Source organism: Chryseobacterium sp. PMSZPI (genome assembly GCF_002835665.1).
In the GTDB taxonomy this organism is placed as follows: domain Bacteria; phylum Bacteroidota; class Bacteroidia; order Flavobacteriales; family Weeksellaceae; genus Chryseobacterium.
On the sequence record NZ_PIZV01000026.1, the window covers coordinates 57,672 to 115,342 of the forward strand.

General features: G+C 34.2%; 52 protein-coding genes and 5 tRNA genes (2 of these 57 cut by a window edge). 46 read left to right on the top strand and 11 right to left on the bottom strand.

What is annotated here, in order from left to right; all coding sequences use genetic code 11:
• Together mnmG and CW752_RS05705 are read left to right on the top strand one after the other, a co-directional pair.
• A protein-coding gene (mnmG, locus tag CW752_RS05700; protein WP_101238792.1) for a tRNA uridine-5-carboxymethylaminomethyl(34) synthesis enzyme MnmG crosses the window boundary here: on the top strand, nt 1-867 show its final stretch. Its footprint begins 996 nt before the window's first position; only the last 867 of its 1,863 coding nucleotides appear in the window; its start codon lies beyond the left edge, outside the window; it ends in the stop codon at nt 865-867.
• Nucleotides 868-982: 115 nt separating this feature from the next.
• The gene (locus CW752_RS05705; protein ID WP_101238793.1) at nt 983-1,804 is read left to right on the top strand and encodes a class I SAM-dependent methyltransferase; all 822 of its coding nucleotides are present in this window, start codon (nt 983-985) and stop codon (nt 1,802-1,804) included.
• A 1,202-nt stretch (nt 1,805-3,006) separates the two neighbouring features.
• Here the strand turns inward: CW752_RS05705 and CW752_RS05710 are convergent.
• Nucleotides 3,007-4,197, bottom strand: a complete 1,191-nt coding sequence (locus CW752_RS05710) for a phosphoglycerate kinase (protein ID WP_101238794.1) — start codon at nt 4,195-4,197, stop codon at nt 3,007-3,009.
• Between the two features lie 647 nt (nt 4,198-4,844).
• Between CW752_RS05710 and rpiB the strand changes: the two genes are divergently transcribed.
• From rpiB to tsaB, 7 genes are all read left to right on the top strand, one after another.
• The gene (gene rpiB / locus CW752_RS05715; RefSeq protein ID WP_101238795.1) at nt 4,845-5,279 is read left to right on the top strand and encodes a ribose 5-phosphate isomerase B; all 435 of its coding nucleotides are present in this window, start codon (nt 4,845-4,847) and stop codon (nt 5,277-5,279) included.
• Nucleotides 5,280-5,616: 337 nt separating this feature from the next.
• Nucleotides 5,617-7,770 (top strand): ribonuclease R, encoded by a 2,154-nt coding sequence (gene rnr / locus CW752_RS05720; RefSeq protein WP_101238796.1) that lies wholly within the window; start codon nt 5,617-5,619, stop codon nt 7,768-7,770.
• Between the two features lie 1,117 nt (nt 7,771-8,887).
• A complete protein-coding gene (locus tag CW752_RS05730) occupies nt 8,888-9,574 on the top strand; it encodes a LysE family translocator (RefSeq protein WP_101238798.1) in 687 nt (228 codons plus the stop codon).
• Nucleotides 9,571-10,500: an LD-carboxypeptidase gene (locus CW752_RS05735; RefSeq protein WP_101238799.1), complete on the top strand. Its 930-nt coding sequence runs from the start codon at nt 9,571-9,573 to the stop codon at nt 10,498-10,500. Before CW752_RS05730 ends, CW752_RS05735 begins: the two co-directional genes overlap by 4 nt.
• A gap of 32 nt (nt 10,501-10,532) precedes the next feature.
• Nucleotides 10,533-10,904, top strand: coding sequence for a YraN family protein (locus tag CW752_RS05740; RefSeq protein WP_101238800.1), 372 nt, complete (start codon nt 10,533-10,535; stop codon nt 10,902-10,904).
• A gap of 36 nt (nt 10,905-10,940) precedes the next feature.
• Nucleotides 10,941-11,690, top strand: a complete 750-nt coding sequence (locus tag CW752_RS05745; RefSeq protein ID WP_101238801.1) for an SDR family NAD(P)-dependent oxidoreductase — start codon at nt 10,941-10,943, stop codon at nt 11,688-11,690.
• A gap of 87 nt (nt 11,691-11,777) precedes the next feature.
• Nucleotides 11,778-12,452 carry a tRNA (adenosine(37)-N6)-threonylcarbamoyltransferase complex dimerization subunit type 1 TsaB gene (tsaB, locus tag CW752_RS05750; protein WP_101238802.1) on the top strand — a complete coding sequence of 225 codons (675 nt, stop codon included), beginning with the start codon at nt 11,778-11,780 and terminating at the stop codon, nt 12,450-12,452.
• A gap of 54 nt (nt 12,453-12,506) precedes the next feature.
• Here the strand turns inward: tsaB and CW752_RS05755 are convergent, their stop codons facing one another.
• The 4 genes from CW752_RS05755 to CW752_RS05770 form a co-directional block, all read right to left on the bottom strand.
• On the bottom strand, nt 12,507-15,089 hold the full coding sequence (locus CW752_RS05755) for a tetratricopeptide repeat protein (RefSeq protein WP_101238803.1): 2,583 nt from the start codon (nt 15,087-15,089) through the stop codon (nt 12,507-12,509).
• An 87-nt stretch (nt 15,090-15,176) separates the two neighbouring features.
• Nucleotides 15,177-15,731: a Maf family protein gene (locus tag CW752_RS05760; RefSeq protein WP_101238850.1), complete on the bottom strand. Its 555-nt coding sequence runs from the start codon at nt 15,729-15,731 to the stop codon at nt 15,177-15,179.
• Nucleotides 15,732-15,733: 2 nt separating this feature from the next.
• Nucleotides 15,734-16,252, bottom strand: coding sequence for a KdsC family phosphatase (locus CW752_RS05765; RefSeq protein ID WP_101238804.1), 519 nt, complete (start codon nt 16,250-16,252; stop codon nt 15,734-15,736).
• Nucleotides 16,242-16,991: a Rossmann-like and DUF2520 domain-containing protein gene (locus CW752_RS05770; protein ID WP_101238805.1), complete on the bottom strand. Its 750-nt coding sequence runs from the start codon at nt 16,989-16,991 to the stop codon at nt 16,242-16,244. Before CW752_RS05770 ends, CW752_RS05765 begins: the two co-directional genes overlap by 11 nt.
• Nucleotides 16,992-17,194: 203 nt before the next feature.
• Between CW752_RS05770 and CW752_RS05775 the strand changes: the two genes are divergently transcribed.
• From CW752_RS05775 to CW752_RS05865, 18 genes are all read left to right on the top strand, one after another.
• Complete coding sequence (locus CW752_RS05775; protein ID WP_101238806.1) at nt 17,195-17,746, top strand: RNA polymerase sigma factor; 552 nt, start codon at nt 17,195-17,197, stop codon at nt 17,744-17,746.
• 16 nt (nt 17,747-17,762) lie between these two features.
• The gene (locus CW752_RS05780) at nt 17,763-18,299 is read left to right on the top strand and encodes a hypothetical protein (RefSeq protein ID WP_101238807.1); all 537 of its coding nucleotides are present in this window, start codon (nt 17,763-17,765) and stop codon (nt 18,297-18,299) included.
• 9 nt (nt 18,300-18,308) lie between these two features.
• The gene (locus CW752_RS05785; protein WP_101238808.1) at nt 18,309-18,821 is read left to right on the top strand and encodes a hypothetical protein; all 513 of its coding nucleotides are present in this window, start codon (nt 18,309-18,311) and stop codon (nt 18,819-18,821) included.
• Nucleotides 18,822-18,919: 98 nt separating this feature from the next.
• On the top strand, nt 18,920-19,957 hold the full coding sequence (locus CW752_RS05790) for a hypothetical protein (protein WP_101238809.1): 1,038 nt from the start codon (nt 18,920-18,922) through the stop codon (nt 19,955-19,957).
• A 168-nt stretch (nt 19,958-20,125) separates the two neighbouring features.
• Entirely contained in the window at nt 20,126-21,922 is a 1,797-nt protein-coding gene (gene lepA / locus CW752_RS05795; protein WP_101238810.1) for a translation elongation factor 4, read from the top strand.
• A 103-nt stretch (nt 21,923-22,025) separates the two neighbouring features.
• On the top strand, nt 22,026-22,868 hold the full coding sequence (dinD, locus tag CW752_RS05800; protein WP_101238811.1) for a DNA damage-inducible protein D: 843 nt from the start codon (nt 22,026-22,028) through the stop codon (nt 22,866-22,868).
• Between the two features lie 68 nt (nt 22,869-22,936).
• A complete protein-coding gene (locus CW752_RS05805; RefSeq protein WP_101238812.1) occupies nt 22,937-23,632 on the top strand; it encodes an NUDIX hydrolase in 696 nt (231 codons plus the stop codon).
• 313 nt (nt 23,633-23,945) lie between these two features.
• On the top strand, nt 23,946-24,488 hold the full coding sequence (locus tag CW752_RS05810; RefSeq protein ID WP_101238813.1) for an NADAR family protein: 543 nt from the start codon (nt 23,946-23,948) through the stop codon (nt 24,486-24,488).
• 122 nt (nt 24,489-24,610) lie between these two features.
• Nucleotides 24,611-24,946, top strand: coding sequence for a hypothetical protein (locus tag CW752_RS05815; RefSeq protein ID WP_101238814.1), 336 nt, complete (start codon nt 24,611-24,613; stop codon nt 24,944-24,946).
• Between the two features lie 2 nt (nt 24,947-24,948).
• Nucleotides 24,949-25,803 (top strand): hypothetical protein, encoded by an 855-nt coding sequence (locus CW752_RS05820; protein ID WP_101238815.1) that lies wholly within the window; start codon nt 24,949-24,951, stop codon nt 25,801-25,803.
• Nucleotides 25,804-25,986: 183 nt separating this feature from the next.
• On the top strand, nt 25,987-27,066 hold the full coding sequence (locus CW752_RS05825) for an adenylosuccinate synthetase (RefSeq protein WP_101238816.1): 1,080 nt from the start codon (nt 25,987-25,989) through the stop codon (nt 27,064-27,066).
• A 76-nt stretch (nt 27,067-27,142) separates the two neighbouring features.
• A complete protein-coding gene (locus CW752_RS05835) occupies nt 27,143-28,375 on the top strand; it encodes a TIGR02452 family protein (protein WP_228401639.1) in 1,233 nt (410 codons plus the stop codon).
• A gap of 31 nt (nt 28,376-28,406) precedes the next feature.
• A complete protein-coding gene (locus CW752_RS05840) occupies nt 28,407-29,093 on the top strand; it encodes a Sir2 family NAD-dependent protein deacetylase (RefSeq protein WP_101238817.1) in 687 nt (228 codons plus the stop codon).
• Nucleotides 29,093-30,034: an ADP-ribosylglycohydrolase family protein gene (locus tag CW752_RS05845; protein WP_101238852.1), complete on the top strand. Its 942-nt coding sequence runs from the start codon at nt 29,093-29,095 to the stop codon at nt 30,032-30,034. The genes CW752_RS05840 and CW752_RS05845 overlap by 1 nt, the downstream gene beginning before the upstream one ends.
• A gap of 11 nt (nt 30,035-30,045) precedes the next feature.
• Entirely contained in the window at nt 30,046-30,588 is a 543-nt protein-coding gene (locus tag CW752_RS05850; RefSeq protein WP_101238818.1) for an RNA 2'-phosphotransferase, read from the top strand.
• Between the two features lie 2 nt (nt 30,589-30,590).
• Entirely contained in the window at nt 30,591-31,322 is a 732-nt protein-coding gene (locus CW752_RS05855) for a metallophosphoesterase (RefSeq protein WP_101238819.1), read from the top strand.
• Between the two features lie 395 nt (nt 31,323-31,717).
• Nucleotides 31,718-33,442 carry a hypothetical protein gene (locus CW752_RS05860; protein ID WP_101238820.1) on the top strand — a complete coding sequence of 575 codons (1,725 nt, stop codon included), beginning with the start codon at nt 31,718-31,720 and terminating at the stop codon, nt 33,440-33,442.
• A 128-nt stretch (nt 33,443-33,570) separates the two neighbouring features.
• Nucleotides 33,571-34,365 carry a T9SS-dependent choice-of-anchor J family protein gene (locus CW752_RS05865; RefSeq protein ID WP_101238821.1) on the top strand — a complete coding sequence of 265 codons (795 nt, stop codon included), beginning with the start codon at nt 33,571-33,573 and terminating at the stop codon, nt 34,363-34,365.
• A 45-nt stretch (nt 34,366-34,410) separates the two neighbouring features.
• Here CW752_RS05865 and CW752_RS05870 read toward each other — a convergent pair whose 3' ends face one another.
• Nucleotides 34,411-35,292, bottom strand: coding sequence for a cupin-like domain-containing protein (locus CW752_RS05870; RefSeq protein ID WP_101238822.1), 882 nt, complete (start codon nt 35,290-35,292; stop codon nt 34,411-34,413).
• A 636-nt stretch (nt 35,293-35,928) separates the two neighbouring features.
• Between CW752_RS05870 and CW752_RS05875 the strand changes: the two genes are divergently transcribed.
• Nucleotides 35,929-38,640 carry a carboxypeptidase-like regulatory domain-containing protein gene (locus CW752_RS05875; protein WP_101238823.1) on the top strand — a complete coding sequence of 904 codons (2,712 nt, stop codon included), beginning with the start codon at nt 35,929-35,931 and terminating at the stop codon, nt 38,638-38,640.
• Between the two features lie 57 nt (nt 38,641-38,697).
• Here the strand turns inward: CW752_RS05875 and CW752_RS05880 are convergent, their stop codons facing one another.
• A complete protein-coding gene (locus CW752_RS05880) occupies nt 38,698-39,195 on the bottom strand; it encodes a DinB family protein (RefSeq protein WP_101238824.1) in 498 nt (165 codons plus the stop codon).
• 322 nt (nt 39,196-39,517) lie between these two features.
• On the opposite strand from CW752_RS05880, the gene CW752_RS05885 reads away from it, so the two are divergent.
• From CW752_RS05885 to CW752_RS05920, 8 genes are all read left to right on the top strand, one after another.
• Entirely contained in the window at nt 39,518-40,432 is a 915-nt protein-coding gene (locus CW752_RS05885; protein ID WP_101238853.1) for a GLPGLI family protein, read from the top strand.
• A gap of 140 nt (nt 40,433-40,572) precedes the next feature.
• Entirely contained in the window at nt 40,573-40,827 is a 255-nt protein-coding gene (locus CW752_RS05890; RefSeq protein ID WP_101238825.1) for a ferrous iron transport protein A, read from the top strand.
• Nucleotides 40,827-42,860, top strand: coding sequence for a ferrous iron transport protein B (gene feoB, locus CW752_RS05895; protein ID WP_101238826.1), 2,034 nt, complete (start codon nt 40,827-40,829; stop codon nt 42,858-42,860). The genes CW752_RS05890 and feoB overlap by 1 nt, the downstream gene beginning before the upstream one ends.
• A gap of 218 nt (nt 42,861-43,078) precedes the next feature.
• Nucleotides 43,079-44,098 carry a DUF4421 family protein gene (locus tag CW752_RS05900; RefSeq protein WP_101238827.1) on the top strand — a complete coding sequence of 340 codons (1,020 nt, stop codon included), beginning with the start codon at nt 43,079-43,081 and terminating at the stop codon, nt 44,096-44,098.
• A gap of 62 nt (nt 44,099-44,160) precedes the next feature.
• On the top strand, nt 44,161-45,543 hold the full coding sequence (gene glmM, locus CW752_RS05905; protein ID WP_101238828.1) for a phosphoglucosamine mutase: 1,383 nt from the start codon (nt 44,161-44,163) through the stop codon (nt 45,541-45,543).
• A gap of 4 nt (nt 45,544-45,547) precedes the next feature.
• Nucleotides 45,548-46,171, top strand: coding sequence for a Crp/Fnr family transcriptional regulator (locus tag CW752_RS05910; RefSeq protein ID WP_228401641.1), 624 nt, complete (start codon nt 45,548-45,550; stop codon nt 46,169-46,171).
• Between the two features lie 362 nt (nt 46,172-46,533).
• Nucleotides 46,534-47,505, top strand: coding sequence for a zinc-binding alcohol dehydrogenase family protein (locus tag CW752_RS05915; protein ID WP_101238829.1), 972 nt, complete (start codon nt 46,534-46,536; stop codon nt 47,503-47,505).
• A gap of 210 nt (nt 47,506-47,715) precedes the next feature.
• On the top strand, nt 47,716-49,095 hold the full coding sequence (locus CW752_RS05920) for a tetratricopeptide repeat protein (protein ID WP_101238830.1): 1,380 nt from the start codon (nt 47,716-47,718) through the stop codon (nt 49,093-49,095).
• Nucleotides 49,096-49,524: 429 nt separating this feature from the next.
• Here the strand turns inward: CW752_RS05920 and CW752_RS05925 are convergent, their stop codons facing one another.
• The 3 genes from CW752_RS05925 to CW752_RS05935 are packed head-to-tail and all read right to left on the bottom strand — an operon-like array spanning nt 49,525 to nt 51,479.
• Nucleotides 49,525-50,403 carry a DMT family transporter gene (locus CW752_RS05925; protein WP_101238831.1) on the bottom strand — a complete coding sequence of 293 codons (879 nt, stop codon included), beginning with the start codon at nt 50,401-50,403 and terminating at the stop codon, nt 49,525-49,527.
• Entirely contained in the window at nt 50,390-51,043 is a 654-nt protein-coding gene (gene aat, locus CW752_RS05930; RefSeq protein ID WP_101238832.1) for a leucyl/phenylalanyl-tRNA--protein transferase, read from the bottom strand. The genes CW752_RS05925 and aat overlap by 14 nt, the downstream gene beginning before the upstream one ends.
• A 58-nt stretch (nt 51,044-51,101) precedes the next feature.
• Nucleotides 51,102-51,479, bottom strand: coding sequence for a DUF3127 domain-containing protein (locus CW752_RS05935; RefSeq protein WP_101238833.1), 378 nt, complete (start codon nt 51,477-51,479; stop codon nt 51,102-51,104).
• 178 nt (nt 51,480-51,657) lie between these two features.
• On the opposite strand from CW752_RS05935, the gene CW752_RS05940 reads away from it, so the two are divergent.
• The 5 genes from CW752_RS05940 to CW752_RS05960 all read left to right on the top strand — a co-directional run bounded on the left by CW752_RS05940 (nt 51,658) and on the right by CW752_RS05960 (nt 52,278).
• Nucleotides 51,658-51,739: transfer RNA gene (locus tag CW752_RS05940), tRNA-Leu, on the top strand.
• 4 nt (nt 51,740-51,743) lie between these two features.
• Nucleotides 51,744-51,819: transfer RNA gene (locus CW752_RS05945), tRNA-Gly, on the top strand.
• 6 nt (nt 51,820-51,825) lie between these two features.
• Nucleotides 51,826-51,909, top strand: a tRNA-Leu gene (locus tag CW752_RS05950).
• Between the two features lie 122 nt (nt 51,910-52,031).
• A tRNA-Leu gene (locus CW752_RS05955) sits at nt 52,032-52,113 on the top strand.
• An 81-nt stretch (nt 52,114-52,194) separates the two neighbouring features.
• A tRNA-Leu gene (locus CW752_RS05960) sits at nt 52,195-52,278 on the top strand.
• 441 nt (nt 52,279-52,719) lie between these two features.
• Here CW752_RS05960 and CW752_RS05965 read toward each other — a convergent pair.
• Nucleotides 52,720-53,367 (bottom strand): helix-turn-helix domain-containing protein, encoded by a 648-nt coding sequence (locus CW752_RS05965; protein WP_410493631.1) that lies wholly within the window; start codon nt 53,365-53,367, stop codon nt 52,720-52,722.
• 99 nt (nt 53,368-53,466) lie between these two features.
• On the opposite strand from CW752_RS05965, the gene CW752_RS05970 reads away from it, so the two are divergent.
• The 5 genes from CW752_RS05970 to CW752_RS05990 form a co-directional block, all read left to right on the top strand.
• The gene (locus CW752_RS05970) at nt 53,467-53,862 is read left to right on the top strand and encodes a YbjN domain-containing protein (RefSeq protein ID WP_101238835.1); all 396 of its coding nucleotides are present in this window, start codon (nt 53,467-53,469) and stop codon (nt 53,860-53,862) included.
• A gap of 19 nt (nt 53,863-53,881) precedes the next feature.
• A complete protein-coding gene (locus CW752_RS05975) occupies nt 53,882-54,583 on the top strand; it encodes a PspA/IM30 family protein (RefSeq protein WP_101238836.1) in 702 nt (233 codons plus the stop codon).
• A 3-nt stretch (nt 54,584-54,586) separates the two neighbouring features.
• Nucleotides 54,587-55,237, top strand: coding sequence for a hypothetical protein (locus tag CW752_RS05980; protein WP_101238837.1), 651 nt, complete (start codon nt 54,587-54,589; stop codon nt 55,235-55,237).
• Nucleotides 55,238-55,354: 117 nt separating this feature from the next.
• A complete protein-coding gene (locus CW752_RS05985) occupies nt 55,355-57,376 on the top strand; it encodes an SPFH domain-containing protein (RefSeq protein WP_101238838.1) in 2,022 nt (673 codons plus the stop codon).
• A gap of 124 nt (nt 57,377-57,500) precedes the next feature.
• On the top strand, nt 57,501-57,671 hold the 5' end (the start) of the coding sequence (locus CW752_RS05990; protein ID WP_101238839.1) for a DNA repair ATPase. Its footprint extends 4,632 nt past the window's final position; only the first 171 of its 4,803 coding nucleotides appear in the window; its start codon is at nt 57,501-57,503; its stop codon lies beyond the right edge, outside the window.

Genomic DNA, 57,671 nt, shown 5'->3' on the forward strand with positions numbered 1-57,671 from the left:
AAAGTTTTCCGTCCGGGTTATGCTATTGAATATGACTACTTCCCTCCTACCCAATTGAAGCATACCTTAGAAACAAAATTGATTGACAATTTATATTTTGCAGGACAAATCAATGGGACAACGGGATACGAAGAAGCAGCCGGTCAAGGTTTAATTGCAGGAATCAATGCTCATAATAAAGTTCACGAAAAAGATGAATTTATCCTAAATAGAGATGAAGCTTATATCGGAGTTTTAATTGATGATCTTATTACAAAAGGAACTGAAGAACCATACAGAATGTTTACTTCACGTGCCGAATACAGACTACTATTAAGACAAGATAATGCAGACATCAGATTAACTGAAAAGGCATATCAATTAGGATTAGCAAAAGAAGATAGATTAAGAAGAGTAGAATCGAAAATATCTGAAAGTCAATCACTTGAAGAATTTCTTAGAGAAACTTCTTTAAAACCAGGCGTTATTAATCCTATTCTCGAGTCTATAGAAAGTAGCCCGGTAGATCAGGCCTACAGAGCTTCTCAAATCCTTACAAGACCAAATATGACCTTAGAAAAACTTGATGAAATTGATTTCATCAAGGAAAAATCTTCTGCATATAATGATGAAGTAAGGGAACAAGCTGAAATCAATATCAAATACAGAGGGTATATTGAGAAGGAAAAGGAAAATGTTGCTAAATTAAATCGTTTAGAAAATATTAAAATTCCTGAAGATTTTGATTATACCAAGCTTTCAAGCCTTTCAGCGGAAGCAAAACAGAAGATGTCGAATGTACGCCCTAAAACGATTGCACAGGCAGGAAGAATAAGTGGGGTTTCTCCGGCCGATATAAACGTTTTACTAGTGTATTTAGGCCGTTAAAAAAGAAATGTTTCACGTGAAACATTAAAAAAAATAAAGCAAAAATTAAGGTATTTATGAGTGTATATCACCCTCTGAATATCTTAATTTTTTAATATAACAGATAACGACTTCAATGAAAATAAAAGATCATTTTCTTTCACAAGAAATATTTGAAATAAAAGAAACAGAAACAAAAGGGGTATTCAAAACCTCCCCTATTCCATCCAATATTTCCAAATATTACGAAAGCGAAGATTATATTTCTCATCATCAGGATTCAGGAAGTCTGAAAGAAAAACTATACAAGTTTCTTCAATCTTTTAATCTGCAATACAAGAAAAATATTTTAATTGACAGAATTAAAAAAGGATCCAAAGTTCTTGATTATGGATGTGGTGCCGGAGAATTTGTAAAGTACATTGAGAATGATTTTGAAACTTTCGGCTTTGAACCAGATGCAGATGCAAGAAAAGCAGCACAGGGAAAAATAGTAAAATCAACTATACTAGACAATATCCACAAAATTGAAGATAATAGTTTAGACGCTATCACTTTATGGCATGTATTTGAACATGTCGAGAATCAGGATGAAATGCTAGCCATTTTTCACGAGAAATTAAAGGAAAAAGGATTGCTGATCATTGCAGTTCCCAATCCTACTTCTTATGATGCCATACATTATAAAGAATATTGGGCAGCTTATGATGTACCGAGACACATTTATCATTTCTCAAAAAATGGAATGGAAAATTTAATTTCTAAAAAACCAGACTGGAAACTAAGAAAAATAAAACCTCTCGTTCTGGACTCATATTACATCTCAATGTTAAGCGAAAAATATAAAAAATCACCTCTTTTTTGGTTAAAAGCACTAGTTTACGGAACAATTTCGAACGCAAAGGCTCTTTTTTCAAGCGAATTTTCTAGTTTGATATATATTATCGAAAAAAGATAGAAAATCGATTTTTAAGCCATTTCTGAAGGTCAATTTTCAGCATTTTATATAAAAAATCATAAAAACTTAGGAAACCGTTCCTGAGTTTTTATTTTTTAAATTATCCTGGAGTTCAACTTTTCCAAAAAACACAAATTAAAATAAATTTTAAAAGAGAACTCCCCTACTCTATTTCATAAAAAAACAGAATTGGGAGAGAAAGGAAAAATATCAATAAAAAAGAAATAAAAAATTTCACGTATTGAAAATCAAAAAGTTGACTTTTCTTAAAAATTCTCATTAATAAGATTTTTAATGATTTACTTATTAAAGAAAATTTTAAAATAGCAAAATTGAGGGGAAATAAAGAAATTAAAAGAAAAATTCTTGCAAAAACACACTAATTAGGCCTTTAATTCGATTTTACATACAAATACCCTAAAAAATAATATTTTTCGATTTTTAAGGTAATTCTGAAGGTCAATTTTTGTTTATTTTTAAAGAAAATGATGTTTACTTCAAAATATTTTGCCAAAAAAATTTTGAATAAAAAAATTCATAAAAATTCAAGGACAGGACCACCCTACTCTATTTTCTATTACTAAGAAAATTATATTTTCATAAAAAGAAATTTGGATTTTTAAAATTTACAATCATCAAAAAATTATTAGAAGAAATTCGACTCAAAAGAAAAATCTGAATATTTAATATTTTATCATATAAAAATTCAATATCGAAAAATAAAGATTCAATCTAAATCAAAACTCCCCAATATTTTCTCTACTAAAAAAGTACTGCCATTCTAAATTTTGAAAAAAAGTAAATCAGACTTCGACTCAACTTAACCAGAAAAAAAAATAGAATTAAATATTTAAATTGAATTTTAAAAATTAAAATATAATTTCACTAAAAAATTGTGTTCCAAATTTTCACATCATAATTTAAAAAACCAAATTTCCTATTATTCAAAAAAAGAAAAATTTTAAAAATTTACATCCGAAAATCAAGTCACAAATTGAGAAAAAAAAGAACAAAATCAGAAACCTTTTTACCTGTACTTACTGAGATTCAAAATTAAAATATCCTAACCTTATCATAACATATAGTTATATCTGAAATCATTATAATTCCTGATTAATTCTAGTTTTTTTGAAAGTATTCAAGGATAAAAAAACCTGCTAAAATTATTAGCAGGTTTAAAATGTTTAGTATTTCATTCTCTATTAATTATTGATAGCAGCCACACCTGGTAACTCAAGTCCTTCAAGACTTTCAAGCATTGCTCCACCACCTGTAGAAACATAACTTACTTTATCAGCGTAGCCAAACTGCTTAACGAAAGCAACACTATCACCACCTCCTACTAAAGAGAAAGCTCCTAATCTTGTTGCTTCAGCAATACTGTCACCCAGTGCAACAGTTCCGCCAGCAAAATGTGACATTTCAAAAACTCCGATTGGACCATTCCAAAGAATTGTTCTTGAATTTAATAATACATCATTGAACTGATCTCTAGACTTATGCCCAGCATCCAATCCCATCCATCCTTCAGGAATTGCATAAATATCTGCTTCTTTTCTCTCAACATCATTACTAAAGCTTTCAGCGATAATAGCATCAGATGGTAAATACACTTTTACTTTATGCTCTTTTGCTTTACCTAAAATTTCCAATGCCAGTGGAAGTTTATCTTCTTCTACTAATGAGTTTCCGATTTTTCCGCCTAAAGCCTTAATAAATGTAAATGCCATACCTCCTCCAATAATCAAATTATCTATAGCTGGAAGTATATTTTCTATAATGGTAATTTTAGTTGAAACCTTAGATCCACCTAAAATTGCGGTAACTGGTCTTTCACCACTTTTCAATACTTTATCGATGGCTTGAAGTTCTTTATCCATCAATAAACCGAAAAATTTAGTTGATGGAAAGAATTTTGCAATTACTGCAGTAGAAGCATGAGCTCTGTGTGCTGTTCCGAATGCATCATTTACATAAGCATCTCCTAATTTTGAAAGTTGCTCCGCAAAGGCTTCATCCCCTTTTTCCTCTTCATTATGAAAACGTACATTTTCTAATAATAAGATCTCTCCAGGTTTCAATTCAGCAGCAGCTTTTTCTGCTTTTTCACCTATACATTCATCAACGAATTTCACTTCTTGTCCAAGGACAGAAGAAACTTCACCTACAATATGTTTAAGAGAAAACTCATCTTTAACTTCACCTTTAGGTCGGCCAAGGTGCGTCATTAAAATGACAGAACCTCCATCCTTAAGAATTTTTTCAACAGTTGGCTTTACTGCCACTATTCTGGTATTGTCTGTTACGTTTAGCTGATCGTCCTGTGGTACATTGAAGTCCACTCTTACCAGGGCTTTCTTATCCCTAAAATTGAAATCATTGATTGTTTTCATATGTAGATTTATTTTATTTTTCTCAAAGAATGTATTCAATCGCCATATTCTCCTCTGGTTCTTTTCCAGCAAATTTCATCAGACCCACTTCATCAACTTCTTTGAATTTTCGTTTCACAAATGTAAGGTTTTAAACTTTTTCAACAGATCCATTCAAATAAAACTTTTCAAAAACTTTCCCCATCCCCAATCACCCATTAATCAACAATTTTTTCTCTTTTAAAAAAAAGAATAATGTAGTTGTTGTTAAGTGTTGTTAGTTTCGGGGATAAGTTTTATGCTAAAAGTTGATCACATATAATTTTTATTAAACTCATAATTAATCCACATTATAAACTTCTGTAAATAGAGCTTTTAACATAGTTATTCACAACTGTTAATAACTTTGCTTAAAAGTAAATATTAGTTATTTTATTATGGATAAGACTGGGAGTAACTGAAGAAAATAATTGGAAAGTTGTGATTAAAATTTCGGAAAACATTTTCTATTACGAAATAAATTGATCTTTAAAAATAGAAAGTTGATAAAAGTTTTCCACACTTATTAACATGCCTTTTCACAATTAACTCCCCGTTTACTAACATCAATTGTTATTATTCTTACCTTTGTAAGGAAATAAAATCTAAAAAGGCTTAATAAGAGTATTATGAAAAGAAAAATTGCTATCGCTGCAGACCATGCTGGGTACGAATACAAAGAGATTGTTAAAAACTACCTCTCAGAACAGTTTGATGTTCAAGATTTTGGCACGTTTTCCACAAACAGTGTGGATTATCCGGACTTTGTTCACCCTGCTGCAACCTCTGTGGAAAACGGAGAGAATGAGCTGGGAATTTTGATCTGTGGAAGTGGAAACGGAGTACAGATCACAGCGAACAAACATCAGAAGATCAGATGTGCATTATGCTGGATGCCGGAGATTGCAACATTGGCAAGACAACATAATGATGCTAATATGATCTCCATGCCGGCAAGGTTCATCTCAAAAGAACTGGCGATTGAAATTGTAGATAAATTTCTTTCAACAGATTTCGAAGGCGGAAGACACCAAAACCGAGTTGATAAAATCGCTGTTTGCTAAATATACTAAGGCTTGTAATTCGTATTGCAAGCCTTATTTATTTTTTATTTGTACATTTGCAGTGCCAATAGAAATTACACTCTATTATTCTCATCAAGAGCCTTTACAATATTTAAATATATTTTATAAGAAGGTTTCTCTTCTCTTCTCCAAATTTGTAGTAAATTTATATAAAACTAAAGCTCCCGTTTTAAGTAGATTTAAAAGTATAGTGCTAACGGTTTAGTAAAGAAATCAGAACATAAAAATAAACTATCTTTATCTATAATATTATAGAGCAAAGTTTGGAAAGGTTTTATTGAAGATACAACCTAAACAATTAAAAAGAAAATTAAAAATGCCAAAAAAAAGAAAATATATAAGTCATAAAAATGATTTAAAAATGATGGAGATCGGAAGATTGATTCTCCGTTTCATGAATGCAAATTCATCAAAAATTTATAATTATAAGCAAATCGCGGACGGAATAGATTATAAAAATCCGAGACAAAGAGAACTTGTCATTCAGGCTTTGCATAAACTTCAGGGTTCCGAAAAGATCAAAGAAGTTGAGCGTGGAAAATATATTGTGAATTTAAAAATCGCAGGCACTCTTACCGGAATTATTGATTTTAATCAAAGCGGAAATGCTTATGTAAATGTGGAAGGAATGGAAGATGATATCTTCATTCATGCCAAAAATGTGAAAGATGCCTTACAAGGAGATAAGGTTCTTATTATAACTTATCATTATAAAGGAAAGAAATTAGAAGGCTCCGTTTTGGAAGTTTTGGAAAGAACCAGAACAGAGTTTGTAGGAACTTTTCAGAAGGTTTCCCACAAGGATTTTGGATTCGTTGTTTGTGATAAAAAATCGATCAACACGGATATCTTTATTCCAAAGACAAAGTTTAATAATGCCGAAGATGGAGATAAAGTAATTGTCAAAATGACAGAATGGAAACCTGGTGATAAAAACCCAGAGGGAGAAATTATACAAGTATTAGGGGCTCCGGGGGAACATGAAACTGAAATCCACTCTATTCTCGCAGAATATGGATTGCCTTATGAGTTCCCACAAGAAGTGGAATTGGATGCAGATAAAATTGACAGAAGTATTACTGATGAAGAAGTTGCAAAACGTTGGGATATGCGTAAAATCTGTACGTTTACCATTGACCCTAAGGATGCGAAAGATTTCGATGATGCCCTATCCATAAGAAAACTGGAAAACGGAAACTGGGAAATCGGGGTTCATATTGCTGATGTATCCCATTATGTGGTTCCGGGAACAATTTTGGACGATGAAGCTTATCAGAGAGCTACTTCCGTATATTTAGTGGACAGAGTGGTTCCGATGTTACCGGAAGTATTGAGTAATGATGTTTGTTCTCTTCGACCGAATGAGGATAAATATACTTTCTCTGCGGTTTTTGAACTTAATGATCAGGCAGAAATCCAGAAACAATGGTTCGGAAGAACGGTCATTCACTCTGATAGAAGATTTACCTATGAAGAAGCTCAGGAACGTATAGAAACTGGCGAAGGCGATTTAGCGGAAGAGATTAATGCTCTTGACAAGCTGGCAAAGATTATGCGTCATGAACGTATCAGAAAAGGGGCGATTACTTTTGATAGAAGTGAAGTAAGATTTAATTTGGACGAAAACAATGAACCTATTGGAGTTTATTTTAAAATAAGTAAAGATTCTAATCACCTGATTGAAGAATTTATGCTTTTAGCCAATAAAAAAGTATCTGAATTCGTATCCTTAACCAGAAAAGGTGAAATAACGAATAATACATTTATTTATAGGGTTCACGACGATCCGGATCCTGCAAAATTAGAATCATTAAGAGATTTTGTAGCCACTTTTGGGTATAAAATGAATCTTGCCAATACGAAGAAAGTAGCGGAATCTTTGAACAAATTACTTCATGATGTCAAAGGTAAAGGTGAAGAAAATATGATTGAAACGTTAGCTATGAGAAGTATGAGTAAGGCGGTATATTCTACAGAGCCGATCGGGCATTACGGTCTAGGCTTTGAATATTATACTCACTTTACCTCGCCTATTCGTCGTTATCCGGATTTGATTGCTCACCGTTTGCTTCAACATTATTTGGATGGAGGAAAATCTCCAAACAGAGCGGAATTAGAAGAAAAGGCAAAACATTGCAGTTCGATGGAAAGATTGGCAGCTGATGCAGAAAGGGATTCCATCAAATTTATGCAGGTGAAATTTATGGAAAAACATCTTGGTGAAACGTTCACGGGAGTGATTTCCGGAGTGGCGGAATTCGGTTTCTGGGTAGAAATTCCTGAAAACGGTGCAGAAGGTTTGATTAAATTAAGAGATTTAGTGGATGACTCTTATATGTACGATGCAAAAACACATGCTGTCTACGGAATAAGACACGGAAATAAATATCAGCTGGGAGACGAAGTTCAGATCAAAGTGGTGAAGGCTAATTTGATTCAAAAACAGCTCGATTTCCAGATTGTGAAATAATGATGAGAATAGATAAATATATTGTATTTAGTATTTTAAATGTAATATTATTGATAACAGTAATATTTAATACGGTTATCAATTTTTATCTGTTTGTACTAGTGATAACAATCCTTATCGTTTTATGTATTATTTTAATCAAAAGAAATATTATTAACATTGAAAAACAAGGGAAAAAATATTTTTTTGGAGTCACATTTCCAATGATAATCAATGGATTCTTTTTGATAAATTATCTTACATCGATGAATCCAGTAAAAGAAACATATTGTTATAAAAATATGGTTGCTGAAGTTGGAGGAAAATATAGTCATTAAAAGGGGAAAACAACTTATGTATATTTGAGTGGAAATGCATACGAATATTCATTTATGACGAGAAGTTTTTTTATTGATTATAAACGGATGTTATTCAAAAACCAAGTTATTTATACATTTGAAAGAGGTATTTTCGGACTTAAAGTAAGAAAGGATTATCAGTTTATTTTTAATGATAATTGTTCAGAATATGAGAACTCAGATGATTAAAAACGAATACTGGTAAAAAAATATAAAAGAGGCCATTCCGACAGGAATGGCCTCTTTGCTCTTTACGATTTATAAACTGATTTATTTTTTGGAACAAGAGCAAAAGTTGTGGGCTTAGAATATTTAGATCTATTTAATTTTAAAATGTAACGCAAAGGATTTCTATTATCCGGTATTGTATTTTAGGAAGCAAAGACTGAATCAATTGTATTGATTCTTTCTAAGCGTACGCCTATCTAGATCGCTTCATCAGCGACTTTTGTCGCTTTCTTAGCTCTCTTATCAATAATGAATTGAATCTTGTCTTTGCGTTGAAATAAAATTCCAATATAAAACTTAGAGGAGTAAAAAGATAATTCATTTTTTTCTTCAGATTAATTAATTTTTTACCTAGCCCACAACTTTTGGGACTGATCCTGTTTTTTGGGTAAGCTCTTCCCTCTCCCCGCTTACAACTTATTTAAAAAAATCTGATTCCGATTTGCTATGAAAATAAAGTTGATATATCACATCTTTATTGAATAATTAAATCATAAAGTATAACTTTGTATAAAACGAAATGAAATTTTTTTCATTTTAAATCACATTAAATGCTAGAACTTGTACTATCTGCCATCATATTAGGATTCATGTTGAGTCTTGTTTTTATAGGGCCCATATTTTTCCTGTTAATTGAAACTAGCTTTTCCAGAGGCCCCAGACATGCCTTATCATTAGATCTTGGAGTAATCAGTGCAGATTTGTTATGTATTGTAGCGGCATACTATGCCAGTTCGGATATTGTAACCTTAATTGATAAACATCCTGGCTTTTACAGAATCACATCTATTCTTATTTTTATTTATGGAATTGTAATGCTGGTCACAAAAACCAAAATGCATATGCCGGGGGAAGATAAAATCATTAGCCAAAACTATATTAAAACTTTTTTTAATGGTTTTTTCTTTAATCTTTTAAATGTTGGAGTTATTCTTTTCTGGCTGGTAACGGTAATTTCCGTAAGGAATCAATATCCGGACACCAGCAGTTTTATTTTATATATAAGCATTGTATTGGGTACCTATCTTGGTATTGACCTTGCTAAAATTTTCCTGGCGAAACAATTTCACGATAAACTTACTCAGAAATTAGCCAATCAGATCAGAAGAGTTGTTGGCGTCATTCTTATTATATTCAGTTTCTTTATTTTCTTACAGAGTTTCAAAAAATTCAATCAATTTGAAAGACAGCTGGAAGAAGCAGAAAAGAAAGAAGTAAAATACCAAAAGACAAAATGAAAAAAAATATCTTTCCGAAATCACTTAAAAAAGGTGATAAAATAGCCGTTATTTCCCCTGCTGGAGCTGTAGATGCTTCACAATTAGAAAAGGGAATTAAAATGATTAAAAGTAAAGGTTTTGAACCTGTTTTAGGAGAGCATCTTTACACCAAATTTTCAAATGGTTATAATTATGCCGGAACGGAAAAGGAAAGAATTAAAGATATCAATTGGGCTTTAAACGATAAGGAAATTGGTGCTGTATGGGCTTCAAGAGGAGGCTATGGATGTCAGCATCTCATCCAGCATTTGAAGTTGAGAAACTTCGAAGAAAATCCGAAATGGTATATCGGTTATTCAGACAATACCGTCATTCAAAGTTATCTATTGAAAAAAGGATTTGTTTCTATTCATGGACAGACAATCAAAACATCCAGTTTTGGAGTAACAGATGAAAGCTATGATCTTATTTTTGATATTCTGAAAGGGAAAGCACCTAAATATAGCCTAAAATCCCACCAATTAAATAAAGAAGGAAATATTGAAGGAGAATTAGTTGGAGGAAACTTAGCGCTTATCTATGCCCTTTTGGGAACTCAATACTCTTTTGATTTTAAAGATAAAATTTTATTCATTGAAGATATTGGAGAAAATTTCTATGCCTTGGACAGAATGATTATGAGTTTAGAACTGGCGGGAGTCTTCAAAAAAATTAAAGGACTTATCGTAGGAGGAATGACTAATATGGGGGATGAAAAAGATAACAAAAATTATGAAGAAAGTTTTGACGAGTTCGCTTATAAATTGATCTCAGAAAGAATTTCAAAATATAAATTCCCGGTTTTATTTGGCTTTCCAAATGGGCATATCAAAGATAACAGACCTTTGTTAATAGGAAGTAATGTTAAGGTAGAAATAAATAACAAGGTAAAAGTAGAATTTTAGTACTCTCCCACTCTAAAACCCCCTGCTTCAATATGGCTGATCACAACGACTTTGGAAAAATTGCAGAAGATCTGGCCGCTGATTATCTTCAGAAAAACGGTTATAAAATTCTGGTTAAAAACTTTAGATTTCAAAAGGCAGAAATTGATATTATTGCTGAAAAAGAAGGCATGATCATTATTACTGAAGTAAAAGCAAGATCTACAGATATTTTTATGCTCCCTCAGGAAGCTGTGACCAAAACGAAAATTAAATCTATTGTTTCTGCGGCTAATCACTATCTGGAAGAATTTAATAAAGATCAGGAAGTAAGATTTGATATCATTTCTGTTCTTCGAGATGAAAAAAGAAACTTAATTATTGACCATATCATCGATGCCTTTCAGTCATTTGATGCTAATTGATACAAGGTTTCAGTATGTAAATAAATAATCAATTTTATGAAGACAATATTAATAACCGGAGCTACTTCGGGAATAGGAAAATCCACGACAGAATTATTTGCAAAACAAGGAAACAGAATTATTATTTGTGGAAGAAGAACGGACATTTTAGAGTCTCTAAAATCTGAACTCTCTCAATTTACCGAAATATTTAGTTTAATGTTTGATGTGAGAAATCTGGACGAAGTAGAAGCAGCGATCAATTCTCTTCCTGAAGAATGGAAAGATATTGATGTTCTGATCAATAATGCAGGTAATGCCCATGGCTTAGATCCACTTTCGGAGGGAAAGACCGATGATTGGGATTCTATGATTGAAGGGAATGTGAAAGGACTTTTGTATGTATCTAAAATGATTATTCCAAGAATGAAAACTAAAAATTTAGGTCATATTATTAATATTAGTTCTGTAGCTGCCAGACAAACGTATGCTAATGGGGTAGTATATTGTGCTACTAAGAAAGCAGTAGATGTAATCTCAGAAGGGATGAGGTTGGAGCTTACGGAGTTTGGAATTAAAATAACCAATATCCAGCCGGGGGCAGTAGAAACAGATTTTTCTTTGGTAAGATTCAAAGGAGATAATGAAAAGGCGGCTAATGTATACGCCGGATATGAGCCTTTGAAAGCAGAAGATATCGCAGATGCTATTGCTTATTGCGTAAATGCTCCTAAACATGTAACAATTTCTGATATGACCATCTATCCAAGTGCACAGTCAGAACCAAGAACAATCTACAGAAAATAGTCTCAAAATAAAGGAGTAAATTTGTAAAAAATAAAATGACAATCTGATTATCGTAGATTGTTATTTGGTTAAATTGTTACATATCCTATGAAAATCTTATATCTTGAAACCTCTTCTAAAAATTGTTCAGTAGCAGTATCTGATAACGAAAAGTTATTGTGCCTTTGTGAAGAAGTTTCTGAAAATTATAAACAATCTGAGAGCCTTCACAGCTACGTAGAGTGGGCGTTGGAGGGAGCAGGGATTTCTCTTAAAGAAATAGATGCTGTATCTCTGGGAAAGGGACCGGGATCTTATACAGGTTTAAGAATCGGAGCAGCCTCAGCAAAAGGCTTTTGCTATGGCCTGCAGGTACCATTGATTACCGTTAATTCTCTTGAAAGCATGATAGAGCCTTTTTTAGGGCAAAACTATGATTTTATAGTGCCATTGATCGATGCAAGAAGAATGGAGGTTTATACGGCCGTTTATGACGGTGCTACAGGAAAAGAAGTTTCAGAGACTGAAGCTAAAATTCTGGATGAAAATTCTTTTGAAGAATTTAAAGATAAAAAAGTGATCTTTATAGGGGATGGAGCAAAGAAAACGAAAGAAATTGTAGACCTTCCTAATGCTGAATTTAAAGAAGATGTGTATCCTTCTGCACAACATCTGGTTAAAAGAACATTAGAAAAGATAGAAAATAAGGAATTTGAAGATACCGCTTATTTCGAGCCTTTTTATCTAAAAGATTTCCATGGAGTAAAGAAAAAGAGTTCATGATCTTTCATGACATACAAAATAAAAAAGCGAAGATTTATTCTTCGCTTTTTTTATTTATTGAGGTTTTGGAGGGACACCTGAGCTAGGTTTGTTCTCTTCAGCTTTTTTAATTTTTTGTTGTTGGTTATTACCAGGTTTTTTAGGAGTCTGATTCATATCCATTTGTTGAATATTATTATTTCCCGGATTTTGTGGTATTCCATTTTGCATTTGAGGGACATTATTGTTCTGTGGCTGATTAGGCTGAACCGGAGCTCCTGTTCCTGGCTGTTGAGGGATGGCGTTTCCTTTATTATCAGTAGCCTGGAAACTGATATCGCTTTTCAGATAATTCAGCATTTCTTTGGCTCTTATCCCTTCAGGTGTTTTGGAATAATTCAGGGCAATCTGCTCGAGTTGTAAGATCATCACTTCTTTTCCACTGGATTTTCCTGCATTGAAAGCATTTAACAAATACAATTTTGGAACAAGTGCATCTTTAGGATATTTTTGAATTGTTTGATCAATAATATTTCTACTTTCTCCAAATTTTTCCGATTCAAAAAGGGCATAGGCCTTTTTATACTCATTTTCGACATCTTCTGTTGATTTTACAAATGAATTGTTTTTAGGGTTTCTTGCAAATTCAGCGAACGAAGTATACGGATAATCTGTAATAAGGATTTGCTTTGCTCTTTCCGAAGCTTGAGGATTTTTCTCATAATTCATGGCAAAAATCTCATACAAAGCCTGAAGCATTACTTTTTCTTCCGGTTTTACATCAACAAGATCATATAATGTTTTTGTTGCTAGGGGAGTATTGGTAAAATAGTTCTGGTACATAATACCAAGCCCTAAAGACGCCGTATCTCTGTCTTTTTTTAGTTGTGACAGTTTACTTTGATCCGTAGGAATTTGTTCGATATAATATGCCGGTTCAAAACGTCTTGGGTTAGGTGCAGAAGTTACCCCTAAAGCCTCATTTTTCATATCTTCGATAGAAGCCATTTTCTTCGAAAAACGCCAGTTGTCAACAAGCGCTCTATCTCCCCAAATCTGCTTAAAAGAAGAAGTTCCTTTACTTATTGTTCCGGTATTACTAAAGTAAAAGCCTTTTGTGGTTACACCGAAATCTTCAAAAGCATTGGCATTATTGGCAAAAATTGAATTGGCATTATAATCTCCCGTATCAAAACCTTTGCTTCTTTCTGCACGCTTTCTTTCCTGTTCCGCTTTTTCTTCTTTAACCTTCAGTTTGGCAATATACTTTGAAAAAAAGTCTGTTCTTTGGGCATCATTCATCTTTGCCAAAGAAAGAATACTATCATTCTTTTTGATCAAATAATAATTTTTAGAGATCTTTTTAATGTATTCAGATTGATCTTTTAACAAGATTTTAGAAGGCTCATAAGTCATTACGGTAAGAGCGGAATCATAATAAGTTCCGGCACCGATATAATCATTTTTTTCGAGATAACTTTTTCCTATTTCATAGTACGTTAATCCACGGATTTGTGGATCAGACACCTTTTCAAATAAAGACTTTCTGAAAAACTGTTGTGCTTCATCTTTTTTCCCTGCTTTGTTGGCCATCAGCCCTAAAGCATAGTAAAATTCATTTTTTCTGGATCCATAAGTTCCCTTTTTACTAATGCTTTCCAAATAGTTTTTAGCTCCGTTATAATCACCCTTACCATTGAAGGTTTTGGCAATAGCAATTTGAGATTTTACTTCAAACTCGAAATCATTGGCGTATTTGTAAGCAGCCGTGTAACTTTCTCTTGCTTTATCATTTTGACCAAGGTTTTCAAGAACCTGTCCTCTTAGATAAGCAATTCTACTTTTTAATTTATTATTGGAATTCAGTTCATAAGCCTGGTCAAGTTCTTTGGCTGCTTCTTCTTTCTTTCCGGCAGCTAAAAGAGATTCTGAATAATAAATGCTTAGCAGCTTTGCGTAACTTTTATTGATATCTTCTCCCTTCAGTTTCGCAAAAGTCTCATGAGCTCTGTGATAATCTTTGATTTTATCATAAGCCAAACCCTGATAAATTCTTGCCAGCGGAATCCTTTTATCATCTTTCATGTGAGTGAAAACATAATTCAGAGCGTCCAAGGCATCCAAAGGTTTATTTTGATAAATTCTTGATTGGGCAAGAATCATATAGGCATTGAAGATCTGCTTATTTTTTTCTTCCCCATTTCTGGTAACCGAATACTTATTGATCGCTTTTAGCGCTTTAGCTTCAGCAATTTCTAAGGTAGTTGCCCCTTTAGCAGCAGTAGCATCAGGTCGTTCAGGAGTATTTCCAGGTCCCCCGGGGATATTCGGAGGTCCGGAATTTCTACCAGAAGGATTGTTAGCTACTTCGGCCATTTTCATAGAGTTTTCTGCAAATGCAGTTGACTGGCCAAGATCACTTCCTAAAGGTTGTTCTTCATACGTCAAAATAGGAATATAAGGAGCATAAAAATTGTCTTTATGATTTTTATCCCTGGTCGTAAACTCATTATTCAATGCATCTTTAGCATTAAAGAGGGTGTTGTAATATGTGTTAAATCCTTTTAATAGCTTAGATCGTTGCTCCGGCTTTTTTGTTTTGGTAGCACAGGAAGCAATAAGAAGTATTACTAAAAGGAATAAAATATTCTTTTTCATTATTCAAATATAACTCGCTTATCAGTTTTTTATTATCAATAGCTTGATAATTTTGTAAAAATAATAAAATTTTATAATGAATAATATTTATATTTCTTTCAAAATTTTGTAAACCAGATGAGTAGGGAGACCCATGATTGTATAAAAGCTTCCGGTCATTTTTCTGATTTTTGCCATTCCCAACCATTCCTGGATACCATAGCTTCCCGCTTTGTCAAAAGGCTTATAATTTTGAATATAATACTTAATTTCATCATCTGTGATTTCATCAAAAGTAACATCGGCTACATCTGTTTCTGTAATCGTTTTATCTGCTGTTTTAATGGTAATTCCGGTATACACCTGATGAGTTTTTCCGGAAAGATTACAGAGCATTTTCCGGGCATCGGCTTCATTTTGAGGTTTTCCAAGAATCTGATTGTCAATAGCGACAACCGTATCTGACGTTAACAGAACTTCATCCGGGTTTAAACTTCTGAAGGCTTCCGCTTTTAAATCAGATAAATAAGCTGCGGCTTCCTCAATTTTTATGTGTTCGGGAAGAATTTCTTCACAGTCTATTTTTACTACTTCAAATTCAAAACCAAGATTTGAAAGTAACTCTTTTCTCCTTGGTGACTGTGATGCTAATAATAATTTCATCATTATACAGATTGGGTGTTATCATCATGCCAGTTTCCCTGAACTTTCATTACCTGTTCAATCACATCACGCACAGCACCGCTTCCTCCTTTTTTAGGAGAAATATAATGGGAAATTCCCTTTACTTCCGGGACGGCATTTTCAGGGCATGCTGCAATTGCAGAATTTTCCATGATATGGATATCCGGCAGATCATCACCCATCGTTAAGATTTCTTCATTTTGAAGATTGTATTTCTTTTTAAAATCTTCAAAATCAGCTATCTTATTGTGAGATTTCGGATAGTAATCTTTGATTCCAAGATAATTGATCCTATGTTTTACCATCTCATCATTTCCTCCAGTAATGACTCCGATTAAATAATTGTTTTTTAAGGCTTTAACGACTGCGTACCCGTCCAAAACATTCATCACCCTGCACATATTTCCTCCGGGTAATAAATAAACACTTCCGTCTGTAAAAACACCGTCTACATCAAATACAAATGCCTTAATATCTTTTAACTTCTCTTTATAACTCATACATTTTTTGAATAGAATGATTCATTGTTTTATAAATTTCAAGGCTTTCACCTTGTAATAGCTGTTCATGCAATTCCAATATTCTTACATCATTTCTTACAGCAGGTCCGGTTTGGGCCGTTTTAGGGTCCATTTCATGAATTTTTTGTACAGTTTCATCAATCAATGGTAAAAAATAATCAAATGGAATATTCTGGGAATCTGAAACTTCTTTTGCTCTGGAAAAAAGATGATTTACAAAATTACAGGCAAAAACTGCTGTAAGGTGGATATATTTTCTTTTCTCATGATTGCTTTCCATGACATTTTTTGAAATTCTAGAGGCAATTTCAAATAAAATCTTTTTATCCTCTTCATTTTCAGCTTCAATGAAAAAAGGAATCTTTTCATATTCTAATTCTTTTGATTTTGAAAATGTCTGTAACGGATACAAACTTGCCTTTCTATATTCTCCGGCCAAAATCTCTTTAGGGAGGGAACCTGAAGTATGAGAAACCAGACAATTCTTCTTAGAAATGATTTTTGAAACATCTTCTACAGAATTATCACTTACACAGATGATATACAGATCTGCATCTTCCAATCGTTCTGTGGAATAGGGGATATCCAATTCTACAGAAATTTTATTCAATTCTTTTTCGTTCCTGCCAAAAATCTGGGCCAAGGGAATGCCTTTCAACATGAAAGCTTTTGCCATGTGATAAGCAACATTTCCGGAACCGATCATTACAATTTGCATATAACAAATATAAGGTTTTAACCCGAGTACAAAAAAGGAAGAAACAAGAGTACTATCAGGAATTTTATGATGGGCACACTTATTGCCTGTAGTCTAGGGCTTATTATCTAACTATCTCAAATTATTTTGATATTTTGAGTAAAAATTTAATAAATAATTTAACTTTCAGTTATTTTTGTAATCCAAAAAAAGGAAAGCATCTTATGAAGATTAAGGACGCGGAAATTATTTCGTTGATGCAAAACCCACGGACCCAGGATAAAGGCGTCCGTGCCTTGATGGATGCCTACCAAAGCAGATTGTACTGGCACATAAGAAGAATTATTGTGGACGGAGATCTTGCTCAAGATACATTGCAGGAGACTTTTATTAAAGCTTATCAGAATTTTCACCAGTTCAAAAATGATAGTCAGTTGTATACCTGGCTGTACAGAATCGCTACCAACGAAGCACTACAGCAGGTCAACAAAATGAAGAAGATGAAGAAAACTGATGAAGATGCAGAATATCATATGCAGAATCTTGTGGCTGATAATACAGAAGGAAATGCAGAGGAAATACAAATATTATTACAGAACGCTATACAAAGTCTGCCCGAAAAGCAGAAACTGGTATTTATGATGCGGTATTATGATGATTTACCTTACGAAGAAATATCAAAAATTGTTGATATGTCGGTAGGGACTTTAAAGACCAATTATCATTATGCCAAACAAAAAATAGAAGATTATATTAAAGAAAATTACGAGAAATAATTTTTGAAAAACAAAGATGAAAGAGTTCGACGTAGAAAAATTAGAGCGTAAAAACATTTACACAGTTCCTGATGGCTTGTTTGAAAGCATTCAGGTAAAAGTTATGAATGATATAAAGACGAGCAAAAAAGCCCCTGTCTTTAAATTGAATTGGATGTATGCAGCAGCTGCATCATTGGCTTTGGTTTTTGGAGCAACTTATGTTTTTAATTCCGGTGATGATTCTATAGAAAAGAATTTGAATGCTAAGGATACTTATGCTATCCATAAAGGAGAACCTAAAACAGAAAGTGAACTCGCATACGAAACATTGAAAGCCGATTTAACTTCTATTGAAAATAATAATCAAACGGTTGAAAATCAGAAAAATAATAACGTTTATTCTTTGAAAAACGATAATGGAAAAAATGCAGAACCACATCAACCGGTGAAAGCTGCTACTAGAAAAGAAGAAACGAAAGTAAATGAATATCTGGATTCGTTTTCCAATTCTGAAATTGCAGAATTAGCAAGTAATTCGACTCAAGACGTTTATTTGGATTTATATAATTAATAAAGAAAGATGAAAAAGATATTATTGACGTTTTTTATTATTTATGGTTTTGGTTTAAATGCCCAAAGGACAGATTATGACTGGAAAAAGATGGACCCTAAGCAAAGAAAAGAGGTCATCAACAATCTTTCTCCGGAAGAAAGAAAAGAGTTACTGAAGAAATTCAGAAATAATATGATCATGGATAATCTGAATATCGATCCGGGAGATAAAGCAGAATTTACACAGCTTTATAATGAATACCTTGATAGTCAGAAACAGATAAAAAGCCAATTTGATCCAGGCTTTAATCCTGAAACTTTATCTGATGATGAAGCAAAGGCCAAGCTACAACAAAGTTTTGAAATAGGACAGAAGCTATTGGATAACAGAAAGAAATATGCAGATAAAATGCAGCAGGTGATTCCCTGCCAAAAAGTCTTGAAGCTGTTTCAATCTGAGGGGATGATGAGAGATAAAATGAACGAAAGAAAACCTCACGGAAACCAAAATAATGCTTCGGGGCCTAAACAAAACCCATAATAGTTTATTTTTTTAATGTTGGACGGCTCTCACAAATCTTTTTTTGTGAGAGCCGTTTGATTTTGACCTAAATTCATACTTTTGCGGAAAATTAACCAATGAAGAAATTATTTTTCTTCTTTTTGCTGACATCCTTACTGTCGGCCCAAAAGACAGAAATAATCGAGCTGAAAGAAAACATTCGGGATAAAAAAGGATTGACCAGATCCCTGACTTTTCTTGATAACAGATCTGAGAAAAAAATAGGAGTTATTCCTGATAAAAATGAATCTGTTGAGCTTAAATTTGCTAATGACGATCTCAAAGGACTGGTTGAAAACTGGTTTGCAGGAGACAACAAAACACTGGGGAATAATGATATTGTTCTGATGCTGGAAGATCTTAGAGTGTACGAAGAACAGGATGCCAACCGTCCGTTTCCCTATGCAAAAGCTAAAATTAAGCTTTCAAGTTTCATCAAACGAAATGACAAATATTATTTTATCGGAAGATATAATAATGTCATTATCTCCAATCCCAAAACAACAGTACATCCTTCCATATTTCTGGCAGGAAGAATCTCTGATCTGTTCACACAGATTATAAAAGCTTCTTATTATCCTTATATAGCCTCGAGTTATTTTATTCCGGAGAGCGAAATTAACGGATATAACGAGTATCTGAACAAAGAGTATAAAGCATTTAATAATACAACCCTTAAAGATGGAGTCTATATTGACTTTCAACATTTCCGTAACCAGGAGCCCGCTTTTGATTATTATATCAAAAAAAATAAGAAAGGAAAAGTTACACAACTGATACATCAAGGCCAGGAAATCTCTGTTTCCAACATGTACTGTTATGTAGAAAATGGAAAAGGCTATAAACTGACACCTGTGGGTTTTGATGAAATCCAGAAAGACGACAAAGGATTTTTCATTTATTCTTCCAGAACGAATCTTTTTGCTGAAGCAAAGACCGGAGGAGTATTGATAGGCGCTGTAGCCGGAGGTTTAGTGGGAGCTCTGATAGGCGCTGCTATTGATTCTTCATCCAATGCAAATGCCGGAGCAATGAATGGAGTGGGGTTCAGGTCAACCATGGAATCAAATGTTTATCTGGATTCATTAACGGGTGCCTATATTTTTGAAAACTAATCCGGAATTAGCTGAAGCTGTAGCTACAGAAATTTTCAGTGATGAAGCACCAATTTTCTTCGGAGAAGATGATGTTTCTGATAAAAATTAAATAAATTAATACAATAAGATAATGAAAGACAATAATCTCTCGCTTTTTTTTATCTTTGCAAATTACAAGATTCTTAAATGAAAAACATACGAAATTTTTGCATAATCGCTCATATCGACCACGGTAAAAGTACCTTGGCAGACCGTCTTTTGGAGTATACCAATACCGTTACTCAAAGAGAATTACAGTCTCAGACACTGGACGATATGGATTTGGAAAAAGAACGTGGGATTACTATTAAGTCACACGCTATCCAAATGGATTATGAGTATAAAGGAGAAAAATATATTTTAAACCTGATTGATACACCGGGACACGTAGACTTCTCTTATGAAGTTTCCCGTTCAATTGCAGCTTGTGAAGGAGCGCTTCTTATTGTGGATGCAGCTCAGAGTATTCAGGCACAAACGATCAGTAACCTTTATTTAGCATTAGAAAATGATTTGACGATCATTCCGATTTTAAATAAAATTGATCTTCCTTCTGCAAATCCTGAAGAAGTTACCGATGAAATTATGAATTTAATTGGTTGTGAATATGAAGATGTATTAAGAGTTTCAGGAAAAACAGGAGAGGGAGTTCATAATTTATTAGAGCAGATTGTAGAAAGAATTCCGGCCCCGGTTGGAGATCCGGAAGCTCCACTTCAGGCTTTGATTTTTGATTCAGTTTATAATCCATTCAGGGGGATTGAGGCTTATTTCAAAGTGGTAAACGGAAGTATTTCTAAAAACGAAAAAATTAAATTTTTCGCTACTGGAAAAGAGTATGGAGCAGATGAAGTAGGGACTCTAAAACTAAAACAGGTTCCAAAGAAAACGGTTGAATGTGGAGATGTAGGATACCTGGTTTCCGGGATTAAAGATGCCCGCGAGGTAAAGGTAGGTGATACTATCACATCTTTTGATAAGCCTGCAGCTGCTCCTATTGATGGTTTTGAAGAGGTGAAGCCAATGGTATTTGCCGGTATTTATCCGATTGATTCTGAGGATTTTGAAGAATTAAGATTTTCGTTAGAAAAATTACGACTAAATGATGCTTCTCTGGTTTTCGAACCTGAAAGCTCAGCTGCTCTTGGTTTTGGTTTCCGTTGTGGATTTTTGGGAATGCTTCACATGGAAATTGTTCAGGAACGTCTCGACAGAGAGTTCAATATGAACGTGATTACTACGGTGCCGAACGTATCTTACTTTGGATATACTAAAAAAGAACCGGAAGTTCCGATTCTGATTAATAACCCGTCTGAAATGATGGACCCTTCTACAATGGACAGAGTAGAAGAACCTTTTATTAAGGCTTCGATTATTACAAAGTCTGACTTTGTTGGGGCTGTAATGACACTTTGTATTGAAAAAAGAGGAGAAATCGTTAATCAAAGTTATTTGACTTCTGAAAGAGTAGAATTGATTTTCAACATGCCTTTGGCTGAAGTTGTTTTTGACTTCTATGACAGATTAAAATCAATCTCTAAAGGGTATGCATCATTCGATTATCATCCGATAGGATTCAGAGCTTCTAAGCTTGTAAAAATGGATATTCTGATCAACGGAGATATGGTAGATGCTCTTTCATCTTTGATTCACGATAGTAATGCTTACTATATTGGTAAAAGAATGTGTGAAAAGCTTCGTGAATTAATTCCGAGACAGCAGTTTGATATTGCTGTTCAGGCAGCGTTAGGAACGAAGGTTATTGCAAGGGAAACAATTAAAGCTTTAAGAAAAGACGTTACTGCAAAATGTTACGGAGGGGATATTTCCAGAAAGCGTAAGCTATTGGAAAAGCAGAAAGAAGGTAAGAAGAAAATGAAGCAGATCGGAAGGGTAGAAGTACCACAGTCTGCATTTATGGCAGTATTAAAGCTTAATGATTAAAATATGAACCGCTTCGATTGAAGCGGTTTTTTATTTCTCTTTGATCTAATCTTTTTAGAAGTATACATGATTTTTTGTATTTTTATAAAAATCATATTATTAAATGAAATCAGAAGAAATACAAGACTTATTCTATAAATTTGAAGCGGCAGCATCTGAACTGGAAGGAATAGAATGCTGGAGTGCAAGGGAGTTACAAATATTATTGGGATATAGTAAATGGGAAAACTTTGAAAAGGTTATTATAAAAGCAAAAGATGCTTGCAAAAATGTTGGAGAGCTGATAGAGTATCATTTTCCTGATATCAGGAAAACGATACAAATGCCGAAGGGAGCGGAAAAAGAAATAGATGATATTTTATTAACAAGATATGCATGTTATTTAATTGCACAAAATGGAGATAGTAGAAAACAGGAGATATCTTTTGCTCAAAATTATTTTGCTGTTCAGACAAGAAGAGCAGAATTGGTGGAACAGAGGTTATTAGAATATGAAAGAATCAAAGCTCGTGAAAAATTAAGTCAAACTGAGAAACAGCTTTCTGGAATTTTATATGATAGAGGAGTTGATAGTCAAGGATTTGCTGTCATAAGAAGTAAAGGTGATCAAGCTCTTTTCCGCTTAAATACACAAATGTTAAAGAAAAAAATGAGAGTTCCTGAAAGCAGACCAGTAGCTGATTTTTTACCTACGATTAGTATTAAAGCTAAAGATTTAGCAGCCGAAATGACTGGTTTGAATGTTCAAAATAAAAATTTAAAAGGGCAGTTAAAAATTGAGGAAGAACATATAGATAATAATACTGCTGTTAGAAATATGCTTACAAATAGAGGAATAATCCCTGAAAATTTACCACCTGCGGAGGATGTCAAAAAATTACAGAGAAAATTAGATGGAGATGAAAAAAAAGTTTTGAAACAAACTAAAAAACCTTTTAAGAAATAAATTTTTATTGATTAAAGAGAAGTTATTTTTTAATTGTAATTTTGTGTATTCGTAACGCAAACTAATTTATGGAGTCTCCAAAAAAATTACAAGATATAAAAGTCGCGGTAGATGCTGTTATTTTCGGGTATTTCGATAAAAAAGATCTTCAAATCCTTTTAATCAAAAGAAACATTGAACCGTTTAAAGGTGGTTGGGCACTTCCGGGAGGCCTGGTTCTGGATGATGAAAATCTGGATGATGCTGTAAAAAGAGAACTCCATGAAGAGGCTGGTATAAAACCTGATTTTTTGGAACAACTCTATACATTTGGTAATGTAGGTAGGGATCCTCGAAATAGAGTGGTTTCTGTGGCTTATTTAGGGCTTGTAAATCCATCTTATCATGAATTGTTTGCCGATTCTGATGCGGATGACGCACAATGGTTTAGTGTAAACAAGCTTCCTTCCGTAGCTTTTGATCATAAAGCTATTATTGAGATTGCATTAAAAAGGCTTCGTACTAAAATTCAATACCAGCCGATAGGTTTTAATCTTCTCAATGAAGAGTTTCCTTTTTCAGATCTTGAAAATCTTTATAAAACGATTATTGGACAAGAGATTGATCGAAGAAATTTCCGTAAAAAGATAATGAGTTATGGATTACTCAACGAAACCAACAATGTCAAAAAAGAGGGGAGTGGAAGACCAGGAAAACTCTTTACTTTTAATCAGGAAAAATATAAAGAACTTGAAGAACAAGGATTCTACTTTGAAATCAAGTAGTTTTTGACCGCAAATGACAATATTTAGTACAAATAATAACAAATGTGATGGCTAAAATGCAATTAAGAGCTATCTTAAATATATGACATTGAAAATTTATCTTTTGGATAAAAATAGAAACGGGCTTTAGTCCGTTTTTTTTTATAAACAAAAAATTCATTGACTTAACCAAAACCTAATATATAGTGTTATTTATAATAATTAAATTTTATTATTGATAATCAGTTATTTATATTTATTAGCGTAAAAATGACACAAATAAATTTGGATGATAATTTGATATTGTATTACATTTGCGTAGAAATAACACAATATGAAATACACCATACAAAATACCAAAGAAAGATTTCAGAAAAAAGAAAGGATAAAGTTTTTGTTTTTCTGGGGACACACAATTAAGGATGAAATTACAAAATCGTGTTTTAGCCAATGGTTTACGGGGCAGTTTGAAGAAAATGGAATTGTTTACAAAACAGCAGAACACTATATGATGGCTGGTAAAGCAAGATTATTCAATGATGATGAAATTTTAGAAAAAATATTGAAAGCACCCAGCCCTAATCAGGCGAAAACTTTGGGAAGAAAAGTGAAGAACTTTGATCCGAAACTTTGGGATAAACATAAATATGAGATTGTAAAACAGGGAAACCTTTTAAAGTTCTCACAAAACAAGAAATATAAAGACTTTCTTTTATCAACAGGTGATAAGATCCTGGTAGAAGCCAGTCCTTATGATACCATTTGGGGAATTGGAATGCTGGAAACAGATAAAAGAGCAGAAAACCCTTTGCTTTGGAACGGTGAAAACCTTTTAGGTTTTGCATTAATGGAAGTAAGGGATTTGTTGAGAGGATAAAATACTATAATCAAGCAGAAAATATTAAAAGAAAAGTGATTGCTGTAGTTATTGAAAACTTATAGTATTTAAAGAACTATGTCTTTTTTAATTAGCGTAATAATAACACAAAAAAATCAGATATGGAAAATGAATTAAAACCAAGATTTATAGAATCATTACAAAGGAATAATGATCAGATTAGAGAGGATCGTGCACGCACGATCGGAGAAGATTCAGAATTAATTTACAGACGCCGGGTTGAAGATATTGAACTTAAGATAAAAAGACTCGAACGTGAACAGGAAGGACTTATCGATATCAGTCCTCTGGATAGAAACAGCTTGACCTTTGTGGATTTCAATCCCGAGGTATTTGTTCAAAAAGACATGGAATTATCATTAACAATCAGAAATCTAAATATTCAATTAGAAGTAACTCAAAAGAGATTTGAATATTTGTTTGGGGAAAATATATAGTTATGGGAAGTACAAGATACGATATAGACGCTCGTTACAACAGAGCCAGCAAAGCAGGTTACGGAACAAAATCCGCTAGTGAAATTTTTACACAAAACGCCAAAAGAAGGGCCCACGAATCGATGAATCCTTACGGTATTTCTTTTAGAGAGTCCAGAGATTCTGAAGTGCATCCCAATTCAGTTCCGATTATTCTGGGTTTGGATGTGACAGGTAGTATGGGACATATTCCTCACGAATTAATTAAAGAAGGATTACCCAAGCTAATGGGAGGCATTATCCAGGGAGGGGTTCCGGATCCTGCATTGCTTTTCTTAGGTATCGGAGATCATGAGTGCGACAGTTACCCACTACAAGTGGGGCAATTTGAATCCGGAGATGAAGAATTGGATATGTGGCTTACCCGAACTTATATTGAATCCGGAGGTGGTGGAAATGCTGGTGAAAGTTACCTTTTGGCCTGGTATTTTGCAGCTTTTCATACCAGAACAGATGCATTTGAAAAAAGAAAACAGAAAGGATTGCTCTTTACAGTAGGTGACGAGCCTTGTCTAAAAACACTTTCTGCTTCCGCAATCAGAGAAATAATGGGATCCGGTCAGCAAACTTATACGCATGATGAACTATTGGAAGAAGCTAAGAACAAATATGAAGTATATCATATCAGTGTTTTGCACTCAGATCAGGCGATAAAAGCAGACCAAGGATGGAAAGAATTATTAGGACAAAACTGTATATCAATAGAAGATCATAGGGAAATTCCGAATGTTATTAAAGGGATTATCTGTGAAAAATTTAAAAATACCACTTTAGGAACAAAAGATTTGGAAGGGCTGGATACATTTCAAATGCTTTAGATAGAAAGTTGTCATTCAAATAAGGTTTTGTTTAAATTCTAATTCTAAGAATGGTTATGACCTAAACAGGTTCAGCTTGTCACTGTTAAAATTAAAACAGTAAATATTAGAGATGTCACTCTGAGCTTGTCGAAGAGTCTTAATGATCAAAATATCAAATTAGGGTAAAAAATAAAAAGGGATATGAAAACAGCACAAATAGTTATAGGATTGGGTTTTGGTGATGAAGGTAAAGGAATTACCACGGATTTTCTTGCCCATCAGAACCCGGAGTCTGTTGTGGTCAGGTTTTCAGGAGGACAACAAGCTGCACATACGGTAATGATCGATAATAAGAAGCACGTTCATTCCAGTTTTGCGAGTGGAGCCCTTCGAGGGTTACCATCTTATTTTACAGAACATTGTACAATTCATCCTGCTTTCTTATGGAATGAAATGAAAGAATTAAAAGCAAAAAATGGAAATACAGAACTGCACATCCATCCTTTAGCAAAAATAACCACTCCGTTTGATGTTTGGCAAAACAGAACAAATGCTAAAAATCTGGAACATGGCACCTGTGGAAAAGGAATAGGTGCAACTATGAAAAGACAGGAAAGTCCTTATAAATTATTTGCCTTAGATTTAATTGCTCCCAGAACAATGCTTATCGAGAAGTTGAAAGGTATTGCAAATTACTATGGCTTTATGGATGACAATCAGGTTGAACAGGAATTACAACATTTCTTAAATGCTATCGATCAGGTCAATTGGAAAATAGATGATTATACCTATCTGAAATCATTTGATCATCTTATTTTTGAAGGTAGTCAGGGGATTTTGCTGGATATGGATCACGGAATTTTTCCTAACGTAACCTATGCTCATACGACCTCAAAAAACGCCAATGAAATCTGCAGGCTATTGAAGGTTGAAAACATAGAAATGTTTTATGTTACAAGAAGTTATGCAACCCGTCACGGTAATGGGTGGATGAGTAATGAAAAGGAAGTGGTTTTAAAAAATAATGAAGAAGAAACCTGTACATTTAACGAATATCAGAAAGGATTACGTTTTGGGGATTTAGATTATGATCTTTTGAATTATGCATTGAAATTGGATGCAGCTTATTGCTGTTCAACGAAAAGAAATCTTGTAGTAACCTGCCTGGATCAGATTGATGATGAGTTTAAGTTAGATAAACTGGAAATGAAATTTGATACAGTTTACGGATCATATTCTCCGTATTCAAAGGATTTTAAAAAGCTTTTTTATATTCAGTAATGGAGGGATTAGTTTTATATTTAATAATGGAATTGAATTGAATGATGCTGTTGATTACAAATTAAAATAAATAACAATGAAAACAATACAACTTTACAGACCTGTAGGAGAAAAGGAAATGCTGCTGATTATAGAGAATGGATTTAAGAAGTTTCCTCCTAGATTGGAGTGGCAACCGATTTTTTACCCTGTTCTGGATGAAAATTATGCATCAGAAATTGCTGAAAAATGGAATACCAGAGATGAATTTGGAAACTATCTTGGGTTTGTGACTAGGTTTGAAGTCCTGGAAAGTGAAGTCAATAAATATTCTATTCAAAATGTAGGAGCAAGAAATCATAACGAACTTTGGGTTCCTTCAGAAGAACTGGAATCTTTTAATAATACAATCATAGGAAATATTGAAGTCATAAAAGTATTTATGGGAAAAGACTTTAAAAATCCCGCAAATACTGAATTAGAAAACTTAATTTTAAATATTAAAAAACTAACAATGACCAATAAAGGAATGGCAAAAGATACATTGGATATCCTTGCTAAAAAATATTATATCAACGAACATAACGAAAAAATAAATATAGAAAACGAGTTGGAAATTTGTAAAAAAGAAACTGTTCTTTTTACCCCGGAACAGCTTTCTGAAATAAAAGAAACATTGATGCCGGAAACCAATTTTGAAACAGAAATTGAAACCTGGAACTGTAGTTCTTTAAAAGCAATTTTACAATTAGCCGAAGAAGAAAATCAGAAAAAACTAATGTGTTTAAACTTTGCTTCAGCAAAAAATCCAGGTGGAGGATTTATCAATGGAGCAGAAGCACAGGAAGAAAGCTTAGCAAGAACTTCAGGGTTGTACGAGAGTTTACTTTGGGCCGGGGAATATTACACGATTCACAGAGCGATGAAATCATGTTTTTATACTGATACGATGATTTACAGCCCAAAAGTACCGGTTTTCAGAAAAGATAAAGGTGAATTGCTGCCTAAGCCTGTTTTGTGTAATTTCATTACCTCTCCAGCAGTTAATGCGGGCGTTGTAAAACGTCAGGAGCCAGAAAGAGCAAATGAAATTCTTGATGCAATGGATATTAGGATGGATAAAATGCTTTCGCTTGCATTACAACAAGGAAATGAAGTTTTGGTCTTAGGAGCCTGGGGGTGTGGTGTTTTTAAAAATGATCCGAAAGAAATTGCAGGATTGTTTAAAAAACATCTTCAAGGAAAATATAAGAATAAATTTAAGAGAGTGGTTTTTGCCGTTTTAACTAAAAAAGAAGAAATGCTAAGACCATTTGAAGAAATACAATGAGAATTGTAAAGATTTTTAATATTATTAACCAATGAAAAAACTAACCATACTAAGCGGCGCAGGAATCAGTGCCGAAAGTGGAATTAAAACCTTCAGAGACGGAGATGGTCTCTGGGAAAATCATAATGTAACGGATGTGGCAAGTCCGGAAGGATGGAGAAAAGACAGAGCCTTGGTGTTGGAGTTTTATAACCAGAGAAGACGCCAACTTCACGAAGTACAACCTAATGATGCTCACAAGCGATTGGCAGATCTTGAAAAGTATTTTGAAGTACAAATTATCACCCAAAATATTGATGATCTCCATGAAAGAGCAGGATCTACCCATATCCTTCATATCCATGGAGAATTGTTCAAGTCATGCTCATGCAACGATAAAAGTTTGATTTATGAACAAAAAGATGATATCAATATCGGAGACAAAGCGGAAGATGGGGCACAGTTAAGACCTTTTATTGTTTGGTTTGGAGAAGATGTTCCTTTATATCAGACAGCGAGAGAAATAGTGAAAGAATCGGATATCTTATTGGTTATTGGAACCTCTTTGCAAGTATATCCTGCAGCCGGTTTAATTCATGATATCAAAGATGATTGTCTTTTGATTGTCATCAACCCTAATGAAACAGGATTTGGTTATGGACAAAGAGCGGTAGTAATGAAGGAAACGGCGACGCAAGGAATGAAATTGTTATTTGATAAGTTGGTAAATCTTGCATGATGGAAAATAAAGTAAAAGCCGGAATCTTTGGCGTTTGTATTGGGGATGCATTAGGAGTTCCTGTAGAATTTAAAGATAGGGAATATTTAAAACGATTTCCTGTAATCGGAATGTTGGAATACATGTCCTGGAACCAGCCCAAAGGAACCTGGAGTGATGATAGTTCATTAACACTCTGTCTTACTGAGGCTCTTACCAAGAGTTATGACCTGGAAAAAATCGGACAAAGCTTTGTACAATGGGTGAAGTTTGGGCACTGGACAGCCCACGGAAGGCTCTTTGATATAGGTGGGACAACAAGACATGCTATTGCAAGACTGATAAAAGGAGAAAGTGCCAGATTTTCAGGAAATATTTTTGAAGAAGATAACGGAAATGGTTCTTTAATGAGAATCTTTCCCCTTGCCTATTATCTGAAAAATGAAAAAGATATCCAGAAAATATATCAAACAGTAAAGGAAGTTTCGGCTATTACGCACGGACATTTTCGTTCCGTTTTTGCATGTTTTATGTATGTAATTTTTGCCATTCAACTGATAAAAGGAAAAAACAAAATGGAAGCATATCAGTATATGCAACAAATAGCTTTGGAATATTCAGATAGTCAGGGTTTTAACCTAAAAGAGATTGGGCTTTTTGATAGGGTTTTAAAGAATGATATTTCTGGTTATCCGGAAGGCGAAATTAAAAGCGGGGGGTATGTTCTTCATAGTTTAGAAGCTTCTCTATGGTGCTTTCTAAATTCTGAAAGCTATTCAGAAGCCGTTTTAAAAGCGGTGAATCTGGGAGAGGATACCGATACTACTGGAGCGATTACAGGTGGACTCGCAGGAATTTATTATGGCTATGAAGATATTCCTCAGGATTGGATTTTAGAACTGGTGAGAAAGGACGATATTGAGCAATTGTGTGATGAATTGCAACAAAAATTAATGAATTAAAACACAGAACCATGAATGAAATAGAAAAGAAAAAAATAAGTAAATTTTTAAGTCTGATCTTACGACATCAGCCGGAAAGCATTGGATTAAAACTTGATGAAAATGGATGGGCAAACGTAGAAGAACTGAGACTGAAGTCCGCAAAAAAGAGAATACATTTTACACTGAATGAGCTGGATGAGGTGGTGGAAACCAATAATAAAAAACGATTTGCCTTTAATGAAGATAAAACCGGGATCAGGGCAAGTCAGGGGCATTCTATTGATGTAGATCTTGCTTTGAAATCACAGCAACCTCCTGACTTCCTGTACCACGGAACTGCAGAAACCAATATTTCTTCCATTTTAGAAAAAGGAATCGAAAAAAGAGGTCGTCAACATGTGCACTTAAGTGCTGATAAAGAGACTGCTACAAAGGTAGGAATGAGACATGGAAAGCCTGTGATTTTGACGATTAGAACCGGAAAAATGTATGATGATGGATTATATTTCTATCTTTCCGCCAACGGAGTCTGGCTTACAGATTTTGTAGACGCAAAATATATTTCGAAATAATAATGAGCAGAACATTAGTTATAGGTGACATTCACGGAGGGTTTAAAGCATTACAACAGATTTTTGAAAGAGCTGAGGTGAGCCATGATGATAAGCTGATTTTTCTTGGAGATTATGTAGATGGCTGGAGTGAATCTTCACAGGTGATCCAATTTTTAATAGAACTTTCCGAAAAGCAAGATTGTATTTTCATTAAAGGAAACCATGATGCCTGGACTGAAGATTGGCTCGATACAGGGAATGGTCCGGATGTTTGGCTCCTTAACGGCGGAAAAAGTACGGTAGAGAGTTATAACAACTATTCCCATGAAGATAAACGGATTCATTTTGAGTTCATTCAACAAATGAAAAATTACCATATTGATGAGCAAAACCGATTGTTTATTCATGCGGGGTATTCTTCTATGCATGGTCCGGAAAAAGAGGTATACGATAGCAACTATCGCTGGGATAGAACCCTTTGGGAAACTGCTGTAGCTATGGATAAGAAACTTGAAAAAAACTCTGAACTGTACCCGAAAAGATTGCTTTTATACAATGAAATATTTATCGGACATACTCCTACATTATACATCGGGCTAAAAACGCCTGCTCATAAAGCCAATATCTGGAATATGGATACAGGAGCTGCTTTCACAGGAGCTTTGTCTATTATGGATATTGATACTCAGGAATTCTGGCAAAGCGATCCTCTTCCTTCTTTATATCCCAATGAAAAAGGAAGGAATCATTAAGATTAATAATTAAATAGTTTAGCGTTGGATCGATTACAAAATATTTACTTTCAATATATTAATATGAAATCCAAGGGTTTTATTGAATAAACGAATGATATTTGTTACCACTTAGGAAAGTAGATCATTCGCTTGCATTGCTGAATGAAATGCCTTTGCGGACAGGAAATATCCGAAAGACTTTTATCACCCTTGCTACCTTTGCGCTTAAAAATTTATGTCAGGTTTACATTAATTGAATGAGGATGAACAACAAATTGTCTCCATCCCAACCTTACAGGTTTTCAAAACCTATGAGGTTTTAGTCTTTATAGGCTTTCCCTTTGTCTTTTTATTATTTTACTTTTCCGCTCCAATCATATTGCCTAATTTTATTCCTGAAATATATCTCTACAATGAAACTGAAATACCTGTTACTCACTTTAAGTTCTTCTTTGCTCTTTGCTCAAAAATCATTTCAGACTCCTTTTGAAAAAGGCAATGGAAATCAAACGGTTACTTATGATGAAATGAATGCCTATTATCAGGATTTGGCAAAAAATTTTAATAATATTCAATATCTTAAAAAGGGAGAAGATGATAATGGTAAACCCATTTATGTTGTAGTTTACAACCCGTTTCCTGAAAAAGACATTGAAAAATTAAGAAAAGATAAAGCCATTCTTTTTGTCAACAATGGAATTCATCCCGGAGAACCTGACGGAATTGATGCTACTATGATGCTGATGAGAGATTTGACCACAAAAAAAATCAAAACACCTCAAAATTTTATTATAGCAGCTATTTCTGCATACAATATCAGTGGAATGTTGAACAGAGGATCATATTCCAGAGCGAATCAGAATGGTCCGGAGCAATATGGCTTCAGAGGTAATGCCCGAAACTATGATTTAAATCGAGATTTCATAAAAGCAGATTCTAAAAATGCGAGAAGTTTTCAAGAGATCTATCAATGGCTGAAACCGGATGTATTTATTGATAACCATGTCAGCAATGGTGCAGATTATCAATATACCTTTACTTATATTTCAACCTTTAAAGAACGGTTAGGGAATGTACTGGGTACTTATTTTTATAATGATTATCAGGCTAAAAACCTTGATGATATGAAGAAATTAGGATATGAAAGCACTCCTTACGTCAATATTCATGGCGATGTTCCGGAAGTCGGTTTTGCATCCTTTGAAGATTCTCCAAGATATTCTACAGGATATACCACACTTTTTAACTCTTTAGGGACAGTCCCTGAAACCCATATGCTGAAACCTTATGATAAAAGAGTAGATGCTACTTACAAATACATGTTGGTAAATCTTCAAAATCTTGATAAAGATTACCATAAAATAAAGCAGCTTCGTATTGAAAATCTAAAACAATATCAAGCAGGAAAACAATATGGAATCCGTTGGAAAATAGATTCAACAAAGTTTTCAACAATGGATTTTAAAGGATATGAGGGAAAATATAAGCCTAGTGAAATCTCAGGAAAGCCAAGGCTGTATTATGATAGAAACAAGCCTTTTACAAAGAACATAAAACTCTTTACAACTGCTGTTCCTACCGGATATATTACGATTCCTAAATATTATGTTATTCCACAGGCACAATATCGGGTTCTTGAAGAATTTAAAAGAAATAGAATTCAAATGAAGCCGCTACAGAATGACAGTACCATTGCTGTAGAGTCTTATAAAATCAAAGATTTTAAAACAGTTAAAAATCCTTATGAAGGACATTATGTACATTTTGAAACGACAGTAGATACAACAAATAAAAATCTTAAGTTTTCTGCAGGTGATTATTTGGTTTCTACAGACCAGCCTGGCGTAAAATATATCATAGAAACTCTTGAGCCTGAAGCATTAGACTCATTTTTTAATTGGAACTTTTTTGATGGTATCCTTGCTCAAAAAGAATATTATTCAGCTTATATTTTTGAAGATACAGCCGCAGAACTGCTCAAGAATGATAAAAAATTAAAAGATGCTTTTGAAGCTGCTAAGGTCTCAGATCAAAAATTATCAGGAGATGGAGAGGCTCAGTTGGATTGGATGTACAAACATTCTCCTTATTTTGAAGAAAAAACGTTCAGACAGTATCCTGTTTATAGGGTTTTATGATTAATTTATTTAGTAAAAAAATAATAATGGATAGTTGATTATTAATATTTTTGTTTTTTGTCGTTAATGTTATTTCGTTTTTAATTTTGAGTGTTAGAATTAATTAAATTAGCAGCAAAATTCAATGGATGAAAAAAATATATCAATTATGGGTAGGGCTGTGCCTTTTACCTTTAAGCCTTTCCGCACAATATGCTCAGGGCTTTGATTCGGCAACTTTGCCTTCAGATTGGACCATTATTAATGGAGGAGATCCTGACACCTGGAAAACATGGAGCTCTTATGATAATATCTTTAATGGTCCCCGTTCAGGATCCCATTTTTTAGGGTTATATTTTGATCCTGACTTTGATGTTCCACATGATGATTATGCAATAAGTCCAGCTATATCAATAACAGCTGGAACTTCTAATAAACTGACCTTCTGGGCTAAAAATAGAGGATTTTCAGATTTAGATAGCTTTGATGTTAAGATTTCGACAACAACCCCAACGATTGCTGCTTTTACCAATACACTTGCTGCGTCGATCACACCTCCTAGCTCAGTATGGACTCGCTATACTTATGATTTATCTCCCTATGTTGGACAAACAGTTTATATAGCCTTCCACTCAAAAAGTAATAAATGGTTTATTGGAATAGATGATTTTGAGGTTTCTGCAAATACTAATCTGAATGTATCAGAAACAAATTTGGATAAGGCAGCCATTTACCCTAATCCTGTACAAGACATTTTAAATATCAAAAACAAAAATAAAATATCTGAGATAAGTATATTCGATATTACCGGAAAATTACAGAAAAAAGAAAGTGTAAATTCGAGCCATATGAGACTTAATGTAAGCGATCTGGTAACAGGAGATTATATTCTTTCAATTAAAGAAGGTGAGAAGGAAAAAAATTATAAAATAATTAAGAAATAAATAGAATTAAAAAAAGACGTTTCAATTTGAAACGTCTTTTTTAATTTATCTTGGTAAACCTCTTTTCAAGGCTAGTTCTGCTCTTTTTATTGCGACTTTCTCCTTCCAGTCCATATATTTCTTTTTGAAATTGGACTTCATAACATCATCAAATTTTCTCTGTACTGTAAGGTTCCATAAAGAATGTGCCTTCACAGCCCATGATTTATCCCAGGCTCTTAAAGAAATAGAAAAAGATCCGTCCAGGTATTTCATCCAATGCCACCATCCCGTTGGCATGAATAAAGTATCACCGTGCTCAAGGAAGCATTCTATACCTTCTACACCATCCAGCGCAGGAAATTTAGTGAAATCAGGATTTTCAATATCATAATCTTCTAATGCATATGTTGCATATGGAATTTGATATAACCTTTCTCTCCATTTATAATCAAAAAGGAGAATATGCTTTCTTCCATTAAAATGAGTATGGAAAATATGCGCCATATCAATATCAAAGTGAAGGAACGTTACAGATCCCTTTCCACCAAAGAACATATTTGGATATTTATCTAAGAAACCTCCCATTAATTCTTTGGGAGAAATATAATCTTCTAAAAGTTTTGGAGCATACTTTATAGGATCAAAAAGGAAAATTCTAAGATCTGTAGGTTCTCTCTGAATCATATCTATGTAATCTCCAAACTTCATTTTGGCTGCAGAAGCATTGATGGGAGCAGAAGGATCGGCTTTCGAGCTATCATACAACGGAACTTCCACATCTCCTACAACTTCCTTCATGTAGTCCATCGTCCATTTTTGGTAAGCTGGCCAATTTTTTGCCATATTTTTGATGACAACGGGCCTTCTTGGCTTTAGATACTTTTCATAGAATTCCTCTTTAGAAATATCATCTACAACATCTATAGGCTTTAAAATAATTCCCATTTTATAAATTTTATGTTACAAAATTATTAAATAAAAAATATATGAACGCGTGTTTGATTTTTTTTTTGTCTATGATTCAAATCATTTTCTACTATTTAGACTAAATAAATATATAAAATCGCCTTTCACTCTATTTCTCTTTTTATAAACAAACAAAATACCCTGTAATAAAATTACAGGGCAAAAACACAAATTAGATGAATAAAAATCCATTCTAGAGACGAAGTTAACCTTTTTTTTGACAATCAAAATTTTAAAAAAGCGGATAAAATAAAGATTTTCAGAGAGGTTACTATTTTTCAATTCGAAAATAAGTGAATTATCTTAAAATCAAATATTAGAATTGAATCAGTTAAAGGAAAATTTTCAAAATAAAAATAAAATGAAATTTTTTATTTTTAAAGATAAATCACAGATAGCCCTTTGATTAATGAGTGGGAAAATAGATTTTAAGTATTATCTCGGGTGAACTGTTTCAAAGAAAATTTTCTGAAATTCAAACCTTTACATATAAACCTCAAAAAATATAACGATGTTTGTAGTGATGAGAGATTTAACTTTTTCAAATAAAATTGATCTTTTATGAAAAGTGTAACGAAACGCAAAAACTTATAACTAATTAAGAAAATCATAAGTATGAAAAGAAATATTTCCTTGTTTCTGATGCTATTTTTTACGGTGCTTACTTTTGCACAAAAAACAGTTACCGGAAAAATAACAGATGATGACGGAGTGGCGATTCCAAGTGCAAGTGTTACCGTGGAAGAACCGGGGAAAGATGCTATTTTGGCCTATGGGATCACCAATTCTAAAGGAGAATATAAAGTAACTTTTACTTCTTCAGAACCAAATGTAGATCTTAAAGTAAAAGCATTCAATCAAAAACCTTTAACGAAGCAGATCAGCAACAGCGACCAGACTCAAAACTTTAAAATGCAGTCGGAAGCCACAGAAATTAAGGAAGTACAACTAAAAACCAAAATGATTACCGCCAGAGGGGATACTATTTCGTACGACCTCAAGGCTTTCAATAGTAAAAATGACAGAACCCTGGCTGATGTGATGAAAAAAATCCCGGGAATTGAAGTTAATAAAGACGGTACTATTCTCTATCAGGGAAATGCTATTAATAAATTCTATGTCAATGGAAAAGACCTTATGGAAGGAGGATATGGTACTATCAACAATTCTCTTCCAAAAGATGCTGTGCAAAAAGTAGAAGTCCTTGAAAATCATCAACCTGTAAAAATTCTTCAGGACAAAGTTCCTTCAGATCAGGCCGCTATCAATATTAAGCTTAAAAACGCTGTAACCATGACAGGTAGAGGAGAAGTGGGAACAGGTTTTGGAGACCCATGGCTCTGGAATGTAAAATTAACTCCTATGTTTTTCGGACAGAAAAGTCAGTGGGTTGTTAATTATAAAACCAATAATATGGGTGAACAGGTGGAAAATGAAGGGAATATCCTTGCCTTTGGAAGCGGATGGGAAGGAAGAAGAATAAACGCAGCACAAAATAGTTGGTTAAATGTAGAAAATGCTAGTACACCCGATCTTCCTGTAAAAAGATACCTAATGAATAGTGTCCATTATTTATCAGCTAATTATCTTGTAAATATTGATAAGAAAAAGGAATGGGAACTAAAAGCAAGTGCTAATTACACAAATAATACAATACAGAGAGAAAGCTATAGACAAACAGATTATTTTGCAACTCCAAACGAGGCTGCATCAAGAGTGACTCAAAATATTTTTAATAATTTCTATACAAATAAGGCAAAAGGAGAGTTGATTTTTACTAAAAATGCTAAAAAAGGTTTTTTTAAAAACACAACCAGTTTCTCTCAATTTTGGAATGCAGACAGAGCAATTGCAGACAGAGTAACTGCTTCTACACAAACAAGTACCAGACATGGAGAAGAAGCTTTAGAATCTCCAACTACATCTTTCCAAAACTCTTTGAGTACAATTATTCCTTGGAAAGAAAAAATGGTAAATGTAAAGTCTTTTATAAATTATCAGACAGATAAGCAGACATTGGATGTAGCTCCAGCTTCTTATCTGGAGATTCCAGGCTTTACCCCAGATATCAATGCAGAAACTGTAAGACAAAATTTTAGATTAAAGACTTTTGAAGCAAATCATTCCGCAAATATTGGATTTTCAGTAAAAGGTTGGACATTTACACCTGAAGTAGGATTTAATTTTAAAAGAACAGTTCTTAATTCTACCCTGACAAATCTTCAGTCTGGACAATATCTGGGATATGGAGATAAATATAATAATGATCTTACATATTCTATAGCTACACCTTATGGAAGTTTAGGGGTAAATTATAAAAGTGAATCCTGGATGTTATTTGCAAACCTTCCTGTAAATTCGAATAATATTAAAGCTGATGATCCATTGAGAAATGTTTCCAAATCAGTAAATAAAGTTACTTTTGAACCTAATATTTTTGTACAGTACTCATTTGCTTCATTCTGGAAAGCTTCAGCTAATGGAAATATCAACAATAATTTTGGAGATGTAAATACAGCATATGCAGGATTCCTTATGCAGTCTCCAAACGGAATTAATGCTATGAGCCCTAGCAATCCTATTCCTCAAAATAATACAAAATCTGCAGGAGCCAGAATTGAATACAGAAATCCGCTTAATAATTTGTTTTTTAATGTTAATTATCGCTTTAGTGATAGCAAAAAGAACTTAATGTCTAATCCTACCAGAAATAATGAAGGATTTATAATCGGAAGCTATATAGAACAAGACAATCACGCTGTAAGTAACGTGTACAGTGTGGAAGTTGGAAAATATTTTCCAAAATTTAAGACAAATGCTTCAGTAAGCTATAATAATACTACGTCACGTTCAGATGCTTATCAGAATGATGGAGGCTATGAAAGTGAAAATAATGCACAGTCTTATGGATTTAAATTAAATAACACTTACTTCAGTTGGATGAGCCTTGATTATAACGGAAGCATTTCTACCACAAAACAAACCAATACAAGCTTACTTTCAACACTTAATGGAACAAGCAAAAGAAATGGATATAATCATAACCTTGCAGTATATTTTTATCCGATAGATAACCATACAATAGGTTTTAATTGGGATCAGGTAAACAGCAGCAATATTAACCAAAGCTATAATAATGCATTCTATGATATTTCGTATCAGTTTTCGTGGGCTAAAAAGAAAGTTGATTTTGAAATAAAATGGATGAATATTGCCAATAGAAAAGTATTTGAAACATATGATATTAATGCAACCTATAATTCATATACCAAAATTCAACTTCGTCCAAGCCAGGTAATGTTCACAGTAAAATTCAATTTTAAATAAAATAAAAAACCAATCCCATCAGGATTGGTTTTTTGTTGAATATTTATTCTGTTCGTATTAAAAACTTTGTTGATCAGCAGAAGGACCATAGCTTCCTGGTAAAGGAATATTATTTAATCTGTAATAAACCCCTAATTGCGCTCTGTGATGCGTAATCTGATTCAATGCATGACGGATGGCTCCGTATTTACTCCAGCTGGCTAATTCATGGCCGTCATTTTTAATGGTCCAGCTTGGATTGAGTTGTTCTTCTGAAGCGTTTTCCAATGCCTTTTTTCCAGCCTGGTAGCTTTCATCCAGTTTTTTCATAAGGTCTTCTCTGTTAGAAAGAATGGTAGGTTGATATTCTCCGGAAGCAAAATCTAATTCGGATGTATTCAGAATAGTATTGGGCCATTCAAAAACTTCGACAAGATGAGTGGCCAAAGGCATCATTTTCATGCTTTTTTCATGCGGAGCATACTCATTTTTTCCCTCAGGAAATAATTCTATAAACCTTTTTGTGGTTTGAAATTCTCCATCCAATTCGGATTTTAATTGAGATAAGGTATCCATAATATTTTGTTTTTAAGAAACTTAAAGTTAGGACTTTTGCCCTTGAAAATGTTTTAACAGAATCATAATTTTTTGTCCTGGTATTATTCTCAGTTTTTAAAGGAGGGAAGCTGGAGGCTGGAAGAAGGGAGTTATTGTTGTTTGAAAAACAATTGGAATCACTTTATCGATGGAATCATAATCAAATTAACTGCTAAAAATTTTGTTCAATAGTGACTTCCAGTCTCTTTCTTCAAGCTTCCAGCTTTATTTTCAAAAATAAAATTTAAAAAACTTGTAACAAAATGTAACATAGGTGTACTAATTGGTAAAACTTGATTCAATGAAAAAGCTATTCTCCCTTTTTTTTATAGCTCTTTTTACCTTTGCCATGGCACAGGAATCGAAAGAAACAGCAAACCGCTTCTTTTATGAGCTTACTTTTAAGCCCAAAAAAGATTCTGCGAAATTGGATAAACTCATTACAATTTTAGATATTACTCCCAAAAAATCGATCTATCAAGATTATACAATTCCATCTCAGGACTCAATTATTAAAATTGCAGTTGAGGAAATGGAAAAAACAAAAACGTGGAAAGACGTATCGAAACTTATCAGAATGCCAAAATTTTCATATAAAATCATCAAGACTTATCCGGAAATGAAGGAGCAATATATTGATAGAGTAAGTATGAACTTATTTGGATATGATGATGCTATCAAATTTAATTGGAGCATTTCACCTGAAAAAGAAAAAGTTGGAGAATATAATACGCAAAAAGCAACGACTGAATTCGGAGGAAGAAAATGGACGGCTTGGTTTAGTACAGATATCCCGTTTCAAGATGGTCCTTATAAATTCTACGGTCTTCCAGGATTGATTGTAAAAATTGAAGATTCAGAGAAAAATTATTCGTGGAAACTGAGTGGGAATAAAAAAATAAACAATTATGAGGAAATGTCTTACTCAGATAAGGTCAATGCCAAATACGGGGTTCCTCATACCGTAACACCTACTACAAAAGAAAAATTTGAAAAAGCCTATGCCAGCTTTAAACAGGATCCAATGGCTGAAGTTCGCCAAAGAGTTACACCGGAAATGATGAATTCAAAAATGCCAGGATCAGATATAACTGTAGGAGATGCACTCAAAAAACAAGAAAAGATGGTCAAAGATTTTTTTAATGCTAATGATAACCCGATTGAGTCTGTTCAGGGTAAAGTAAGTATAGGAAATGTGGAAAAGATAAAGAAATAGTAAATAAGCATTCATATCAACTAAATTATATTTCAAGTCAACCCAGATACAGTAATGTATTTGGGTTGATTTCTTTTATGGCGAAACGTTATTTAGATTAAATTTAAATAGCGTATATTTGCATCACTAAAAATTAGGCTTTGAAAGAGAAAGGTTTACATAAATTAAGTGGATTTCCTAAAAACAAAATGGGAAAGATATTGGGATATGATAATGACCATCTGAAAATGCCCAATAAAATCATTGAAATGGGGCTTCTTCCGGAGACTTTTTTCAGGATTTTGTATCAGGCGCCATTCAATGGGCCAATGTATGTGGAATTTGGGACGGAAAAAAGCCGGATTGCTCTTCGTGAGGAAGAAGGAAATTATATCATTGTTGAAGAATTGAATTAATGCAGGCAAACAAGAAAAAACAGATACTTTTAGTAGGGAATCCTAATGTAGGTAAGTCGACGGTTTTCAATACGCTTTGTAACAAAAAGCAGAAAACCGGAAACTACGCAGGGGTTACTGTGGCAAGTCATTCCGGGAATTATGTATATAAGAATGAGGAAATTGAAGTTGTTGATCTTCCAGGGTCCTACAGTGTCTATCCGAGTTCCGAAGATGAAGCTATTTTTTCAAAATACCTTCTTGATGAGCAGGAAAACTATGCAGGAGTTGTTTATATTCTTGAAGCATTAAGTTTAAAAAGAGGTCTTCTTTTATTTCAGCAGATTCAGGATCTGGGGGTTCCAATGATCTTGATTGTCAATCAGATTGACCAGGCGGAAAGAAGAGGTATCACAATAGATATTCAACAGTTCTCAGAGGCTTTAGGTATTAAAATCATCCAAACCAATGCTAAGGAGCAGATTGGAATCGATGAAATCAGAGAAGCCGTTTACAACAACGAGTTTGTTAAAACAGAAAAAATCTCTTTTGAAACACCTAATGAACATAAAGATTTCATTCAGAAACTAGCATCACATAATGGTCTGGATAATGAATATAAAGCCTGGATGAGCCTTTCATTAGGAACTGATTTGGGAGCCATAGGATCTGTTGCAAAACAGATGAATGAGCCTGAATCTAAAAGCTTGGTTCCTAAAAGATTACAGGTTCAGGAAACCGTTAGAAGATATCAAAATGTCGACAAGATTTTAGAAAACATAATTTCTAAAAAACCACAATTCAAAGAGCTACTCACCGAAAAACTGGACAAAGTTTTGGTCCATAAGTTTTGGGGATATGTGATTTTCCTGATTATTTTGTTGATCATTTTCCAAAGTGTATATTTTATTGCAGAATTTCCGAAAGGATGGATTGAAGATTTCTTTACATGGATGTCTGCTATTACTTCAGAACATTTACCCGAAGGACCCATTAATTCTTTAATTTCAAAAGGAATTATACCGGGGGTGGGAAGTATTGTGTCCTTTGCTCCACAAATCGGGATCCTGCTTTATTTCCTTTATCTACTGGAAGACTCAGGATATATGGCAAGAGTTGTATTCCTGATGGATAGATTATTACGCCCTTTTGGATTAAACGGAAAAAGTATTGTACCATTGGTTTCAGGGACTGCATGTGCTATTCCTGCTGTAATATCTACCAGAAATATTGAAAATGTAAAAGAAAGGTTGTTAACAATTCTGGTAACTCCTTTTATGACCTGTTCTGCAAGACTTCCTGTATACAGTATCATTATCGGACTGATTATTTCCGATGGCTCTTTCCTTGGAATTAAATACAGAGCACTGGTATTGATGGGAATGTATCTGCTAGGATTTATGGTCGCTCTATTTTCTGCAGCAGTTTTGAAAAGATTTATTAAAAATAAAGGGAAGACCTATCTGGTAATGGATTTGCCAAGCTATAAAAAACCTCTTTTTGGATATGACTTTAAAATGGTATTGGCAAAAGTCTGGGACTTTGTTACCGGTGCCGGAAAAATTATATTTATTGTCAGTATTATTATCTGGTTTTTAAGCTATTTCGGACCAAAACAAAAACAAGATGAATTCGTGGCAACGAATGTAGAGTTAGATCATTCCTACCTTGCCAAAATGGGAAAAGGAATAGAACCTGTTATTGCTCCTTTAGGATACGATTGGAAAATGGGAGTAGGGATTCTTACAAGCTTCGTGGCAAGAGAAGTTTTTGTAGGAACGATGTCTACTTTATATAGTTTGGATGACGATGCACCGGAAGTAAAAGTAATTGATAAAATGAGACAAGACGTAAAACCAAACGGAGAAAAAGTCTTCAGTTTTGCGACGGGAATCTCAATTCTTTTATTCTATGCATTCGCAATGCAGTGCGTGGCAACACTTGCTGCAGTATACAGAGAAACCAAAAGCTGGAAATGGACCGGTTTTCAGGTGGTAATGATGACAGGTTTGGCATATTTTGTGTCGATGATAGTATATCAAATTTTAAAATAATGGACGCTTCATTAATTTTTCAATATGTACTGATGGCATTAATTGTAGCATTTGCGTGCTACTCTTTATTCAAAGTACTTAGAAAGAATTTTGCACCTAAAAAATTCAGTTCCAAAAGGAGCAGTTGTGATAAAGATTGTGGCTGTTCTTAACATAAGTTTCAAGGGATAAATTAAAAAAATGTAGTAAATTCATTTTTTTAATTTAAAATATCCATTTTGAATCTTTTAAAAGCAGTATTTATTTTGTGTTTTTTATTTGCCATTCATGGTAAAGCACAAATTGATAGCGATACTGCCAATATTAAGTCCTATGCGGATCAAGTGATGATTCGCGCCAACCTTGATACCAATATTGAAAGCTATATTTTTTCCGAAGGGGAAAATAAGAGCGAAAATCAGCAGATATTTTCTATTAATAATAAAACAAAAATAGCGTTGTCTGTTGATTACAGAATCATCAGTGCAACGCTGTCATTTGCACCCCATTTTTTTCCGGATAATCAAGATAATGATCTGAAAGGAAACAGTTCCTATACGGATTTAAGTTTTAGATTTTTTCCTAAAAGATTTATTCAGACCCTTTATTACAAAAATGTAAAGGGATTCTACCTTGAAAATATGCAGGATTTTGTTCCCGGATGGCAGGAGGGAAAAGATCCTCATATTCAATTTCCTAACCTGAGAGTTCAGAGCTTCGGAGGTTCCACCTCTTATGTACTTAACAAAAATTTTTCACCAAGAAGTATCTATACCCAGGGAGAATGGCAAAGGAAAAGCAGTGGGAGCTGGGTTCCATTCTTAGACTATGACCTTAGTATTTTTTCCAATATCATAAACGAACAGAAAAGTAAGGAGTTTCAATATAAAATTGGAGCCAATATGGGATATTTCTATAATTGGGTAATAGGTAAAAAAGTAAATATCGCTCCTTATCTGGCACTAGGGCTCGGAGGAAATTTTTCCAGTTACAGAGACAACACAAAAGGAAATAGTAAAGAAAGTGCACAGTATTTCACCATAAGAATGGAAGGAGGTCTTCATGTAGGCTATAATACAGACCGGTTTTTATTTGGCGGAAAGATGAATTTTAGTGCTTACGCCTATGATCAGCGAAAAAATCAGACTGTGGAAAACAATAATATGTATGGTCTGCTCTATATAGGCTATCGGTTTTCTCCTCCCAAAGTAGTGCAAAGAACATATGATCAAATTCAAAAAAAGATTCCTATCTTATAAGGTAAAGGTCTTTTAAGTATATTTGCGTAGAAAATTTAGAAAGAACTTATAAATAAAACATAATGTCGCTAATAAAATCTATTTCGGGAATCCGTGGAACGATAGGCGGAAAAGTAAATGATAATTTAACTCCGCTTGATGTGGTAAAATTTGCCTCTGCGTTCGGAACCTGGCTTCAAAATAATAAAAATAAAAAGGACCTGACACTCGTTATCGGAAGAGATGCCAGAATTTCTGGTCAGATGGTTTCTTCTTTGGTCACCGCTACACTACAAGGATTAGGAATCAATGTAGTTGATTTAGGGTTATCTACAACCCCTACAGTAGAAGTAATGGTACCTGAATTACATGCAGACGGAGGTATTATCCTGACAGCTTCTCATAATCCAAAACAATGGAATGCATTAAAACTGTTAAATGAAAAAGGAGAATTCATCAGTGGTGAAAACGGTGCAGATGTACTGGCTTTGGCAGAAAGTGAGGACTTCAATTATGCAGAAGTAGATAACCTTGGAAAATATGAAACAAGAGATGATGCTTTTGATATTCATATTCAGCAAATCCTTGATTTACCAATGGTAGATGTTGAGGCGATTAAAGCTAAAAAATTCAAATTAGTATTGGATGCAGTAAATTCTACAGGAGGTATTGCAATTCCTATGTTATTGGATAAATTAGGCTGCGAGACCATCAAACTATATTGTGAGCCAACTGGACATTTTCCACACAACCCGGAACCTTTGAAGGAGCATTTGGGAGATATTTGTGAATTGGTTAAAAAGGAAAATGCAGATCTGGGTGTTGTTGTAGACCCGGATGTTGACAGATTAGCCTTAATTGATGAAAAAGGAGAAATGTTTGGAGAAGAATATACCTTAGTTGCCGTTGCAGATTATCTGTTGAAACATAAAAACGGAGTAGCGATTTCAAACCTTTCTTCAAGCCGTGCTTTGAGAGATGTAGCACATTCTCACAATTCAGAATATTTTGCAAGTGCAGTAGGAGAAGTAAATGTAGTTACTTTGATGAAGGAAAAAAATGCGGTAATCGGAGGAGAAGGAAACGGAGGCATTATTTATCCTGACCTACACTACGGAAGAGACTCTTTAGTGGGAGTAGCATTATTTCTAACGCATTTAGCAAAAGAAAATAAAACCGTTTCAGAATTAAGAGCAGGATATCCAAGCTATTTCATGGGGAAAAAGAAAATAGAATTGACTCCGGAGATCAATGTAGATGATATTTTAAGCAAAATGGAACAAGAATATCAAAATGAAGAAGTTTCTACCGTAGACGGTGTTAAAATAGACTTCGAAAACAACTGGGTTCACCTTAGAAAATCAAATACTGAACCTATCATCAGAATTTATACAGAAGCTAAATCTCAGGAGGAAGCGGATAAATTAGGAGATGATATCATTGCCAAAATCAAAAGTTTAATTTAAATACATGATAAGAACGGACATCGCTCCGTTCTTTTTTTATACCATTATGTTTGAGCATATCAAAAACAGGTTTCCTTTTCCGAAAGGAGAATGGCGGAAATTTTTAAGCAGTTTCGAACGTATGGAAGTGCCTGCCAAAACCTTGCTTTTAAAAGAAAATGAAGTTTCCAACAATGCTTTTTATCTTGAAAAAGGTATCGTAAGGGCATGGTATAACAATGATGGTAAAGATGTTACTTTTCAGTTTTTTATGGAAAATACAATGTTTTCATCCCTTGAGAGTTTTAAAAAAGGGTTGCCAAGTATGGTATCTTTTGAAACGATTGAACCTTGTATTTTATATAAAATCAAAAAACCGGATGTGGATGCTTTTCTTGAAGAGATCTATGAAAATCCGGAGCTTAGAACTTTGTTTATGGATGCCCTTTTTGAGAGGGTTTTTGATTATATGAAGCATTTCTTTTCATTTATTAAAGACACCCCACAGCAGCGTTATATCAATCTTGCACAACAAAAGCCTGAAATTATCAAAAGAGTTTCGCAGCACTATATTGCTTCCTATTTAGGAATTACAACCGTACATCTCAGTAGAATAAAGACTAAGATACTGAAAGAAAAGAACTTGTAGGCAGGAAGATAATGATGGATGCGGATGCTTCTCGCGGCTTCTCTCGGGCAATGTAGAGCAGAGGAAATTGATTGAATTTTTAACGCAATGTGTGCAGAGAGTTTAAAAACGATGGTTATAAGTTATCCGCAAAGGCATTTCACTCTGCTACGATTACATTCTTAGCTGAACAAAGTGCCCTAGCGTTCGAAAAATAAAGCATAATCATTAAAGCACTTAGCGACCCTTGTGCCTTAAAATCTATCATTTGTTATTATAGACTTCAATAGCTTCCATCTTCCTTTCTTTTTTCACCAACTGATAACAAATGTTATCGCTTCAACACGATCTCCTCCCATAACTTTGCTTAAAAATATAAAACAATGAAAGCAGCAGTTGTATTTGAAAAAGGAAACAGTCCGCAGTATGCAGACTTTCCGGAACCCACTACTATGCAGGAAAACGAAGCATTAGTCTTTGTAAAGGCAGCCTCAATTAAAAACCTTGATAAAGCTAGGGCAAGCGGGAAACATTATTCTATGGAGAATAAAACTCATCAACCTACCATTATCGGGTCCGATGGAGTGGGATTTTTAGAAAACGGAACTAAAGTATATTTTTTCAGTAAAAACGGAACTGTTGCTGAAAAAGTGGTTGCAGATAAACAATGTATGGTAGAAGTTCCTGAAAATCTTGATTTTTCTATAGCCGCAGCATTGCCAAACGCGGTAATGGGATCAGCAATGGGGCTTAAGTTTAAAGCGGGCATACAGCCAGGAGATATCGTTTTAATCAATGGAGCAACAGGAATTACAGGAAGAGTGGCTGTTCAGATAGCAAGATTATATGGTGCCAAAAAAATTATTGTGACAGGAAGAAATGAGCAATCTCTACAATCTTTATCGGAATTAGGGGCTGATGAGTTGATTTTTTTACAGGAAAATGATGATATTTTTAAGAAAAAAATTAAAGATATTCATATTGAAACGCCTATTGATATTATTCTGGACTATATTTGGGGGCATTCTGTAGAAATGATTTTGGAAGCTCTTAAAGGTGACGGAAACTTTTCTCATAAAACAAAACTTGTATCTGTAGGAGGAATGAGTGGGGATACCATTCAATTGTCTTCACAAATTCTTAGAGGTACAGATATTCAAATTTCCGGTTCCGGGTTGGGTAGCTGGACAAAAAACGAATCAAAGCTCTTGTTTTCTGAAATTATCCCTCAAATGTTCAAGGCAGCAGCCGAAGGAAAACTTATCATTGATACAGAGGATGTCGATCTCATTAACATTGAATCGGTTTGGAACGCTGAAATCCCTAATGGTAAAAGGCTGGTAATAAGACTCTAAGCTAAATATTTGATTTTTTATCCACAATCCTTTTATCTGTTTTCTTTTTTTACTATTTTTATAATAGAAATTTATGAAATGGAAAATTCAAAAAAAAGTTGCAACTTTGCATAAACATTTGAATATCAGTTTCAGAAGTTATTATTAATTAATAATGTTTGCCGAGGTCTGTAAGGAATTTCAGACATCTGGCCGACAAAGAGGACACTATTGGAAGAGTATTTTGGAAATGAACTTGTGAAAAAGTTCGAAGAAATGATGGAAAATAATGATGAATTCTACTTCGATACCGAAGAGTTGGAAGATATTATTGTTTATTATTTGGAGCTTGGTGACTTTAATTACGCTGACATGGCTGTTAATTATGGATTGAAGCTTCACCCGAATTCCTTAGATATCAAGATTAAAAAACTTGAAATTCTTTTGGAATGGGAAGAATATAACACGGCGAAAGAATTGATCAATGAGCTGAAAGGTTCTTCTATGGAAAATACAGACTTCATGGTTTGCTACGCCAAATATTATTCAAACCTGGGAAATCCCAGAAAATCCATTGAAATTTGTAAAAAAGCACTTGAATTGGGGGAAGAAGAAAACTTCCTTCACAATTTTATTGCAGACGAATATGTGAATCTTGGAGACCCCTTTAATGCCCTTAAACATTATAGAAAAGCATTGAAGGAAGACCCTTCTGATGAATATGCGCTGGAAAATTGTATGGTTTGTTTCAGTGATTTGAATAAAAGTGAAGAGGCTATCGCCTTTTTGAATGAATATTTGGATGAATTCTCCTATTCTGAGGTTGCCTGGTTTGAATACGGACAATTCTACTTCAACAGAAAGAATTACGAAGAGGCAATAAAAGGATATGATTACTTATTGGCAATCAATTCAAACTCTGTTGGAGTATATGCTAATAAAGCAGCCTGTTATGAAGCTTTAGGACAATATCAGAAAGCAATTGATACCTATGAAGAAATGCTTGAGTTGGAATACACCAAGGCATTTACTTTTTATAAAATTGGATTGTGTAATAAAGCTTTAAAGCAACCTATTTTAGCATTGAACTCCTTCCAGAAATCATTAAGAGAAGACCCGCAGTTTTATCTGGCGATGATGGAGCAGTCGTATTTATACGAAGAGATGGGTGGAATGTCCGAAGCATTACATTATGCTAAAGAAGCCACTCAACTGAATGAAAATAACCTTGAATATCAAAAAAGATTGGCATTTTTGTTCATTGATTCAGGAAAGTTTGAAGAAAGTCTTTCTTGTCTCAAAAAATTAGTGGTTGCCGAACCGTCAAGATTTTACAACTGGTATGCGTATTCAGAAGTATTGATGCTTGTAGGAGAATATGAAGAGGCGATAACGGTTTTGGAAAAAGCGGTTAAGCATCACCACAGAGCTGAGCTATATTACCAGTTAAGCAATTGTTTTTTCAATCTGAAAGAACAAGACAAAGGAATTGAATCCCTTCAAAAAGCGTTGGACCTTGATCCTTCTTTAGTGAAAGATATGCAGAAAAAATATCCGTTCATTAAAGATGAAGTAAAAAAGGTTAAGGCTAAAGTGAAGAAGAAAAATTAATTTTTACATTAAATAATTGAATCCTGCAGAAATGCAGGATTTTTTTTGATTTATATTCTTAAATTATTACAGCAGACAAGTTTAGGATCAGGTGCGAACCTTGGGGTGCTTAAAGTATTCAGATCTGTTTAATTTTAAAGTTTAACACAAAGGATTTCTATTATCCGGTGTTATATTTTAGGAAGAAAAGGCTGAATCAATTGTATTGATTCTTTCTAAACGTGCGCATATCTACATCGCTCATCAGCGACTTTTGTCGCTTTCTTAGCTCCCTTATCAATAATGAATTGAATCTTGTCTTTGCATTGAAATAAAATTTCAGTATAAAGCTTAGAGGAGTAAAAAGATCATTCTTTTTTTTCTTCAGATTAACTAATTTTTTACCAAGTCTCCAACTTTTGAGACTATTCCCAAGTTTATAAAGTCTGTTTATTTTTTCGGATTAGACCTTAAAAAGATGAGTCCTCCAATAATAATACCTGCCCCTATAAACTGCATATAAGTAAGCTTCTCACCGTCTATAATTCCCCAAATAATGGCTACAATCGGCATAATTAAAGTTACAGTCGATGCAAAAAGAGGACTCGATACTTTTAACAGTCGATAATTCATGGTCATGGCTAAACCGGTTCCGAAAACAGACAATAAACTCACAAATAATAAACCAAGCATGGTATCTTTTGAAAAAGTAAATTCAGAAAAGAAGCCTGTACTGGCTAAGGCAATAATAGATGGAAAAAATAATACAAATGAGAAGATGAATGAAGATAATACAACAGAAGAAACTTCCATTAATTTTGACTTTACCGTTGTCGTGCTCATGGCATAGCACAACGTAGCCAGTAATAATAATAGAATCGGGATCATTTTAAACTCATTGTTATCTCCTCCACCAAAAGCGAGAATGCAAACTCCTGTGAAACTTATTAAAGTCCCTATAATTTGTTTTTTTGTGGTTTCAAACTTCCAGACCAATGCGCCTACAATAATTACAAAAATAGGCATCATAGAATTGATAATCCCCGCAATGCTACTGCTTACCTCGGTTTCAGCAATCGGAAATAGAAACATTGGGATAAAATTTCCTGTAAACGCAGCCAAAATAAGCCATTTTAGATGCTTTTTCGGAAAAAGTTTGCGATTTGAGATAGCAATAGGAAGCAAAATAATTCCGGCTATAAGAACCCGCAAAGAACCTACCTGAAACGGATTAAAATGTTCCAGTGACTTTTTGATGAGAATAAATGATGATCCCCAGATAATACTCAGGGTAATCAGTAAAATCCATTTTTCTTTATCTGCGTTCATTATTTTCGTGTAAGATGTTTAGAAACTCTTTTTTAGGAATCATTTTAGCACCAAGGCTCTCTAAATGTTCGGTATGAGATTGACAGTCAATAATCTCTATATCATTTTTGTGGCTTTCAACAAAATGAATAAACCCGGCTTTGGAAGCATTGCTTACTTTAGCAAACATACTTTCTCCACAAAAAACATTTCCGATTTGTAATCCATAAAAACCGCCTACCAATTCTTCATTTTGCCAGACCTCAATACTTTTGGCTAATCCATATTCATGAAGCTGAATAAAAGATTCCATGAGCTCGTCTGAAAGCCAGGTGCCGTTTTGTCCTTTTCTGTTGGATTGCTGACAGTTTCTGATCACTTCCCTGAAATTTCTGTTCTCTGAAAAAGTAAAAACATTTCTGTTCAGTATTTTTCTCATCGATTTTGAAACTTTTATTTCAGAAGGGATTAACACAAATCTGGGGTCCGGACACCACCAAAGAATCTCTTCTCCCGGATTATACCAAGGAAAGATACCCAACTGATAAGCAAACCAGATACGCTCTACAGACAGATCACCTCCAAAGGCAATCAATCCGTCATGACCATCATATACTTGGGGGTCAGGAAATGAAATCTCGTTTTCGTCTAATCGGACCATTTTAGAAAAAAAATCCCACTTAGTAAAGCAGGATTTGTATTTGATCTTTATTCTTTAATTAGAAAGGTAAGTCGTCGTCGTCGTCTCCGGCAAACGGGTTCTCGTTAGAAACAGGAGAAGCAGACTGCTGAGGCATTGCCTGGGTAGGTTCTGATCCCATATCAGATACTTTCTCTACTCTCCATCCGGTAATAGAGTTGAAGTATTTGGTCTCACCTTGAGGAGAAACCCATTCTCTACCTCTGATGTTGATGCCTATCTTCACATTTTCTCCTTCCTTAAGGTTATCTAATAAACTAATTTTATCAGACAAAAATTCTATGTTTATCGGCTGTGGATACTGTTCTTGAGTTAAAATAACCAATTCTCTTTTTTGAAATCCACTTGCAAAAGTTTGAGTTTCAAAAAGTTTCTTTACCGTTCCTTGTAATTCCATATTGTAAATATTAACGATGTAAAAGTAAGAAAATGAAATGTAATATTAGGTGCCGTCGAAAAAAAATGTAGAAAATTTAATTTTTTTTCTGGAAAAGTTTGGTGGTAAAGGAAATTGTCCTATATTTGCACTCACAAAAACGAAGCAAGCTCTTTAAAACTTACAATATAAAAAACCAGCGGATGTGGTGTAATTGGTAGCCACGCCAGACTTAGGATCTGGTGCCGTGAGGCGTGGGGGTTCGAGTCCCTTCATCCGCACTATGCGAAAATAGCTCAGCTGGTAGAGCACAACCTTGCCAAGGTTGGGGTCGCGGGTTCGAATCCCGTTTTTCGCTCCACACCATGCCCTGGTGGTGGAACTGGTAGACACGCAGGACTTAAAATCCTGTGTCCGCAAGGACGTACGGGTTCAAGTCCCGTCTGGGGTACAAAGCCCTCTGTATTTCGTTACGGAGGGTTTTTTGTTTTTTATAGAAGGAGTTCTTTAATTAGAAAATCTTATATTTGTAAGAGAACCGAATAGATCTGTGAAAACAGATAAATATAACTAGCGGATGTGGTGTAATTGGTAGCCACGCCAGACTTAGGATCTGGTGCTGTGAGGCGTGGGGGTTCGAGTCCCTTCATCCGCACGAAGTGAAAATAGCTCAGCAGATAGTCTATATCTTACCAAACTGAGTATTGGTTTAAAACCTGTTTTCGCTCCACACCATGCCCTGGTGGTGGAACTGGTAGACACGCAGGACTTAAAATCCTGTGTCCGCAAGGACGTACGGGTTCAAGTCCCGTCTGGGGTACAAAACCCTCTGTAATTTCATTACGGAGGGTTTTTTGTTTTTACATGAAATAATCTGCTGTCGAAATTAAAAGTGCTCAAGCGCAAAAGTTGGGAATTAGAATAAAATCTATACTTTTTGTTGAAAAAACAGGTAGTTTTAATGGCAAAGAAAAATGATTCAAATATTTTATTTTAGGAGCTAAAGGGTGCGACTTTGTCGCTGAAGAAGCTTTATGGATATTTATCCGCTTAGAAAGAATCAATGAAATTAATTCCGTCCTTTGCTCTCTTAAAAATATACAATAAGATTCTAAAAAACTTTGCGCGGAATTAAATTTCATACAATCAATATTATCCCCAGCTTTTAAGACTGATCCAATATTAGCAGATATTCATGATTACATATGAGTGTGTAAAATGTGGAATCACTAATCCTTTGAGATAAAAATCTTGAAATTATCTATATGGGCTTATTTCTTACTCTTTCTAAATTTTCCAATCTTTCAAAAATTGAAGTGAAAATATTTTTTTCAGTAGTAGAAACATGACCTACAATTTTATAAAAGTCCTTTGCGTTTGGCTGCTTGACTTCAGAAATGTAATTTAAATTTCCATTGATGTAAACTAATAGGCTGTGATTTGCATCCTTGTTGAAATCAGCTTTATTTAAAAACAAAATATCTCCGAATTGATATTGTGGTAGCAAATGCTTCTCAGGTGTAAATTCGTACACTAAATCTACAGATGCTAATATTTTTTGCAGGATTAAAGAATTAGGGGAATTGGTTTCTCGTGAATTGGCTGCTTCTTTACTGTTTTGTATGGCCAACTCCGGGAAAAGCATCAGTTGATCAATGTCTGAAACACTAGCTAACTGGTTTACCTGTAGGGTTTCCGTAAGTAATTTGTCAAGATCGAGGTTAAAATGGTTGGCTACTTTTAATATTGTTTCAATTTTGGGTTCAGCACGTCCTTCTTCATAAGAACTTATGACTCCTCTATTTAAATCAAATAAGTCAGCAAAAGCCTTTTGGCTCAGTCCTTTAACTTGTCTTATTTTTTTAATATTAGTTCCAAAGAAGCTCATTTTGTCTAATCTTTTTTGCAAAGATAAAGATTCTGAAATTAATAATTGCTAAAAATATTTGCAATTTGAAAATATTATTTTATATTTGTGTAAAGAATTTAAAACACTAAACCAGCCGGCATGAAAAATCAAATATTTAGAAGAGTCAAAGAATGGTTATTGGATTATGAGTTTACCATCACTTTGGAAGACGAGACTCAAAGTATTTTAATTATTGAGAAAGAATCCAACGGAATAAAAAACATGATCCTTATTATATCAGATTCTATTCTGATCATGGAACAATTCCTGTTCGAAATAAAAAATCCCTCAGAAAAAATATTTTTAAGACTTCTGCAGAAAAACAGAGATATCGTTCACGGGGCTTTTGTTCTGGACAGTACGGGAAGAAGGGTGATCTTCAGAGATACTCTTCCTACTGATAATATGGCACAAAATGAAGTAATGGCTTCTATCAATTCGCTGGGAATACTGGTAGGAGAATTTACCAATGAGATGCTTGAAATGAGTAAGTAATTCACAAAAGATATTTAAAATGAACATTTTTAAAAGATTATTCACAATAGGAAAAGCAGAGATCCATTCTGTAATCGACAGTTTTGAAGATCCTATCAATTTAACGGAACAAGGCATCCGTGATATGAAAGAACAATTAGGGAAAAGCATTGAAGCTTTGGCACAACTTAAAGCCCTTGCCATTCGTAAAAAGAATGAAGCGGAAGCGGAAGAACAGGCTGCAAAAGATTATTACAGCAAGGCTATTGTCATTGTTCAAAAGGCTGAGAAAGGTGAGGTTGAAGTTTTGGAAGGGGACCGTTTGGCTAAAGAAGCATTAAAAAGACAAACTTCTTCACTTGAAAACGCCCAAAGTCTGCAAAAAGAGCATGAAAAATTTAATGGAGAATGCGAAAAAATGCAAACGAATATCAACAATCTGAAATCGAGTATTGCAAAGTGGGAAAACGAATTGAAAACCCTGAAGGCAAGAGTGCAGGTAAGTGAAGCGACAAAAGATATCAATAAGAAAATGACTCAGATGGATACCGGAAGTACGGTAAACATGCTGGAAAAACTTAAAGAAAGAGTGGTACAGCAAGAGGCTTTGGCTGAAGCTTATTCCGATATTTCAAAAGCGGGGAAAACGATTGATGAAGAGATTGATGCTATTGTAAAAAACAACGATATGGAAGCTGAAGAAGCTTTGACCAAATTGAAAGAAACACTTAAAAAAGGCTAATATATGACCTTTCAGGAATTTTTAAATGTAGCATTTTCACCAGTGAATACAGTACTCAGTGTACTGCTGGCACTATCAGTACTCTATTGGGTATTTACGATTCTTACCGGGTTGGATATTGATGTAGGGATTCATTCTGATCTGGATGGAGATGTAGAAGGGCCGGATGGACATTTTCATGCTCCTGATCACGATCTTTCTGCATGGATGCATTTCCTGAAGTTTCTTAACCTGGATATTGTTCCGATCACCTACTTTCTTACCTTATCACTTTTGATAACATGGTTGGGATCTTTTTATCTGAATTATTTTATTCCGCTTCCTACCTGGCTGGGAGTGTTGGCATTATTTCCATTGTTAATCATAGGAATGTTGCTTACCAAGATCATTTTGAAACCGCTAAATCCTTTCTTCAGGGAAATTAATCACAAGGGAGAAGTTTCCTATGAATTTTTAGGAAGAGAAGGTCGTCTCAAATCAAGCATTCAGGATGATAAAATAGGGATGATGGAAGTTTTTATCGGAAGCGATCCGATGACGCTAATGGTCAAAAGCAAAGGAGGAGTAAAACTGGAGCACGGAACTCAGGTCATGATCATAGATGAAGAGCCTGAAAAGCGGATATATTATGTACAGCAATCGATAAAATATTAAAAACTAAGACTATGCTTTATATTTTTCTGATCATGCTGAATTATATTCTGGACATTCTTTATCAATATTTTTAAAATAAAAAAACACATATTCATATATAAATAAACTTATAAAACTATGAACTTACCATTAATTGCTGGAATTATTATCATTGCAGTAGCATCAATCGGATTGATTTTCTGGATTTTATCAATGTATAAAAAAACCGTACAAGGTGTTGTTATTCTAAGAACGGGCTATGGCGGTACAAAAGTTTTTTTTAATGCAGGGATTGTGATCCCCATCATTCATCGTATGGAATCTATGGATATTTCTGTGAAAAAATTAGAAATTTCAAGAGAAGGAAAAGCCGGTTTAATTTGTAAAGACAATATGAGAGCCGATATTCAGGTGGCTTTCTTTATCCGTGTTAATAAATCTGTGGATGATATCATTAATGTTGCTCAAACCATTGGTTGTCAAAGAGCTTCGGATACCCAGACGTTGAGAGAGCTTTTTGAAGCTAAATTTTCAGAAGCCCTTAAAACGGTCGGAAAGAAGTTTGATTTTACCGAGTTGTATGAGGCAAGAAGCGAATTCCGCCAGGAGATTTTAGATATTATCGGAACAGATTTGAATGGATATGTTTTGGATGATTGTGCCATCGACTATCTGGAGCAGACTTCTATTGATAAATTAGATAAAGATAATATCCTTGATTCTGAAGGGATTAAAAAGATTACGGAACTTACGGCTACTCAGAATATTAAAGCAAATCAGGTTCGTCGTGATGAAGAAAAAACGATCACTAAACAGAATGTAGAAGCACGTGAAGCTATTCTTGAACTGGAAAAACAATTGGCAGAGAAACAAGAATCTCAAAAAAGAGAAGTAGCCAATATTAAAGCCCGTGAAAATGCGGAAATTTTAAAAGTAGAAGAAGAAGAGCGCCTGAGATATGAGACTGTTCGAATCGCCACAGAAGAAAAATTACAAATCGCAGAAGAAAACAAACTTCGTCAGGTAGTCATTGCGGCTAAAAATAAAGAACGTGCAGACTTAGTAGAAACTGAAAGAGTATTGAAAGATAAAGCTTTGGAAGCAACCGAAAGAGAAAGAATCGTTTCTCTGGCACAAATTGAAAAAGAAAAAGCAATAGAATTAGAGAAGAAAAGCATTCAGGATGCGATCCGTGAGCGTTTGACTATGGAGAAAACAGTTGTGGAAGAGCAGCAGGGAATCAAAGATCTTGAAGCTTTCAAAACAGCGGACAGAAACAAGCAGGTTGAAATTACATTGGCAACGCAGGAAGCAGAGAAAAAACTGATTGAAGAAACAAAAGCAGCTGAAGCACGTAAACTGGCAGCTGAAAAAGATGCTCAGAAATATGTGATTGAAGCGCAGGCGAAAAGAGATGCTGCAGAAAAAGAAGCAGAAGCTCGTAAGATTATTGCAGATGCTAAGGCAAAAGAAGAAGCAACTGTAGGTTTATCTGAAGCACAAGTAATGCATGCCAAAGCAGATGCGGCAGAAAGACAAGGCATTGTAGAAGCTGTCGTGATCGAGAAAAAAGCAGATGCTACCAAAAAAGAAGGTATTGCACAGGCAGAAGTTATCAAAGAAAAAGCATTGGCAGAAGCTGCAGGAATCACGGAGAAAGCTGAAGCCATGAAAAAGTTGAACGATGCAGGAAAAGATCACGAAGAGTTCCGTCTGAAACTGGCAAAAGAAAAAGATGTAGAATTGGCTCAGATTGCAATTCAGAAAGATATTGCAGATGCACAATCATTGGTACTTGCCGAGGCATTCAAATCTGCGAAAATTGATATCGTTGGAGGTGATAATACATTCTTTGATAATGTCATCCGCCAGGTTTCTGCCGGAAAAGGGCTTGATAAATTTATCAGTCACAGTGAGAATGCACAAATGGTAAAAGAGAACCTTCTTGGTGATGGTGAGAATATCATCGGCAAAGTAATGGGAATGGTAGATAAATATAAAATCTCTTCTGAGGATATTAAAAATATGAGTATTGCTTCTTTGATTTTTAAACTTAAAGGAGTAGCCAACCAACAGGAAAGTGGGATTTTAGAAAGAGCTCTTGACATGGCAAGACATTTGGGAGTAGACAACAAACCGGTGAATAATAATCACATTTAATCAATAATGGTTAAATAATTAAAAAAACTCTCATCGCGGTATTGTTTACAAGCCTTGAGAGTTTTTTTACCAGGTTTATATAAAGAACTGCTAAGTGGCAGTAACTACAACTTAATCAAATACTATGTCAGAAAAACTTAATTCCGGAACCTACGAAATTATTCAAAACCGTCTGAATGACCAGAAGAATGATCTTATCCAAAGGTTGCAATTGCTTAATGAAGGGCGTAAAAATATCTTCGGAGGAATAGATTTTTCATTGATTGCTAACGAAAGAATTTCCACAGATCATAAC

Excerpts from the sequence above, each read along its gene's own strand:
- CW752_RS05755 (WP_101238803.1), bottom strand. The coding sequence starts at position 15,089 with ATGAAAAAGAATATTTTATTCCTTTTAGTAATACTTCTTATTGCTTCC.
- CW752_RS05910 (WP_228401641.1), top strand. The coding sequence starts at position 45,548 with ATGATAAGAACGGACATCGCTCCGTTCTTTTTTTATACCATTATGTTT.
- CW752_RS05985 (WP_101238838.1), top strand. The coding sequence starts at position 55,355 with ATGAACTTACCATTAATTGCTGGAATTATTATCATTGCAGTAGCATCA.
- CW752_RS05815 (WP_101238814.1), top strand. The coding sequence starts at position 24,611 with ATGGAAAATGAATTAAAACCAAGATTTATAGAATCATTACAAAGGAAT.
- CW752_RS05805 (WP_101238812.1), top strand. The coding sequence starts at position 22,937 with ATGGAGTCTCCAAAAAAATTACAAGATATAAAAGTCGCGGTAGATGCT.
- CW752_RS05770 (WP_101238805.1), bottom strand. The coding sequence starts at position 16,991 with ATGCAAATTGTAATGATCGGTTCCGGAAATGTTGCTTATCACATGGCA.
- tsaB (WP_101238802.1), top strand. The coding sequence starts at position 11,778 with ATGAAAATCTTATATCTTGAAACCTCTTCTAAAAATTGTTCAGTAGCA.
- CW752_RS05745 (WP_101238801.1), top strand. The coding sequence starts at position 10,941 with ATGAAGACAATATTAATAACCGGAGCTACTTCGGGAATAGGAAAATCC.
- CW752_RS05970 (WP_101238835.1), top strand. The coding sequence starts at position 53,467 with ATGAAAAATCAAATATTTAGAAGAGTCAAAGAATGGTTATTGGATTAT.
- glmM (WP_101238828.1), top strand. The coding sequence starts at position 44,161 with ATGTCGCTAATAAAATCTATTTCGGGAATCCGTGGAACGATAGGCGGA.
- lepA (WP_101238810.1), top strand. The coding sequence starts at position 20,126 with ATGAAAAACATACGAAATTTTTGCATAATCGCTCATATCGACCACGGT.
- CW752_RS05835 (WP_228401639.1), top strand. The coding sequence starts at position 27,143 with ATGAAAACAATACAACTTTACAGACCTGTAGGAGAAAAGGAAATGCTG.
- CW752_RS05765 (WP_101238804.1), bottom strand. The coding sequence starts at position 16,252 with ATGAGTTATAAAGAGAAGTTAAAAGATATTAAGGCATTTGTATTTGAT.
- CW752_RS05915 (WP_101238829.1), top strand. The coding sequence starts at position 46,534 with ATGAAAGCAGCAGTTGTATTTGAAAAAGGAAACAGTCCGCAGTATGCA.
- CW752_RS05935 (WP_101238833.1), bottom strand. The coding sequence starts at position 51,479 with ATGGAATTACAAGGAACGGTAAAGAAACTTTTTGAAACTCAAACTTTT.
- CW752_RS05775 (WP_101238806.1), top strand. The coding sequence starts at position 17,195 with ATGAAGATTAAGGACGCGGAAATTATTTCGTTGATGCAAAACCCACGG.
- CW752_RS05730 (WP_101238798.1), top strand. The coding sequence starts at position 8,888 with ATGCTAGAACTTGTACTATCTGCCATCATATTAGGATTCATGTTGAGT.
- CW752_RS05740 (WP_101238800.1), top strand. The coding sequence starts at position 10,533 with ATGGCTGATCACAACGACTTTGGAAAAATTGCAGAAGATCTGGCCGCT.
- feoB (WP_101238826.1), top strand. The coding sequence starts at position 40,827 with ATGCAGGCAAACAAGAAAAAACAGATACTTTTAGTAGGGAATCCTAAT.
- CW752_RS05975 (WP_101238836.1), top strand. The coding sequence starts at position 53,882 with ATGAACATTTTTAAAAGATTATTCACAATAGGAAAAGCAGAGATCCAT.
- aat (WP_101238832.1), bottom strand. The coding sequence starts at position 51,043 with ATGGTCCGATTAGACGAAAACGAGATTTCATTTCCTGACCCCCAAGTA.
- CW752_RS05735 (WP_101238799.1), top strand. The coding sequence starts at position 9,571 with ATGAAAAAAAATATCTTTCCGAAATCACTTAAAAAAGGTGATAAAATA.
- CW752_RS05880 (WP_101238824.1), bottom strand. The coding sequence starts at position 39,195 with ATGGATACCTTATCTCAATTAAAATCCGAATTGGATGGAGAATTTCAA.
- CW752_RS05980 (WP_101238837.1), top strand. The coding sequence starts at position 54,587 with ATGACCTTTCAGGAATTTTTAAATGTAGCATTTTCACCAGTGAATACA.
- CW752_RS05780 (WP_101238807.1), top strand. The coding sequence starts at position 17,763 with ATGAAAGAGTTCGACGTAGAAAAATTAGAGCGTAAAAACATTTACACA.
- CW752_RS05875 (WP_101238823.1), top strand. The coding sequence starts at position 35,929 with ATGAAAAGAAATATTTCCTTGTTTCTGATGCTATTTTTTACGGTGCTT.
- CW752_RS05850 (WP_101238818.1), top strand. The coding sequence starts at position 30,046 with ATGAATGAAATAGAAAAGAAAAAAATAAGTAAATTTTTAAGTCTGATC.
- CW752_RS05925 (WP_101238831.1), bottom strand. The coding sequence starts at position 50,403 with ATGAACGCAGATAAAGAAAAATGGATTTTACTGATTACCCTGAGTATT.
- CW752_RS05870 (WP_101238822.1), bottom strand. The coding sequence starts at position 35,292 with ATGGGAATTATTTTAAAGCCTATAGATGTTGTAGATGATATTTCTAAA.
- CW752_RS05840 (WP_101238817.1), top strand. The coding sequence starts at position 28,407 with ATGAAAAAACTAACCATACTAAGCGGCGCAGGAATCAGTGCCGAAAGT.
- CW752_RS05790 (WP_101238809.1), top strand. The coding sequence starts at position 18,920 with ATGAAGAAATTATTTTTCTTCTTTTTGCTGACATCCTTACTGTCGGCC.
- CW752_RS05810 (WP_101238813.1), top strand. The coding sequence starts at position 23,946 with ATGAAATACACCATACAAAATACCAAAGAAAGATTTCAGAAAAAAGAA.
- CW752_RS05855 (WP_101238819.1), top strand. The coding sequence starts at position 30,591 with ATGAGCAGAACATTAGTTATAGGTGACATTCACGGAGGGTTTAAAGCA.
- CW752_RS05865 (WP_101238821.1), top strand. The coding sequence starts at position 33,571 with ATGAAAAAAATATATCAATTATGGGTAGGGCTGTGCCTTTTACCTTTA.
- CW752_RS05845 (WP_101238852.1), top strand. The coding sequence starts at position 29,093 with ATGGAAAATAAAGTAAAAGCCGGAATCTTTGGCGTTTGTATTGGGGAT.
- CW752_RS05860 (WP_101238820.1), top strand. The coding sequence starts at position 31,718 with ATGAAACTGAAATACCTGTTACTCACTTTAAGTTCTTCTTTGCTCTTT.
- CW752_RS05820 (WP_101238815.1), top strand. The coding sequence starts at position 24,949 with ATGGGAAGTACAAGATACGATATAGACGCTCGTTACAACAGAGCCAGC.
- CW752_RS05760 (WP_101238850.1), bottom strand. The coding sequence starts at position 15,731 with ATGAAATTATTATTAGCATCACAGTCACCAAGGAGAAAAGAGTTACTT.
- CW752_RS05825 (WP_101238816.1), top strand. The coding sequence starts at position 25,987 with ATGAAAACAGCACAAATAGTTATAGGATTGGGTTTTGGTGATGAAGGT.
- dinD (WP_101238811.1), top strand. The coding sequence starts at position 22,026 with ATGAAATCAGAAGAAATACAAGACTTATTCTATAAATTTGAAGCGGCA.
- CW752_RS05885 (WP_101238853.1), top strand. The coding sequence starts at position 39,518 with ATGAAAAAGCTATTCTCCCTTTTTTTTATAGCTCTTTTTACCTTTGCC.
- CW752_RS05710 (WP_101238794.1), bottom strand. The coding sequence starts at position 4,197 with ATGAAAACAATCAATGATTTCAATTTTAGGGATAAGAAAGCCCTGGTA.
- CW752_RS05705 (WP_101238793.1), top strand. The coding sequence starts at position 983 with ATGAAAATAAAAGATCATTTTCTTTCACAAGAAATATTTGAAATAAAA.
- CW752_RS05785 (WP_101238808.1), top strand. The coding sequence starts at position 18,309 with ATGAAAAAGATATTATTGACGTTTTTTATTATTTATGGTTTTGGTTTA.
- rnr (WP_101238796.1), top strand. The coding sequence starts at position 5,617 with ATGCCAAAAAAAAGAAAATATATAAGTCATAAAAATGATTTAAAAATG.
- rpiB (WP_101238795.1), top strand. The coding sequence starts at position 4,845 with ATGAAAAGAAAAATTGCTATCGCTGCAGACCATGCTGGGTACGAATAC.